Origin of the sequence: Pseudomonas sp. R3-56, from assembly GCF_051132075.1 — a bacterium.
In the GTDB taxonomy this organism is placed as follows: Bacteria; Pseudomonadota; Gammaproteobacteria; order Pseudomonadales; family Pseudomonadaceae; genus Aquipseudomonas.
The window spans coordinates 3826604-3883425 of record NZ_CP071657.1 but is presented as its reverse complement, the minus strand read 5'-3'; the positions used below and the strand labels follow the sequence as shown (position 1 = coordinate 3883425).

Genomic DNA, 56822 nt, shown 5'->3' with positions numbered 1-56822 from the left:
GACGCTGTTCTGCGGCTCCCACGTGGCCGAGATCGTGCGCGGTGCCTTGCAGGCACTGCCGCGTGGGCAAATGGAAGCGAGCCAGGCCATCGGCCTGACATTCTTCCAATCGCTCGCTTATGTGCTGTTGCCCCAGGCCCTGCGGCAGATCCTGCCGACCTGGGTGAATTCCTCCACCGAGATCGTCAAGGCCTCGACCCTGCTGTCGGTGATCGGTGTCGCCGAACTGCTGCTCAGCACCCAGCAGATCATCGCCCGAACCTTCATGACCCTGGAGTTCTACCTGTTCGCCGGTTTTCTCTTTTTCATCATCAACTACGCCATCGAATTGCTCGGGCGGCACATTGAAAAGCGGGTGGCCTTGCCATGACTGACGTTTCCCTTTCAAACGCGCAACCGCTGCTGGATATCCGTGGCCTGCGCAAACAATACGGCCCGCTGGAAGTGCTCAAGGGCGTGGACCTGAGCATGCAGCGCGGCAACGTGGTGACGCTGATCGGCTCCAGTGGCTCGGGCAAGACCACGCTGCTGCGTTGCGTCAACATGCTCGAAGAATTCCAGGGTGGGCGGATCGTGCTCGACGGCGAGTCCATCGGCTATGACGAGGTGGACGGCAAGCGCGTGCGTCACGCCGAAAAAGTCATCGCCCGGCACCGGGCCATGACCGGGATGGCCTTCCAGCAATTCAACCTGTTCCCGCATCTGAGCGCTTTACAGAACGTTACCCTGGGCCTGCTCAAAGTGAAAAAACTGCCGAAGGACGAAGCGGTGGCCCTGGCCGAGAAATGGCTGCAGCGGGTCGGCCTGCTGGAACGGCGCGATCACTTTCCCGGTCAGTTGTCCGGCGGCCAGCAGCAGCGCGTGGCGATTGCCCGGGCGATCGCGATGAACCCCAGCCTGATGTTGTTCGACGAAGTGACCTCGGCCCTGGATCCGGAGCTGGTCGGCGAGGTGCTGAACGTGATCAAGGGCCTGGCCGAAGACGGCATGACCATGCTGCTGGTGACCCACGAAATGCGCTTTGCCTTCGAGGTCTCCGACAAGATCGTTTTCATGAACCAGGGCCGCATCGAAGAGCAGGGGCCGCCGAAGGAATTGTTCGAGCGCCCTCAATCGCCGCGCCTGGCGGAATTTCTCAAGAACACCCGTTTTTAAGTCCATCCAATAAGGAGTAACTCATGAGCATTACGCGCTATGGCACCGGCAGCACCGCGGGCGGCGGACAGCCGCGGCCCTTCGCTCGCGCCGTGGAGGCCGATGGCTGGTTGCACGTGTCCGGCCAGGTGCCCGCGCTGAACGGCGAGATTGTCGCTGGCGGCATCGTCGAGCAGACGCACCAGACCATGAAGAACCTGATCGCCATTCTCGAAGAGGCCGGCTATGGCCTGGAAGATGTTGTGCGCTGCGGCGTCTGGCTGGATGACCCACGGGATTTCTGGAGTTTCAACAAGGTCTTCGGCGAGTACTTCAGCCCCGAACACGCCCCGGCCCGGGCCTGTGTGCAGGCGAGCATGATGGTTGACTGCAAGGTCGAGATCGATTGCATCGCCTACAAGAAAAAGGCCTGAACACGATATTCTGGCGAGGCCACTTTCCGTGGCGAGGGAGCTTGCTCCCGCTGGCCTGCGCAGCAGGCCCATTTTTACGACTGCTGCGCAGCCGAGCGGGAGCAAGCTCCCTCGCCACAAGGGTTTTTGCCCGATGAAAATTGAGATCTCAGGAACCGCAGACATGACCGAAGACACCATCAAACGCCGGGCCCGGGGATTGGATCGGGCGTTCGATATCCTCGATTTCCTCAAGGAAATCGGCCAGCCGCTGCGCCCGAATGATATTGCCAGCGGCATCGGCAGCCCCAAGTCCACGGTCTACGAACTGGTGGCGTCGCTGCTCGAGCGGCGCATTCTCGAGCCGGTCGGCAAGGACGGCCACGTCTACCTGGGGCGGCAGTTGTATTTTCTCGGGCAGGCGCACCTGCGGCATTTCGACCTCAGCCGCGAGGCCGACCAGGCCTTGCAAGAGATCGTACGCCAGACCCGCGAAACCGCGCAGATGTGCCTGCTCAACGGGCGCAAATACACCGTCGCGCTGATGAAGGAAGGCGAGCGGCACTTTCGCATTTCCTCGGACATCGGTGAGAACGCGCCGATCCCCTGGACCGCGTCCGGGCGCCTGCTGCTGGCGCATCTGAGCGACCAGCAGATCGTCGACCTGATCGACCCCGACGACTTCATCCTGCCGGGCGGCGAGCGTTTGCCCCTGGAGCAGTTTCTCAAGGAAATCCGCCAGGCCGGTGTCGATGGATTTTTCTCCTTCGACAGTGTGGCCGACACCTTCACGCATTGCTTCGCCGCGCCGGTCAAAGACCCCAGTGGCGTGGCCATCGCGACGCTGTGCATCGTCGCCCCGAGGGCTGACGCCAAGAACAATTATGCCGACTACCGCCGGGTGCTGATCGAGAGCGCCAACAACCTGGCCCGTCGCATCAACGAATAGACAGCCGCGGCTGTATGAGGAGTTCGAACATGTCTTCTGCCATTGATAACGCCGGTGTCGAAAAGGGCGCCGCTTCCCCGGGCGCCCATCTGCTGCGCGATGTCAGCCTGCCAGCTCTGGTACTGCATCGTGAGGCGCTGGAGCACAACATTCGCTGGATGCAGGAGTTCGTCAGCGACAGCGGCGCCGAGCTGGCGCCCCACGGCAAGACCAGCATGACCCCGACGCTGTTTCGTCGCCAGCTTGAGGCCGGTGCCTGGGGCCTGACCCTGGCCACCGCAGTGCAGACCCGCGCCGCCTACGCCCATGGCGTGCGCCGGGTGCTGATGGCCAATCAATTGGTAGGCCGGCCGAACATGGCGCTGATCGCCGATCTGCTGGCCGACCCGGCGTTCGAATTCCATTGCCTGGTGGATCATCCGGACAACGTCGCCGAACTGGGGGCTTATTTCGCCACGCACGGCGCACGGTTGAACGTGATGATCGAGTACGGCGTGGTCGGCGGTCGTTGTGGTTGCAGGACCGAAGCCGAGGTACTTGCGCTGGCCGAGGCCATCGGTGCGCAACCGGCGTTGGCCTTGACCGGTATCGAAGGTTACGAAGGGGTGATCCACGGCGATCACGCCATCAGCGGCATCCGGGCGTTCGCCGGGTCCCTCGTTGGGCTGGCGATGCAGTTGCAGGACAGCGGCACGTTTGCCAACGACAAACCCATCATCACCGCCTCGGGTTCGGCCTGGTACGACCTGATCGCAGAATCCTTCGAGGCGCGCAATGCCCACGGGCGCTTCCTCAGCGTGTTGCGACCTGGCAGTTATGTGGCCCACGACCATGGCATCTACAAGGAGGCGCAATGCTGTGTGCTGGAGCGCCGCAGTGACCTGCACGAAGGCTTGCGTCCAGCGCTGGAAGTCTGGGCTCACGTGCAATCGCTGCCGGAGCCGGGCTTTGCGGTAATTGCCCTGGGCAAGCGCGACGTGGCCTACGACGCCGGGTTGCCGGTGCCGCTCAAGCGCTACACGCCGGGTTCGGAATCGGCGACGGGGGACGACGTCAGCGGCTGCAAGGTGACCGCGGTGATGGACCAGCATGCGTTCATGAGCGTTGCACCGGGCGTTGAACTGCGGGTGGGCGACATCATTGCGTTCGGCACGTCCCATCCGTGCCTGACGTTCGACAAGTGGCGGGTGGGGTGTCTGGTGGATGAGGGGTTGCGGGTGGTCGAGAGCATGGAGACTTGTTTTTAAGAGTTGAGACCGAGTCGCGGCCTTCGCGAGCAGGCTCGCTCCCACAATTGGATCGCGGGTGACCAAGCGATCACCTGTGGGAGCGAGCCTGCTCGCGAAAGCGGCCCGCAACACACCGCTGAAATATCAGGATAACTCATGAGCAACACCAGACCCCGCATCGCCCTCATCGGCGAATGCATGATCGAACTGCAACACCGCGCCGACGGCAGCCTGCAGCAAAGCTTCGGCGGCGATACGCTGAACGCCGCGGTCTACCTGGCCCGGGCGTTGGGCGACAACGGCGCTGTGGATTACGTCACCGCGCTGGGCGACGACAGTTTCAGCGATGCCATGTGCCAGGGCTGGGCCGCCGAAAACATTGGTTTGGGCATGGTCCAGCGCTTGCCTGGGCGCCTGCCGGGCCTGTATTGCATCCAGACCGACGCGACGGGCGAGCGCCGCTTCCTGTACTGGCGCAACGAGGCGGCGGTGCGTGATTGCTTCACCTCGCCAGCCGCCGCGCCGATTCTCGCAGCGTTGGCCGACTACGATGTGCTGTATTTCAGCGGCGTGACCCTGGCGGTAATTGGCGAGCAGGGCCGGCGCAAACTCATCGACACGCTGGTCGAGGCGCGTCGGCGCGGGGCCCAGGTGGTGTTCGACAACAACTACCGGCCGAGGCTCTGGGCCTCGGTCGAGGCGGCCCGTGCGGCTTATCGCAGCGTGCTGCCCTACGTCGAGCTGGCGTTGTTGACCGTGGACGACGAACAGGCGCTGTTCGGCCATGCCGACAGCGAGGCGGTGTTCGCTGCCTATGCACAGTTGGGTACACCGGAAGTGGTGCTCAAGCGCGGCGGCGAGGCTTGTCTGATTCGTTGCGACGGCCGGTCATATGAGGTGCCTGCCCTGCGGGTCGAGCGGGTGGTGGACACGACGGCGGCGGGAGACTCGTTCAGCGCCGCCTACCTGGCGAGCCGCTTGCTCGGCGGCAGCCCGGCGGAAGCCGCCGAGGCCGGGCATTTGCTGGCGAGCCGGGTGATTCAGGTGCCGGGGGCGTTGATTCCCCGGCAGTGACATCACGTCCCTGTGGCGAGGGAGCTTGCTCCCGCTGGCCTGCGCAGCAGGCCCATCCTTTGCGACTGCTGCGCAGCCGAGCGGGAGCAAGCTCCCTCGCCACAAAGGGCCGGTCCGCGCCCGGCATCGCTTCAGTCGCGGTAAAACACCTGCACCAGGTGATAGCCGAACTTGCTCTTGATCGGTCCGTGCACCACCCGCAGCGGTTTCTTGAAAATCACCGCATCGATCGCGCCGACCATCTGCCCAGGGCGTACCTCACCCAAGTCCCCGCCGCGCTTGCCGGAGGGGCAGGTGGAGTACTTTTTTGCCAACACGTCAAACGCTTCGCCCTTGGCGATGCGTTGCTTGAGCTGTTCGGCTTCTTCGGCGGTTTTCACCAGGATATGGCGGGCTTGGGCTTTCATTGCAGCGGTGACCTGAGCGGTGCAAAAGGGCGGCGATTATGCCTCAAGTCAGCTGCCATGGTTGATCATCGTCCGAATCTTGTTGGCCAGGAGATCGAGGGTGAACGGCTTGGCAACCATGTCCATGCCTTGCTCGAGGAACCCCTGGCGCTCGGTGGCTTTCTGCGCATAACCGGTCATGAACAGGACTTTCAAATCAGGCCGGTGCTGACGGGCGATTTCAGCCAGCTGCCGGCCGTTCATGCCTGGCAGGCCGACATCGGTCACCAGCAGGTCGATGCGCTGCCCGGATTCCAGCAACAGCAGAGCCTGCCGGCCGTCCTCGGCTTCGAGGGCGGTGTAGCCCAAGGTGGCCAGCAGGTCGAGCACGAGCATGCGCACCGCCGGTTCGTCTTCGACCAGCAACACGGTTTCCCCGGCAATGGCCGGCGGCGCGTCCGTGGCCGCCGGCGCTGCGGGTTGTTCGGTCGCGGCAACGCGCAGCCGCGGCAAGTACAGCTGCACCCGCGTGCCCTGGCCTGGCACGCTGTCCAGGCTCAGGTGTCCGCCGGACTGCTGGGCAAAGCCGTAGATCATCGAAAGACCGAGGCCGGTGCCCTGGCCGATGGGCTTGGTGGTGAAGAACGGATCGAAGGCCTTGGCCAGCACGGCGGGAGTCATGCCGCTGCCGTTGTCGCGCACGGCGATCATCACGTAATCCCCGGCCTTGACCGGTTCCAGCGTGCTGATGTCGCTGCCGTCGAGGTAGACGTTGGCGGTTTCGATGGTCAACTCGCCGCCGTCGGGCATCGCGTCCCTGGCGTTGATCACCAAGTTGAGCAGGGCGTTTTCCAGTTGGCTGGCATCGGTACTGACCGGCCACAGCTCGTCGGCCAGTTCAAGCCGCAGCACGATGTGATCGCCGGTGGTACGGCTCAACAGGTCTTCGAGTGAGCGCACCAGGCCATTGGCGTCCAAGGGTTTGCGGTCCAGCGACTGGCGCCGGGAAAAGGCCAGCAGGCGATGGGTCAGGGCCGCGGCACGGTTGGCCGAGGAGATGGCCGCTTCGGTAAACCGGCCTATCTCGGCGGCGCGGCCCGAGGCGATGTAGCGCTGCATCAGGTCCAGGCTGCCGAGAATACCGGTGAGCATATTGTTGAAGTCATGGGCAATGCCGCCGGTGAGCTGGCCCACCGCTTCCATTTTCTGCGCATGGCGCAGCGCTTCTTCGGCGCGTTCGCGCTCGAACATCTCGCTTTGCAGGCGATGGTTGGCCTCGGCCAGTTGCTGGGTGCGGGCGATTACCCGTTCCTCCAGCGTTTCGTTGAGATTACGCAGCGCTTCTTCGGTTTTCTTGCGCTCGGTTTCGTCGATCACGAAGATGTAGAAGCCGTTCACCGCGCCGTCACTGCCATGGCGCGGCAGGTAGTTGATCAATGCATGCCGTGGCCGGCCATCGCGATGGGCCGACTGCACGGTGAAACTGCACGGCTTGCCCGCCAGGGCGCCGGCGATCTGTTCGGCGCGCGCCGCGTACGCTTCGTCGCCGATGACCTCGCGAATGGTCTTGCCGTACAGCTCCTGCGGGGTCAGCCCGTACCAGTTCAGGTAGGCGCTGTTGTTCAGGCGGAAACGCTCTTCGCGATCGACATAGCTGATCAGCACCGGCATGGCGTTGATGATCAGTTGCAGCTCGGTCTGGCTCTGGCGCAGGGCGTGCTCGGTGCGCTTGCGCTCGGTAAGGTCCAGCGCCGCGCCAAGGAAGCGCTTGGGCCGGCCGTGGCGATCCTTGTAGCAGCGCCCGCGCACGAATACCCAGCGCAGTTCACCGTCGGGCTGCAGCAGCCGGTACTCCTCGGCATATTCGGTGCCGTGGGTGATGCAATGCTTGATGCTGCGCGCGACCATCGCCCGGTCTTCGGGGTGCACGCCTTCCAGGTACGCGCTGATCGGCAGTTGCCGCGACAGGCTCGGATCGACGCCATGCAGCAGGGCGAAATGCGCATCGGCGATGAAGCGGTCTTCGCTGATGTCCCAGTCCCAGGTCCCCAGCGCATCGGTGGCCGCCAGCGCCAGTTGCAAGCGCTCCTCGCTTTCCTGCTGAGCCTTGAGGCTGGCCTCGGAACGCCGCTCGAATTCCTGGGCCAGCCGGCGTCTTTCGCTGGTCTCGATGGCCGTGACCAGGATGCCGGCGACACTGGCGCTTTCGTCGTGTATCGGGCTGTAGGTCAGGTCGAGCCACACGTCACAGAGGCGGCCACTGAAGGGCATGCGCCACCGTTTGTCGCGGCAGGCGTACATGCGCCCTTGCAACACGCTGTGATAAATCCCCTCGGTCTCGCCCCGAAGTTCAGGCCAGGCCGTGTGGGTGGGCTGGCCGAAGGCCCTGGGGTGCTTGTCGCCGACCAGCCGGGCATAGGCGTCGTTGTACAGATGGGTCAGCTGCGGCCCCCACAGCACGGCCATCGGCATGGGCGAGTGGAGCATGATGTCCACGGCGGTGCGCAGGCTCTGTGGCCAGGTATCGATGGCGCCCAAGGGGCTGGCGGTCCAGTCCTGACGGGCGATCAATTGCTGTGTGTCGCTGCCGGCGGGTATTGCATTCATCACGGGAGTTCCTGGATGTTCATATCGATGCGGCGGCTTCTACTATCCTCTGGAGAAGGTAAGCGCGGGTTGATCTGAAGTTTTTCTGGCTCGGGTCAACGTGTCCATTGAAGTTTGCGGAAGTTTTTCAGGCCATGGAAATTGATCCCTTGTTACGCATCCTGGCAAGCCAGGACGGTTCCGACCTCTACATGTCCACCGGTGCACCGCCCTGCGCGCGTTTTGAAGGTGTGCTCAAGCCGCTGAGCAACCAGGCGTTCAAGGTCGGCGACATCGCCGGGCTCGCCGAGTCATTGATGGACGCCGAACAGCGCCTTGAGTTCGATCGGGAACTGGAAATGAACCTGGCGATTTCCCTGGCCGGTGTCGGGCGGTTCCGGGTCAACATCTTCAAACAGCGCAACGACGTGTCCATGGTGATACGCAACGTCAAGCTGGACATCCCGCGCTTCGAAGACCTGAAGCTGCCCAAGGTGCTGCTGGAAACCATCATGCAGAAGCAGGGGCTGATGTTGTTCGTCGGTGCGACGGGCTCGGGCAAGTCGACCTCCCTGGCGGCGCTGATCGATTACCGCAACCGCAACAGCAGCGGCCACATCATCACCATCGAGGACCCGGTGGAGTATATCCATCGGCATAAGAAATCGATCGTCAACCAGCGGGAAGTCGGGGTGGACACGCGCAGTTTTCATGCCGCGCTCAAGAATACCTTGCGCCAGGCGCCGGACGTGGTGCTGATCGGCGAAATCCGCGACCGGGAAACCATGGAGCATGCCCTGGCCTTTGCCGACACCGGCCATCTGGTGATTTCCACCCTGCATGCCCACAACGCCAACCAGGCCCTGGACCGGGTGATCAATTTTTTCCCGGAAGAACGCCGGGCGCAACTGCTGCACGACTTGGGCAACAACCTAAAGGCGTTTGTTTCCCAGCGCCTGGTGCGCACCCGCGGCGGTCAGCGGCGGGCGGCGGTGGAGGTGATGCTGGGCTCGCCGACGGTGGCCGACCTGATCCGGCGCAACGAGCTGGGCGAGCTCAAGGGCATCATGGAAAAGTCCGAGGAACTGGGCATGCAGACGTTCGACCAGGCATTGTTCAACCTGGTGGTCGAAGGCGCCATCGATGAGGAAGAAGCGCTGAAAAATGCCGATTCGGCAAACAACCTGCGTTTGCGCTTGAAGCTGCATGCGGAGACGGATGCCGCGCCGCCGGCCGATCCGCCGGCGGGGGAATGGGGACTGATGGATTGAGGTGACCCGTTGTGGCGAGGGGATTTATCCCCGCTGGGGCGCGTAGCGGCCCGAAACCAGCCCCTCGATATGTCAGACCTCAGCATGGGGCTGCTTCGCAGCCCAGCGGGGATAAATCCCCTCGCCACGAAGATCGTTTGCGATGCTTAGGACGCTAGCTCCGGCCGCCCGCGAAACTGCTCCAGCGCCTCGGGATTGGCCAGCGCATCGGTGTTCTTCACCGCCTCGCCATGCACCACGTTACGCACGGCCAGTTCCACCACTTTTCCGCTGATCGTGCGCGGAATGTCGCTGACGGCGAGGATTTTCGCCGGTACATGGCGCGGCGTCGTGTTGGCGCGGATGACCTGGCGAATCTTCTGCTCCAGGGCATCGTCCAGCACGACGCCATCACGCAGGCGCACGAACAGCACCACTCGTACGTCACTCTGCCATTGCTGGCCAATGGCGACGCTGTCGAGGACCTCTTCGACTTTTTCCACCTGCCGATAGATTTCCGCCGTGCCAATGCGCACGCCACCGGGGTTGAGCACCGCGTCGGAGCGTCCGTGGATCAGCAAGCCGCCGTGGGCCAGTTCTTCGGCGTAGTCCCCTTGGGCCCACACTCCGGGAAACTGGCTGAAATAGGAGGCGCGAAGTTTATCCTGGCGCGGGTCGTTCCAGAGCCCGATGGGCATCGCCGGAAAATGCCGGGTGCAGACCAGCTCGCCTTTCTCGCCGATCACCGCCTCGCCGGCCTCGTTCCAGACCTGCACCGCCATGCCCAGGCTCTTGCCCTGCATCTCGCCCCGGCGCACGGCGGACAGCGGGTTGCCGTTGATGAAACAGGAGACGATATCGGTACCGCCGGACATCGAGGCCAGGCAAACGTCGGCCTTGAAATCGCGGTAAACGTAATCGTAGCTGTGGGGGGCGAGAGCCGAGCCGGTTGACAGGAGGGTCTTGAGGCTGCCCAGGTCATGGCTCTGGCGTGGCTGGATGCCTTGGCTTTCCAGGGCGGCGAGGTATTTCGGGCTGGTGCCGAACACGCTGATGCGCTGTTGGTCGATCAGGTCGAGCAGGCGTTCGGGGCCAGGGTGAAACGGCGAGCCGTCATACAGCACCACCGAGCTGCCCACCGCCAGGGCCGAGACCAGCCAATTCCACATCATCCAGCCGCAGGTGGTGTAGTAGAACAGCCGATCCCCGGGGCCGAGATCGACGTGCAGGCCATGTTCCTTCATATGCTGCAGCAGCACGCCGCCGGTACTGTGGACGATGCACTTCGGTACGCCGGTGGTGCCGCTGGAGTAGAGGATATACAACGGATGATCGAACGGCACGCTGGCGAACTCCGGCTCGCCACCGCTTTGATAAAAGTCCTCCCACAGCGCAACGCCGGCCTGGGTCTTGAAATCCTCGACGCGAGCATCGGGTCGGGCGTAAGGCAGCACGATCAACTGTTGCAGGGACGGCAGCCGCGCAAGGATCTCGTTCACCTTCGGGCGCTGGTCGATGACCTTGCCGGCATAACGATAACCGGCACAGGTAATCAAAACCTTGGGCTCGATCTGGCCGAACCGGTCGATGACGCCCTGGGTGCCGAAATCCGGCGATGAGCACGACCAGATCGCCCCCAGGCTCGTCGTGGCGAGCATGCCCACCAGCGTCTGCCAGGTGTTGGGCATGCAGGCAGCGACCCGGTCGCCCTGGGTCACGCCGGCGGCTTGCAGGCTTTTCTGCAGGCCGGCGACATGGGCGGCGAGTTCGGCCCAGGTCAGCGTTTGCTCGGTGCCGTCTTCATCGACGGCAACCACCGCCACGGTGTTATCGCGACGGCGCAGCAGATGTTCGGCGAAACTCAGCGTGGCCCCCGGGAACCAACGTGCGCTGGGCATGTGCGGGCCCTCCACCAGCCCTGCGGTGGGGCGCTGGTGAAAACGGATGTCGAAGAAGTCCACGATGGCCTGCCAGAAAGCCTCGCGCTGGTCGATGCTCCAGGCGTGCAGGGCCGGGTAATCGTTCAACTGCAGCGAGTGCCGTTCGTTGACGAACCGGCGCAAGGCGTCCATGCGCGACCGGGCGATGCGTTCGGGGCTGGGTTGCCAGAGGATGTCGGACATGGGATGCCTCTTGTTTTTTCGGGGCTTGCGAACATTGCAGCACACGGCGTTATTTATGGCGAGAAGCGCTTCCGTGGCGAGGGAGCTTGCTCCCGCTCGGCTGCGCAGCAGACGCCTCTTGGGCCCGCTTCGCCCGAGGCGTCGGACCGGGCCAGCGGGAGCAAGCTCCCTCGCCACGGGGATCGCGGAGGGTTATTGCGCCAACCACCCTCCATCAACATTCCACGCCGCGCCCCGCACCTGGCTGCCGGCTTCGCTGCAGAGGAACAGCACCAGTTCCCCCAGCTGCGGCGGGGTGACGAATTCCAGGGACGGTTGCTTCTCGGCCAACAGATCGTGCTGGGCCTGTTGCGGGTCGACGCCGCTGGCGATGCGGTCGTCGATCTGTTTCTGCACCAGTGGCGTCAGCACCCAGCCTGGGCAGATTGCATTGCACGTCACGTTGCTGGTAGCGGTTTCCAGGCCAACCACCTTGGTCAGCCCGATCACCCCGTGCTTCGCGGCGACGTAGGCGGCCTTGCCCACCGAACCGACCTGACCGTGCACCGAGGCGACGTTGACGATCCGTCCCCAGCCCTTGGCGCGCATGCCCGGCAGGCTCAGGCGAGTGGCGTGGAACACCGAGGACAGGTTGATGGCAATGATCGAATCCCAGCGCTCCACCGGGAAATCCTCCACGGCCGCCACGTGCTGGATCCCGGCATTGTTCACCAGGATGTCCACGCCGCCGAATTCGCGCTCGGCGTAGGCGAGCATGTCGGCAATCTGTGCCGGGTCGCTGACATCGGCCGGATGATGGCCGACCTTGCCACCGAACTGCTTGACCTCGGCGACCACCGCCGAGGCATCGCCGAAGCCGTTGAGGATCAGGTTGGCGCCGGCCTTGGCCAGGCTCAAGGCGATGCCCAGGCCGATGCCGCTGGTGGAGCCGGTGACCAGGGCAGTCTTGCCCGAAAGAAGTGTCGTCATGGAAACCTCACACAATGCCAGTGGCGTAGAACACACCGATCACGAAGAACACCGCGAGGGTCTTGATCAGCGTAATGCAGAAAATGTCTTTGTAGGCTTCACGATGGGTTAGGCCGGTGACGGCCAGCAAGGTGATCACCGCGCCGTTGTGGGGCAGGGTGTCCATGCCGCCGCTGGCCATGGCGGCCACCCGGTGCAGCACTTCCAGGGGAATGTTGGCGGCGTGGGCGGCGCTGATGAAGGTTTCGGACATCGCCGCCAGGGCGATGCTCATGCCCCCCGACGCGGAACCGGTGATGCCGGCCAGCAGCGTTACGGTGACTGCTTCGTTGACCAGCGGATCGGGAATGTTCTTGAGCCAGTCGGCCAGCACGAGAAAGCCCGGCAATGAGGCGATCACCGCACCGAAACCGTATTCCGAAGCGGTGTTCATCGCCGCGAGCAGGGCACCGCCCACTGCGCTCTTGCTACCTTCGGCCAGTTTGCTGCGAATCGCGCGGAAGCCGAACAGCAACACCATGACAATACCCACCAGCAAGGCGGCCTGTACCGCCCAGATCGCGGTGAGCTTGGCGATGTCGCTGGTCACCGGTGTCGCCATGCCCGGCAGCGCCAGGCTATGCGTCTTGCCGTACCACTGCGGGATCCACTGGGTAAACAGCAGGTTCATGATCCCCACCGCCAGCAGCGGCGAAACGGCGATCCACGGGTTGGGCAGCTTGATGTCCTCAGCGGTTTCCGGCTCGTTGCGCAGTTCGGTGCCATAACCTTCACCGGCGCGTTGGGCCTTGTTGCGCTGGCGCTGCAAAAACAGCATGCCGAAGCAGAAGACGAAGATCGTACCGATCACGCCCAGCCACGGCGCGGCCCAAGCGGTGGTGTTGAAAAAGGTGCTGGGGATGATGTTCTGGATCTGCGGCGTGCCGGGCAGGGCGTCCATGGTGAACGAGAATGCGCCGAGGGCGATGGTGGCTGGAATCAGCCGCTTGGGGATATTGCTCTGGCGGAACATTTCTGCGGCGAACGGGTACACCGCGAACACCACGACGAACAGCGACACGCCGCCATAGGTCAGCAACGCGCAGACCAGCACGATCACCAGCATGGCCTGGCGCGTACCCAGCAGGCGAATCGCCGCGGCGACGATGGAGCGGGAGAAACCCGACAACTCGATCAGCTTGCCAAACACCGCGCCAAGCAGGAACACCGGGAAATAGAGTTTGATGAAACCGACCATCTTATCCATGAACACCCCGGTGAAGGCGGGGGCGACGGCGGATGGATCGGTAAGCAGGACCGCGCCGAGGGCGGCGATCGGGGCGAAGAGAATGACGCTGTAGCCACGGTAGGCGGCAACCATCAGCAGCGTGAGGGCTGCCAAGGCAATGATCACACTCATGGTGTGTCTCCTGGGATTGTTATTGTTGTGGGTGATGCTTTGAGGAGGGCTATAGCGATATCTGTGCCAGATGGCTAAGTAGCTGATAGATAAGGATAAATTTTGTTATTGAAAAGCGAGGGAGAAGGATGATTCTCTGTTTTGAGATTTTTGTTGGAGGGGCCGGCCTCTTCGCGAGCAGGCTCGCTCTCACATGAAACGGTAAAGGACCGACAGAACGCTGTACCGGTGGGAGCGAGCCTGCTCGCGAAGAGCGCGTAGCGCTCCAAGATCGGCAGTCTAAAAAAAGAGATTTCAGTCTCTTTATTGAGACTCCGCAATCCCCAGCGCCACCATCTTCTTGTACAACGTCGATCTTCCCAGCCCCAACCGCTCGGCCGCCTCGACTACCTTGCCATCGCATTGCGCGAGGGTGGTTTCGATCAAGTGTCGGTCAAATCGAGCCCGGGCCTGGCTGAAGGTTTCCTGCGCCAATAACGGCTCCAGGGTCGGGCCTGTCGTGCGCTCAACCGGGATGAAAGTGCCGATGGCCGCGCGGATGTCAGCTGCGCTGAGCATCAGGTCGTCGCTGAGCAACGCGGCTCGTTCCAGCACGTTGCGCAATTCCCGAATGTTGCCCGGCCAGGCATGCTGGCCCAGCAGACCGAGGGCGTCGCGGTGCAATTCGTGCTGGCTGCGCAGTTCTTCGAGGATCGCCTCACTCAGTGCCGGCAGATCATCCAGGCGCTCACGCAGCGGCGGGACCTGGATCGGCAGCACGTTGAGACGGTAATAGAGGTCGGCGCGGAACTCGCCGCGCTTGATTGCCGCTTCAAGATCGGTGGAGGTCGCGGCAATGATCCGCACATCGCTCTGCAACACCTCGTTGGAGCCGACCGGTTCGTATTCTTTCTCCTGAAGCACCCGCAGCAGTTTGCTTTGCAGCGGTAGCGGCATGTCGCCGATCTCGTCGAGGAACAGCGTGCCGCCTTGGGCGATCTGCAGTTTACCGGCGCGGCCCTTGCGGTCGGCGCCGGTGAAAGCGCCTGGCGCGGTGCCGAAGAACTCGGCTTCGAGCAGCGATTCGGGGATGGCAGCGCTGTTGATGCTGACAAAGGCCTTGTGCGCCCGCGGTGAAGCACTATGGATCGCCTGGGCCAGCAACTCCTTGCCGGTACCGGTTTCGCCGAGCAGCAGCACCGGTGAATCGGTGCTGGCGCTGCGTCGGGCGCGGCGCTTGACCTCCAGGCCGGCGCTGCTGGTGCCGATGAAGTGGGCAAAGTTGTACTTGGTCTGCCGCGCCCGCAGCAACGAGCGGGTGGAGGCCAGTTCTTCCTGCATGCTCAGATAGCGCTTGAGCATCGGCGACAGGCTGCGCAACTCATCGAACAGGGCAAAACCGATGGCGCCGATCACCGCGCCGGCGTTGTCGTGGATCGGCAGGCGCATCACCACCAGCGGTTCCTTGGGCGTGTCCTGCATGTCCAGCAGGATCGGCCGTCCGGTGCGCACCACCTCACGCAGCAAGCTGCCGGGGATGACGCTTTCGCAGGCGCGGCCGATGGCTTCCTGCGCCGAATTCAGGCCGAAACGACGGGCGTAGCGCTCGTTCATCCAGACGATGTTCGCATCGCGATCGACAATGACCGTGCCTTCGCTGGACTGCTCGATGATCTCGAACAGCGAGCGGATCGCCAGCGTGCGTACGCGCTTGTAGTCCTTGAGACTTTCGGTGGGATTCATCAGGCATTCCAAAAAGAGGTGGGCTTGCCGGCACCCTCGGATGAGTCGCGGCATTATGCCTGATCAAACTCGGCGTTCTGTAGTGGGGCCAAGCCGGTGGAGAGGGCTGTTTTTACCGCCAGAATTGCCACAGGAAAAGCTGTACGTATGAAGTACTCTGTACATGTTTTTAGGCCCGTTCGTGACTGTACTGGAGGATCCATGAATAAATTCAACCCTCGCAAACTCAAGCTTTCCAAGTGGACCGCCTGCCAGCCCGTCAACCGGGAAAAGCATTTTCTCGTCACCCAATTGCTCTGCGACGAACAGGATTGCCCCGTTCAGGTCGAGTTGCAGGCGGTGTATAGCGGACGGGTGGCCGTGCTGGACTGGCGTGATCTGACCGACAGCGAACGGTGGAAAATCGGTTGGCACTGAGTCTTGGACAGGTGAGCGAATCTTCCTTCAGAAATTGTACATACAAAAAATTATGTACAACTTTCGCGGCGATGATGGCTTAATAGTGCCTCTTCAGAAAAAAGGCATTCCGCCTTTCAGACGGCTACGGCCAAGCACTCATGTCACCGGGAGCGGCACCCATGTTCATTCGCACTCGCAAACATCAGGACGTCTTGCACGAGACCCAGGGCGCACTGGCCTCTCTCGAAGCCGAGCGGGCGGCTTTTCACCAATCGATGGCGATCGTCGAGTTTGCGCCTTCAGGCGAAATACTTGGCGCCAACGCGCTGTTTCTGAACATGACCGGCTATGTGCTGGAGGACATCCTCGGCAAGCATCACCGGATGTTCTGCGCGCCTGAGTACACCGGCAGCCGCGAATATGCGGTGTTATGGCAGCAACTGGCCCAGGGTGAGGGTAGCGAACAGCAGTACCTTCATCTGGCACGCGATGGCCTTGGGTCATGGGTGCAAGCCAGCTACATTCCTGTGCGCGATCAGCGCGCCAGGGTCGAACGCATCATCCAGGTCAGCCGCGACATCAACGACCGCGTGCTACGGGCTCAGGCCGAGTCGAGTTTCATGCAGGCGATCGATCGCTCCATGGCGGTGATCGAGTTCGATCTGGGCGGTCATGTCATCAATGCCAACGTCAACTTCCAGAAGGTCATGGGTTATGGCCTGGAGGAGGTTCGCGGCCAGCATCATCGGATTTTCTGCGAGCCCGGCGAAGTTCAAGGCGAAGCCTATCGCGATTTCTGGGCTGGACTGAACCGTGGCGAATACAAGAGCGGGCTTTTCCAGCGCGTCGACAGGCACGGCAACACAGTCTGGCTGCAGGCCACCTATAACCCGCTCTACGATGCCCAGGGCCATTTGTACGGGGTGGTCAAGTTTGCCACCGACAGCACGCATGAAGTCGAGCAACGCCAGAACGAATCAAAGGCGGCGCAGTTGGCCTTCGAGACGTCCCGGCAGACGGATGAGCACACCCAGTTGGGCACCGCCGTCGTGCAGCAGACCGTGACCGTAGTGCAAAGCATCGCCGATGAACTGCAACAGGTCGCTACCGGGATCAGCGCACTCAGCGCGCAGTCCGAAGAGATCGGCAACATTGTCGATGCCATCCGGGGAATCGCGGAACAGACCAACCTGCTTGCGCTCAATGCGGCCATCGAGGCCGCTCGTGCCGGTGAGCAGGGTCGCGGCTTCGCGGTGGTTGCCGATGAAGTGCGCAATCTGGCCCGGCGCACCAGCCAGGCGACCGTTGCCATTACCGAAGTGGTCGGCAAGAACCGCGACCTGGCCAGGCAGGCGGTGGGCAGCATGCAATCGAGTACCGCCAAGGCCGAGCAAGGCGTGAAGCTGGCGAACCAGGCCGGCACCGTCATCCTCGACATCCATCGGGGCGCGAAGCAGGTGGTGGAGGTCATGGGCGAATTCGCCCAGACCCTGGACCAGCGCCGCGAAGCCTGATCGGGTCAGGCTTATCCCGGATGGGCCGCCGCCAGCAGTTCCCGGGTGTAAGGGTGTCGGGGCGAGTCGAATACGTCGTGGCTGGCGCCTTGCTCGACGACCTTGCCGTCCTTGATCACGATCATGTCATGGGCCAGGGCTCGCACGACCGCCAGGTCGTGGCTGATGAACAGGTAGGTCAGGCCGTGTTTTTCCTGGAGCTGGCGGAGCAGGGCGACCACTTGTTTCTGCACCGTGCGATCCAGCGCCGAGGTCGGTTCGTCCAGCAGGATCAGCGCGGGCTTGAGCACCAGCGCCCGGGCGATGGCGATGCGTTGGCGCTGGCCGCCGGAAAACTCGTGCGGGTAACGATGCCGGCTCTGCGGGTCGAGGCCGACTTCCTTGAGCGCCTGGATCACCTGGGCTTCGCATTGCTCGGCGCTGGACCTGCTGTGCACCTCCAGGCCTTCGCTGATGATCTGCTGCACCGACATTCGCGGGCTGAGGCTGCCAAACGGGTCCTGGAAGACGATCTGCATCTGCTTGCGCCAGGGCCGCAGTTCTTTCTGCGACAGCTGATCAAGGGCTGCGCCGCTAAAACGGATGCTGCCTTCGGATTCGATCAACCGCAGGATCGCCTGGCCGAGCGTGGACTTGCCGGAACCGGATTCGCCAACAATGCCCAGGGTCTTGCCGCGCTGGATGCTCAGGCTGATGCCATCCACGGCGCGCAGGTATTGCTTGCGCCGCAACAGCCCGCCACCGATGGGGAAGCTGACCCGCAAATCCTCAACCTGCAACACGTCTTCGCGCTCGTCCCGGGGCAGGGCTTCGCCTTCCGGCTCGGCGTGCAGCAGTTCGCAGCTGTAGGGGTGTTGCGGTGCGCTGAACAATGTTTCGCAAGGCGCCTGTTCGACGATTTCTCCCGCCTTCATCACGCACACCCGCTGGGCGATGCTGCGCACCAGGTTGAGGTCATGGCTGATCAGCAGCAGGGACATGCCGAGCCGCTGCTGCAATGACTTGAGCAGCAGGAGGATCTTGCGTTGCACCGTCACGTCCAAGGCAGTGGTCGGCTCGTCGGCAATCAGCAACTCCGGTTCGCAGGCCAGGGCCATAGCGATCATGACCCGCTGGCGCTGACCGCCCGATAGTTGGTGGGGATAGGCCTTGAGCCGTTCGGCCGGGTTCTGGATACCCACCAGGTCTAGCAGTTCCAGGATCCGCTGGCGCGCCGCTTTGCCGCCCAGTCCCCTGTGCAGCATCAATGTCTCGCCAATCTGTTTTTCGACGCTGTGCAATGGATTCAGCGACGTCATCGGCTCCTGGAAAATCATTGCGATCCGATTGCCGCGCAACTCGCGCAAGGTCTTGGCCTCGGCGCCCACCAGTTCCTGGTCTCGATAACGAATACTGCCGGTGGTGCGTGCGCCGCTGTCGGTCAGCAATTGCAGAATCGAGTGAGCCGTCACCGACTTGCCTGAGCCGGATTCGCCCACCAGGGCCAGGCATTCGCCAGGGCGGATATCCAGGCATAGGTCGCGCACTACCGCCTGGTCGTTGAAGGCCACGTTCAGGTTGCGGATTTCGATCAGGTTGTCGCTCATCTAAAAGCTCCGCTTCAAGACCGGGGATCAAAGGCGTCGCGCAACGCCTCGCCAATGAACACCAGCAGCGACAGAATCAGTGCCAGGGTGAAGAACGCCGTCAATCCCAGCCACGGCGCTTGCAGGTTCTGTTTGCCTTGGGCGATCAACTCACCCAGGGACGCGCTGCCGGCCGGCATGCCGAAGCCGAGAAAGTCCAGGGCCGTCAGGGTGGATATCGCGCCGGTGAGGATGAACGGCAGGTAACTCAAGGTCGCGTTCATGGCGTTGGGCAGGATGTGTCGCACGATCACCTTACGGTCGGTCAGGCCCAAGGCCCGTGCCGCTTTCACGTACTCCAGGTTGCGCCCGCGCAAGAACTCGGCGCGCACCACATCCACCAGCGCCAGCCAGGAGAACAGCGCCATGATCCCCAGCAGCCACCAGAAATTCGGTTCCACGAAACCGGACAGGATGATCAGCAGATAGAGCACCGGCAACCCGGACCAGACTTCCAGCAACCGTTGCCCGAGCAGATCCACCCAGCCGCCGTAATAACCCTGCAAGGCGCCGGCGGTAATTCCGATCAGCGCGCTGATGGCGGTCAGGGCCAGGGCGAACAGGATCGACACCCGTGCGCCGAAGATCACCCGCGCCAGCACATCACGGGCCTGATCATCGGTGCCCAGCCAGTTGACCGTCGACGGCGGGCTTGGCGCCGGCTGGTTGAGGTCGTAGTTGGGCGTGTCGTCGCTGAAAGGAATGGGCGGGAAGAGCAGCCAGCCGCCATCCTGGTGAATCAGGTTCTGTACATAGTTGCTGCGATAGTCGGCCTGGAACGGCAACTGACCGCCAAATTCCTGCTCGGTGTAGCGCTTGAAAACCGGGAAGTACAGCGAGCCCTGATAGCTCACCACCCATGGCTTGTCGTTGGCGATCAGTTCACCGCCCAGGGTCAGGGCGAACAGGCCGATGAACAGCCACAGCGACCACCAGCCACGACGGTTTTTCATGAAGCGCTCGAAACGCCGCCGGCCCAAGGGCGAGAACTTGAACATCAGGCGTTCCTCGCGGCGAAGTCGATACGCGGGTCCACCAGGGTGTAGCAGAGGTCACCGATGAGCTTTATCAGCAGGCCGAACAGGGTGAAGATGAACAGCGAGCCGAACACCACCGGATAGTCTCGGGACACGGCGGCTTCATAACTCATGCGCCCCAGGCCATCGAGGGAGAAAATGACCTCGATCAGCAACGAGCCGGCGAAGAACACGCTGATGAATGCCTGGGGAATGCCCGAGACCACCAGCAGCATCGCGTTGCGAAACACGTGGCCGTACAACACGCGCCGTTCGCTCATGCCTTTGGCCCGGGCCGTCACCACGTATTGACGGGTGATTTCGTTGAGAAACGAATTTTTGGTCAGGATCGTCAGGGTGGCAAAGCCGCCGATGACCAGCGACGTGACGGGCAGCACCAGATGCCAGAAGTAATCGGCGATCTTGCCCAGCGTCGATAGTGATTCGAAGTTGTCCGACACCAGTCCGCGCACGGGGAACCAGTTGAGGGAGGTGCCGCCGGCGAACATGACAATCAGGAACATGGCGAACAGGAACGCCGGCATCGCATAGCCGATGATAATCGCGGTGCTGCTCCACACGTCGAATGCCGAACCGTGGTGCACGGCCTTGCGAATGCCCAGCGGAATCGACACCAGGTAAGTGATCAGCGTCGCCCAGAGCCCGAGGGAAATGGTCACCGGCATCTTTTCCAGGATCAGGTCGGTGACCGTGGCGCCGCGGAAAAAGCTCTTGCCGAAATCCAGGCGGGCATAGCTGGTGAGCATCAGCCACAGGCGTTCGTGGGCGGGCTTGTCGAAACCGTACTGTTTCTCGATGTCCTTGATCAGTTGCGGGTCCAGGCCACGGCTGGCGCGCGAGCTGCCGGCCATGGCATTGCCCGAACTGCCGACGCTGGCGCCGCCGATACCCTGCAGGTGGGCGATGGCCTGTTCGACCGGCCCGCCCGGTGCGGCCTGCACGATCACGAAGTTCACCAGCAAAATGATCACCAGCGTCGGGATGATAAGCAGCAGGCGCCGTGCAATATAAGCCCACATCAGTGATGTCCTCCGGGTGCGCTGCGCTTGATGCGTTCGGCGGTCATCTGTTCGTTGGTCAACGGCGTGGTGCTGACTTCCCACCAGCTTTCGATGGCTTCGTCATTGCTGGCCTGGACCTTCGGCATGCCGAAGCGATTCCACCACACGGTCGAGCTGCCGGGTGGGTAATAGTTGGGGATCCAGTAGTAATTCCATTGCAGTACCCGGTCCAGGGCGTGGGCATGGCGGAGCATGTCGCTTTGGGTGGTGGCCTTGACCAGGCCGTCGATGAGGGCATTCACGGCTGGGTTCTGCAGGGCCATGTAGTTGTTTGCGCCCGGATCATTGGCGGCCGCCGAGCCGAAATAATTGTAGAGTTCCATGCCGGGCGAGGTGCTCACGGGGTAACCGGTGATGATCATGTCGTAGTCGCGACTCATCAGGCGGTTGACGTACTGGGACGAGTCGATGCGCCGGATGCTCATGTCGATGCCGATCTGGGCCAGGGTCCGCTTGTAGGGCAGCAACAGACGGTCGATACCGTTCTGGGTATTCAGGAACGTGAAGCCCAGGGGCTCGCCTTCGGCATTCACCAACCGGTCGCCGTGGGGCTTCCAGCCGGCCTGTTCGAGCAGCGCCAGGGCTTGCAGCTGTTTGTCACGGATCACGCCGCTGCCGTCGGTTTTCGGCGCCTCGAATACGTGCGTGAACACCTCATCCGGGACTTTGCCGCGCAACGGTTCGAGGATCGCCAGTTCCGCCGCATCGGGGAGTTGCCGGGCGGCGAGGTCGGTGTTGGAAAAGAAACTCTGCTGACGCACATAGGCATTGCGCATCATCTGGCGATTGCTCCATTCGAAATCCCAGAGCATGGCCAGCGCCTGGCGTACGCGGCGGTCCTGGAACTGCGGGCGTTGCAGGTTGAACACGAAGCCCTGTGCCGGCTGCGGCGCGTCTGTGGCGAGGTGGGCCTTTTGCAGGCGGCCGTCGCGCAGGGCCGGGCTGTCGTAGCCGATGGCAAAACCGGTCGCGGAAAACTCGCGGTTGTAGTCGTAGGCGCCGCCACGCAGGACCTGTCGGGCCACATCGGTGTCGCCGAAATATTCAATGCTGAAATGGTCGAAATTATACAAACCGCGACTGACCGGCAGATCCTTGCCCCACCAGTCTGCATTGCGTTCGAAAGTGATGCTGCGACCCGAGTCGACTTTGCTCACCCGGTACGGACCACTGCCCAGCGGGGCTTCGTAGCCGCCGCCATTGGCGAAGTCGCGGGTTTTCCACCAATGCTCGGGAAACACCGGCAGGGTGGCAACATCCAATGGTAGCGTGCGGTTTTCGTTGTTCTTGAAATCAAAACGAACGCTGCGAGGCGACTCCACCACGACGCCTTTGACCGCGGCGAACTGTGTGCGGTAGCGCAGGCTGCCCTGGGTCATCAGCAGCTCGAAGCTGTAGCGCACGTCCTCGGCGGTAATGGGTTTGCCGTCGGCGAAGCGGGCTTTGGCGTTCAGGTAGAAGCGCAGCGACAGACCATCCTCGGCACGCTCCATTTTCTCGGCCACCAGGCCATAGACGGTGTAGGGCTCGTCCAGCGAACGCTGGGCCAGCGGCGAATAGAGCATGCCGTCGACCTGGCTGACACCGATGCCTTTGTCTATATAGGGCAGGATATGGTCGAAATGACCGATCTCGATGGCCGAGCGGCGCATCGTGCCGCCCTTGGGGGCCTGGGGATTGGCGTAGGCAAAGTGGCCGAAGCCTTCGGCGTATCTGGCCGGCTCGCCATAAACAGTCAGGGCATGTTGGGGGGCGGCGCTCACACCTGCGGCGCCTGTCAGCAGGACCACGGCAGTGAGTAGCCAGGAGGGAAACGCCAGTCGCATTGTCAGCCTTAGAGCCGGGTGATCGATGACCATGATTTGTACGCGAGCGGCGCGCTCATCGCCAGCCCCTCGCATCACGCAAACATGACGGCCCACCAAAGGGCGGGCCGTCTGTCGATAAACCGGGATCAGTCCTGGCGGCTGGTGACTTCCAGCAGGTGATAGCCAAACTGGGTCTTGACCGGGCCCTGGACCACATTGATCGGGGCGCTGAACACCACGGTGTCGAACTCCTTGACCATCTGGCCTGGACCGAACGAGCCCAGGTCACCGCCTTGACGGCTGGACGGGCAAGTGGAGTTTGCCTTGGCGACTTCGGCAAAATCAGCGCCGCCTTCGATCTGGGCCTTGAGTTCGTTGCACTTGTCTTCGCTGGATACCAGGATGTGGCGGGCAGTGGCTTTGGCCATGGGAAATCTCCTTCAGTGTTTTCAAAACGTCCAGCCTACCGGAATCAGTAGGGCTTTGTTGTCAAAAATGCGACGTGTCGATCAGAGTCCGACGATTCGCAAACGCTCGGCGTGCCTTATATAGAGCGCTAGCGGGTCGGTTCCCTTGCGGTGCCCACTGGCGTTCGCGTGGTTGATGGCGTGCAAGTGGTCCAGTGGGTAATCGGAGCGAATGACCTTGCCCAGATGGGAACTGAAGCGCCCGACGATGCCATCGTTCTGTCCGGCTTCGGTAATGAAGTATTCGGAAAAGGCCCGGCAGAAATCATGCAGCGGACCTGCCGCACCGCAGGCTTCGCCAGGGGTGTCTTGCAGCGTGCCGCTCCAGGAGTAGTAGCGAACGCCGTTGACCAGCTGCGGCCCGTTGCCGCCCCAGTTTCGGGGCAGGCCCTGGGGGTATCGGTCGTTGAACGCGCCCACGCCTTCAGTCGTCAGTGCCGCCAGCGCCGCGATGGCGTTCTGTGGAAGCCGAGCCTGGCCGCTGAGTGCCGAGATGAAGTCGGCGAAGAGTGTTGCGACCCGGTTCGCCACATGCTCCGGCAATCGCCCGGGGGTCAGGGCCTTGCGCAGGAAGTCGGCCAGTTCCGAGCCCTGGTTGGGGCCGCTGACCGACGTGACCGAGGCGACTCGTTCGGGGGCGGTTGCCCCTGCATAACGTGCCGCCAGCGCACCTTGGCCATGCCCGATCAGGTTGACCCGGGTGGAGCCGGTTCCTTCCAGGACCCGGTCGATCTGCGTCAGCAGTTGTTCACCACGGGCTTCATTGCAATGGGTAGCCGACAGATACGGGATGAAGACCCGCGCGCCGGCGGTGCGCAAAGCCTGTTTGACGTTCTGAAAGAGCCCGAAGGCGCCGATCCTGTCGAATCCGAACAACCCATGGACCAGCAGGATAGGAAAGTGAGTGTTTGCATTCCGTTGCATGTTCGTACCTTTTTCGAAGAGGTTCACCTGGATTTGCCGGCACCACTCTAATGCAGGCGACAAGCGAGCGGTGTAGGACCAAACCGCGGTAAGCCAGGGAAACTGGAATAGAAAAAGCAGGAAGATTCATTTGGTAGGCGGACGATGCCGAAGGTCCGGGACACTTCCGATAGTCGTCGCGGCTGGCAGCTACAACGCTCGGCGCAACAGCCCACCGATCATGGTCGACTTGTCTGACTGCGCATTTGCCGCGGGCGGGTTCAAATGACTTCAGCGGCGCCGTGATGTGCATGGCGCCTTTTCCAAAGGACTGGAACGTGAAAACGAAGACTTACCCATCGCCGCAGGACAGTAGCGACCCGTGCTGCGCAAGACTGCCAGCGCCTTCCCTGGCTGAGGCCAAGGGAGGCGTGGTGGATCCGGCCTGGAACAAGGCCGTGATCAAGATCAAGCCGTATCCGACGATGACGAGTGGTGATGAAGTGCGGCTGCGTTGGCATGGGCTCAATAACGAAGGCGACCCCTACCGGCATGAAACCAGCAGGTTTATCACCGAGCGGCAGGTCGGACGGGACGTGGTTTTTGTCGTTCGTGAACCGCATATCGCCGAGCTCGACGGAGGTTCGCTGGAGATCTCCTACCAGGTAGCCGGAAAGTGGATCCCCGGCGTGCTGAGGTCGCAAGCCCTGCAACTTGAAGTCGGCGACAGGCCCGAGCTGCTGTTGCCACCGATTGCCAATGATGCGGTGGGTGGCAGCCTCGATCCCGCCCGGGTGCCGGAAGGAGCGCGGGTGACCGTCCGGCCTTATGCGAGGATGGCGGTCGGTGATCGGCTGGCCTTGAGTGTCAGCCAGGATTCCAAGGCGCTTTGGCATGACGTGCTGCACATCGAGGAGCATGCGTTGGGGCGTGAGGTGTCATTCTGGATCGATTATTCGCACCTGGCGCCGTATGTCGGCCACCGGTTGAGCCTGGGCTATGTTGTCAGGCATGGACGCTCGGCACGCCAGGCCGAGTCTTTGTCGATGCATATCGGCCCCTTGGTGCGCCCTGCGCTGAAGGCGCCCCAGGTCGCGGCGCTGAACGAAGGAGGGCTCGATATCGAAACGCTGCAAGGCCCGGTGACGGTGGTCATCGATGGCACCGGACTGGCGGCGGGCGAATGGGTCGGCCTGCAATGCAACGGGACCTATACCCATGTGCAGGAGCGGGAAATCACCGAGGCGATGGTCGGCCAACCGCTTGTCTTCGAGGTGCCGGCCGCCTATTGGCAGGAGCAGCGAAACAGGTCGGTGCAACTGTTTTATCAGGTGGAACGACTGGACGATGTCAGCCAGCGGTCTGTGGAAATCACTATCGAGGTGCGTACCCGGGCGCCTGGTTGAGCGAGGCCCTCCCTTCACGGAGGGCCTGTCGGGTGCGTCAGGCCTGCAATCGCAACGAGTGATCGGCCTGGCGCAGCAGCTGCTCGGTGGCCTCCCAGCCAAGGCATCCATCGGTCACCGACACGCCGTAGCGCATCGTCGGCCCCAATGGTTGGCAACCCTCAGACAGATGGCTTTCCAGCATCATGCCAATGAGGGCGCGGTTTCCTTGCAGACGCTGTTCCAATACGTCATTGAACACCTGCGGCTGGCGCAACGGGTCCTTGCCGCTGTTGGCATGGCTGCAATCGACCATGATCCGGGCCGGAATTTTGAGGCGGGTGAGGTCGTCGTGTATCTGCGCCACGCTCTGGCGATCATAATTCGGCCCGCGATGGCCGCCGCGCAGCACCAGGTGAGTGTCGGGGTTGCCCTGGGTCTGGATGATCGCCGGGTGTCCCTGGCTGTCGACGCCGAAATGCCGGTGAGGGTGGGCGGCGGAGCGCATGGCGTCGCAGGCGATGCCGACCCCGCCGTCCGTACCATTCTTGAAACCGACCGGCATGCCGAGGCCGCTGGCCATTTCCCGGTGAATCTGCGATTCGGTGGTCCGGGCACCGATGGCGACCCAGCTGAGCAGGTCGTCGAAGTAGCCAGCGGCCATGGGTTGCAGCAATTCAGTGGCGATCGGCAGGCCGAGTCGCAGCATCTCATGCATCAGCTTCCGGGACAGGTTCAAGCCGGCAGCCATGTCGTCACTGCCGTCCAGATCGGGGTCGTAGGCCAGGCCTTTCCAACCGATGGTGGTGCGGGGCTTCTCGACATAGGCGCGCATGACCAGCAGCATGCTGTCGCTCACTTCGCGGGCGAGGCGCGCCAGGTTGGCAGCGTATTCAAGCGCGGACTCAGGATCGTGGATCGAGCAGGGGCCAACGACGACCAGCAGGCGGGAGTCCTCGCCGTCGAGGATCGCACGCACCGCTTGGCGATGGGTTTCGACCTGTTGGCTCAGCGCAGTGGCGAGCGGCAATTGCTGTTTGAGCTGCAGAGCGCTTGGCAGACGCAGGGTCAGCGCTTCATTGGCAGGCGTGAGGGTGGACAGTGGCAAAGCAGAAACGGACGAATTCATGATCTGGCTTCCTGGGCGAGCAGCGGGTTCGTTCCCGCGCGCCGGCCCTATTGGGGTGTTCGACAATTGGCCGTGATGGCCGGCAATGAAGGCATGCCACCGGTAGGTGACCGATCGGAGGCGGCAGGCTGTCCCGAGCGGTGGCTGGTAAATCGCCAGGCGGTAAAACTGTCGTAACGGTAATAAGTGGCGTAGTTCATGGTTCGATCCTCAAGTTGTCTGGTGCTGCAATTGTCTGGGCCTGAAAAACAAAACCCCCGGTCGGGAGGCCGACCGGGGGTTTGGAAAACTCTGGTAGGCGACCCGTTTGAAATGGGCGCCGGTTGGGTATCAGGCGCGCCAGTGGCTAAACCAATACCCAAAATAAAAGCTGACCGGAGTCTGGACGGTGTTCACCCGGGCAGCCGCAACCGAGCGCAGGGCGCTGGCGGTGTGAAGCTGTGCAAGGACGTTGAACATGGTCTGTCTCCGATGAATGATCCGCAGCTTACTAGAGCGAGGCGCGCCGGTTCAATAAGAAAATCCTATCGGATTGATGACACCGTCCACGCCGCTTGAGTCCGGCGGGCTTTGTGACAAACTCAGCGCTTTGTCCCCTCCGTCAAGGACGCACCATGAGCCGAGCCTTCGCTGCCGCCCAATCGATTTCCATTCCGGGGGACATTGCCGGCAACCTTATCCATCATCAGCGCTTCATGGAGGCCGCCGCCGATCGGAATGTGGGGTTGCTGGTGTTTCCAGAACTGTCGCTCACCGGGTACGAGCGAGGGCTGGCCGCGGAACTGGCTATCTTGCCGGAGGATGTTGTGTTGCAGCCGCTGCGCGACCTGGCGCGGGAGCTCGGCCTGACGGCGGTGGTCGGCATGCCGATTCGCCTCGCGGCCGACGCCCCGGTGCTGATCGGCGCATTGGTGCTCGGTGCGGATGGCTCCCTTGGGGTCTACAGCAAACAGCATCTGCACGCGGGGGAAGAAATCGCTTTCGCGCCCGGTCACGGCGGTTCGATCCTGGCGATGGGCGCGGATCGCGTGGCGTTGGCGGTGTGCGCCGATTTTTCCCAGGCCAGCCATGCGGCGGCAGCCGCGGAGCAGGGCGCTACGCTGTATGCAGCCGGCGTGTTGATAACCGAGGGAGGCTATGTAGCGGACACGACGTTGCTGCAAGGTTACGCCCGGCAACACGCCATGATGGTGCTGATGGCCAATTACGCTGGCGCTACCGGAGGGTGGGAGTCGGCCGGTCGCAGCGCGATCTGGGCGGCCGATGGTTCGCTGATTGCCGCGGCGCCAGGCGTCGGCGAGCTTCTGGTCATGGCTCATCCCCAGGGCAGCGGCTGGGTAGGGCAGGTGGTGCCGCTTTGACGAGGTCTAAAATGATGTTCGAATGGCGCCCGGCTGAGGTCGATGATATCGAATTCGCCCGACAGCTGACGTGCAGCAATATGCTTCCCTATTATCTGCGTCATGATTTGCTGTGGCAGGACGAAGCGTTTGACCTGGCCTGGGTGATTCGCCAGAACTGGATCATCCATCGGGGTGACCAGGCGCTGGGTTTCGTCAGCCTCAGCCGCGACGCCCGTGCGCTGTATATCCGGGAGTTGCAGATTGACAAGGCGTTTCATGGGCAGGGGGCCGGAACCTGGGCGATCGGACAGGCCTTGGGGATGGTGGCGCTGGAGCGTCGCCCCGCGTTGCGCCTGACCGTGTTCAAGGATAATCCGGCCAGGCAGCTCTACGAACGCATGGGGCTGCGGGTCGTCGGCGAGGATGAATGTTTCCTGAGAATGCAGCGGGACGTTGCCGCTTGAGGCTGCGGATGTCGGATTTCATGAAGATGTGTTGTAACTTTTATCTGCCCCTTTGCGCTAGGTCTGCCGAATGCTTTTTGCTAAGGTGTGAGGCAACCCATACAAGACCAAATCGTGAGGTGTCTGCTTGATTAGGGTGTTAGTGGTCGACGACCATGATCTCGTCCGTACGGGCATTACACGGATGCTGGCTGACATCGATGGCCTGCAAGTGGTTGGCCAGGCCGAGTCCGGGGAAGAATCCCTGATCAAGGCGCGGGAGTTGAAACCCGATGTGGTGTTGATGGACGTCAAGATGCCGGGCATCGGCGGCCTCGAAGCCACGCGTAAACTGCTGCGCAGCCATCCGGACATCAAGGTTGTCGCGGTGACCGTCTGTGAAGAAGACCCGTTTCCGACCCGGTTGCTGCAAGCGGGCGCGGCGGGTTACCTGACCAAGGGCGCCGGCTTGAACGAGATGGTCCAGGCCATTCGCCTGGTGTTTGCCGGCCAGCGCTACATCAGCCCGCAGATCGCCCAGCAGCTGGCGATCAAGTCTTTCCAGCCGACCAACGACTCGCCCTTCGATGCGTTGTCCGAGCGGGAAATCCAGATCGCGCTGATGATCGTCGGCTGCCAGAAGGTCCAGATCATCTCCGACAAGCTTTGCCTGTCACCCAAGACCGTCAATACCTACCGTTACCGTATCTTCGAAAAGCTTTCGATCAGCAGTGATGTCGAGTTGACGCTGCTGGCGGTGCGCCACGGCATGGTCGATGCCAGCGCCTGAAAATGACCGAACAGTTTGATCCCAGCGCTTTTCTGTCCACCTGCAGCGGTCGCCCTGGCGTGTACCGCATGTTCGACAGCGACGCGCGCCTGCTTTATGTCGGCAAGGCCAAGAATCTCAAGAAGCGCCTGGCCAGTTATTTCCGCAAGACCGGCCTCGCGCCGAAGACTGCGGCCCTGGTGGGGCGCATCGCGCAGATCGAAACGACCATCACGTCCAACGAAACGGAAGCACTGCTGCTTGAGCAGACGCTGATCAAGGAATGGCGCCCGCCCTATAACATCCTGCTGCGCGACGATAAGTCCTACCCGTACGTGTTCCTGTCGGACGGAGCGTTTCCGCGCCTGAGCATTCATCGCGGGGCCAAGAAGGCCAAGGGGCGGTATTTCGGTCCTTACCCCAGCGCTGGGGCGATTCGTGAAAGCCTGAGCCTGCTACAGAAAACCTTCTTCGTTCGCCAGTGCGAGGACAGCTACTACAAGAACCGCACCCGGCCGTGCCTGCAATACCAGATCAAGCGCTGCAAGGCCCCGTGCGTCGGGCTTGTCGAGCCCGAGATCTACGCTGAAGACGTACGTCACTCGGTGATGTTCCTGGAGGGGCGCAGCAATGCGCTGACCGACGAGTTGTCAGCAGCGATGGAAGAGGCATCGATCAACCTCGAATTCGAACGCGCCGCGGAGCTGCGCGACCAGATCGGGCTGCTGCGCCGTGTGCAGGACCAGCAGAGCATGGAAGGCGGCAGCGGCGATGTCGATGTCGTTGCGGCGTTCATCAACCCCGGCGGCGCCTGCGTCCACCTGATCAGCGTGCGCGGCGGTCGCGTTTTGGGCAGCAAGAATTTCTTCCCCCAGGTCGGTATCGAGGAAGACGTGGCCGAAGTCATGGCGGCTTTTCTCGGCCAGTACTACGTCAGCAGCCCGGAGCGCGATTTGCCCAGCGAGTTGATTGTCAACGTGGTGCATGAAGACTTCCCGACCCTGATCGAGGCCATCGACAAGCTCCGCGGTCGCGAACTGACCATCAGTCACCGTGTGCGCGGCACTCGGGCGCGCTGGCAGCAACTGGCCGTGACCAACGCCGAACAGGCGCTAGGCGCGCGCTTGGCCAACCGCCAGCATGTGGCGGCGCGATTCGAAGCCCTTGCCGATGTCCTCAACCTGGATGAACCACCGCAGCGACTGGAATGCTACGACATCAGTCACTCCAGCGGCGAGGCGACGGTAGCCTCTTGCGTGGTGTTCGGTCCGGAGGGGCCAATCAAGTCCGATTACCGACGCTACAACATCGAGGGCGTTACGCCGGGCGATGATTATGCGGCGATGCACCAGGCGCTGATGCGGCGCTTCGGCAAGCTGAAGGACGGCGAGGGCAAGTTGCCGGACATCCTGCTGGTGGACGGTGGCAAGGGCCAGTTGTCCATGGCCCGCGACGTGCTCAATGAATTGTCGGTCCCGGATCTGATTCTGCTGGGGGTTGCCAAGGGCGCCACGCGCAAGGCCGGTTTCGAGACCCTTTACCTGAACGACGCGGCCCACGAATTCACCCTGAAGGGAGACTCGCCGGCGCTGCACCTGATCCAGCAGATCCGCGACGAAGCCCACCGTTTCGCGATCACCGGCCACCGCGCCCGGCGTGGCAAGACCCGCCGTACGTCTACGCTGGAAGGCGTGGCGGGGGTGGGGCCGACGCGACGGCGCGACCTGTTGAAACATTTTGGTGGCTTGCAGGAGCTGTCTCGTGCCAGCATCGAAGAGATAGCCAAAGCACCCGGTATCAGTAAAAAGCTCGCAGAGTCGATTTATGCGAACCTGCATAGCGAGTAGAATGCCCGTCAACCTCGTAGCCAGTTGTGCCGATGAATATTCCAAACCTGATTACCGTTCTACGCGTCCTGCTCATCCCGATCTTCATATTGCTGTTCTATTTGCCGTACCACTGGAGCTACGTGGCCTCCGCCTCGGTCTTCGCCTTCGCCGCCGCAACAGACTGGCTCGACGGCTACCTGGCCCGCCGCCTGGAGCAGAGCACGCCATTCGGCGCGTTCCTCGACCCGGTGGCCGACAAGCTGATGGTCGCGGTGGCGCTGGTGCTGCTGGTGCAGGAACACGGCAACCTCTGGCTGACCTTGCCGGCAGCGGTGATCATCGGACGCGAAATAGTCGTATCGGCCCTCCGCGAATGGATGGCCGAACTGGGCGCCCGTGCCCAGGTTGCGGTATCGAACCTGGGCAAATGGAAAACCGCCGCCCAGATGCTGGCGTTGGTTATCCTGCTGGCGAACCCCTCGGACTTCAGCTTCTGGGTGCTGTTGGGTTACGCATTGCTGCTGGTGTCCGCAGGCCTGACATTGTGGTCGATGGTCCAATACCTGCGCGCCGCCTGGCCGCACCTGCGGACTGACGTTGATCCGAAATAAAACTTTTTTGAATCAAAGGGTTGACGGCGTGTTATGAATCTATAGAATGCGCCACACCAAGACGCGGGAATAGCTCAGTTGGTAGAGCACGACCTTGCCAAGGTCGGGGTCGCGAGTTCGAGTCTCGTTTCCCGCTCCAAATATTGCGCTACAGAGTTCCACTGAATTCTGTAAGTGATTGAAATAAGGGCCTTTAGGCCCTTTTTTCGTTCCAGCGGGAACCACTGAAATCCAGCACTATCCGGTGCGTTTAAGTCCAGGATTGAGTCCAGAATCCTGACGCGTACCGAATCGGTTTGATGCTGGAGCAGATTGTGTAGCGAGATGAGCATCTGGCCCTGACTCTGTTCAGGAGCTCGCGATGGCACTCTCAGAAATGACAGTTCGGCATGCCCGAATCACCGGTAATGACTACACCCTCGGCGACAGCGATGGTCTCACACTCAATGTGACGGCCAGAGGCGGAAAAGTCTGGCTCTTCCGTTATTACTGGGCTGGCAAGCAGAAGCGCATGTCCTTGGGTTGTTACCCACAAATCTCCCTCAAAGAAGCACGTACACGACGTGACGATGCGCGCGCCTTGGTTGCCCAGGGCATCAACCCCTATGAGCATCGTAAACAACAGCGACTTGCTGTTCATGCTGCGAAGGAGCACACCTTCGAGGCCGTGTTCAATCAGTGGGTGGAGTTCCGCAGGCTAAGCCTGAAGGAAGGGCGCCAGAGCACGCTCTCGCAGATCTTGAGGATCTTCAGTAAAGACGTCCTGCCCCTACTGGGTGGGCGGTCCATCTACGATATCAATCGTCACGATCTGCTGGATTTACTGAGCAGGATCGAACAGCGCAAGGCCTTAACGACCGCCGAAAAATGCCGGACTTGGTTCAACCAATTGTTCCGCTATGCGCTGGTGAAGATCGAGGGGCTGGAACACAACCCAGCTTCAGACCTTGATGTGGTTGCACTCCCCAAACCTCCGGTTACGCATAATCCATTTCTTCGTATGGACGAGCTCCCGGCATTGATGGCTGCCCTTCGAAACTACGGTGGCGCCAACCAAACTCGGCTTGGCCTCCGGTTGTTGCTGCTGACCGGTGTCCGCACGGGCGAGTTGCGGTTGGCGACACCCGACCAGTTCGACTTGGAGAAGCGTTTGTGGGTCATACCGGCGGAAGTGGTGAAACAACTTCAACTAGCAATGCGGAAGCCAGGTAAGCAGATTCAAAATGTACCGCCCTACATTGTCCCGCTATCGGTTCAGGCGCTGGAGATTGTGCGTCACTTGCTGAACCAGGTTGTCCCCGCGCAGCGCTACTTGTTTGCGCATCGAAGCGACCTGAGCAAACGTATCAGTGAGAACACGCTGAATGGCGCGTTGCGTCGGATGGGGTATGCCGATCAACTCACCGGTCATGGGATGAGGGCGACGATCTCGACGGCGCTGAATGAGATCGGGTATCCGAAGGTTTGGGTGGATGCTCAGCTTTCGCATGCTGACCCGGATAAAGTCAGTGCAGCCTACAACCACGCGGAGTACGTCGAGCAGCGCCGGACGATGATGCAGGACTGGGCGAACCGTCTGGATCTTTGGGGGCAGGGCCAGCTGAAAGCGGCGAGCTCTCCGCTTACCATTCGATTGGAGGGGGCCGCTTCGCTACCGTCACTGGAAAGCGCGAGCGCAAATTCCATTCAGTTCAACGGAAACTTTCCAGTGACAACGGTCTCGGTGCCCAAGGCTTCGGTTAATGACGAGCCGGCTCTTGTCGTGTCGCATCAGTCGCCTGTCTTACCTCTTTCGGTGCCGACTGAAAAACCGCATCAATCTCACGTGTCTGACATCCAGCGCGAACGTGCCGAGATGCTAGTCACCTATGAAGCTTCGAGTAATTTGCCGCTGCTTGTCTTCGCCAAACTGGCAGGCAAATCCCGAGATCAGATCAACCGCGATATCAAGGCTCGGCGCCTGCTATCGCTGAGCCTGGGGAATCGCGGTCAGCGCATTCCTGACTGGCAGCTTGATCCACTGCGGCATAAGTTGGTACTTGCTGCATTGGCGCGGTTTCCAGATGTCGATGCGTGGAGGCTTTATCGGACGGTCTATGAGCCTCATGAGCAACTGAAGGGGCGTTCGCCAATCGATGGGCTCACTACGGATAATTTCGAATTAACCGTGCAGATTGTCTGCGGGGCGCTGGGGCCGAGATAACGCTCCATCTTTGAGGAAATGGCGGGGCTGCCGCTGAATTTACTGCTTTCGGTGAACCCCCATCTTCATTCGGGGGGCCGGTGGGGCGCGTGCGCGAAGGTCGATGGTCCGCTGAAGATCAAAGTGTCCGAAAACATTTAGACTCGACTCTAGCACAGTGGCTTCAGGCCAAAAATATTTGGTCTTGCCCCAGTGTTGCCCCCAATCCCCGCCGATGCACAAGCAGTCATCCTTCCGGAACCGCCGCGTGTGGTCCGTCGCCAAAAAGGGGTTAGACACGAAGCGAGGGAGGTCGGGCGTCGCGTCAGACCATCATCGGGAATACGACTGTTCCTGGACCCAGAGGGCTCAGGCTAGGGCGGTTCGCGATCAGATCCCCTAAGCCACGCGCAGCCAGCTCGCTGTCTGTGATCGGGTTTTCGACCTCAATGATCGGGTCCCACACTTCACCACCTTTGGCCGCCAGTTGCGCCAGCAGCCAGCGAGTCGGGTTGGTCAAGCGCCGCGCTTCGGTGAGGATCAGCGGCACCGCGGCCACCTCATTGATGGTTTTCGGCCCCTTCAGGCGTTCGGGTCAGCTCTGATATGCCCGACCTGGGCCAACCACACCGGCTCGCTCACCACTAGGTTTTGCTCGTTCGCAGGGAAATAAAAAATCATCCACGCGGTTGACACATCAAATCGTGCAGATCTAATCTGCATACAGCGCTGCATACATGACGGCGTATGCAGCTCCAACGCTTGTACCTTTCTGCCAAAAAAACTAAATATCGGTGAGGTCAACATGAAACGGCTCCATTCTTCCCCCCTTCGCAAGATGCTTGCAGGTGTCGCTGTGCTAGGCGCGTTACTGGCCCAGGTCCCGGCGCATGCCGCCGATCCAACGCTTTGGCAGGGTATCCAGAAGGCTGGAGTCCTGCGTTGTGGGGCGGCCGTGGCGGCGCCATATGTGATGCGCGATGCGCGCTCGGGCCAGTACAGCGGCTACTTTGTCGACCTGTGCCGGGACTTCGGGGAGAAGGTGCTGAAGGTCAAGGTCGAGTTCGTCGACACCAACTGGGACAATCTGGTGGCAGGCCTGCAAGGCGGCAAGTGGGACCTGGCGATGGCGCTCAACCAGACGCCGGAGCGCGCCATGGCGGTGACCTTTTCGGTGCCGGCTACCGACTACCAGATCTCCCTGTTGACCAACAAAGACAACCCCAAGTTTGCCAACTCCGGCAACACCCTCAGCGACTATGACAAGCCCGGGGTATCGATTGCCGTGATGTCGGGCACCGCCGCCGACAAAGCCATTTCCGGCGTGGTCAAGAACGCCACGATCATGCGCCTTCCTGGCATGGATGAAACCCGTCTGGCGGTCATGTCCAAGCGCGCAGATGTGCTGGTCGATGCCAATGACACCAACCACCTCTTCGCTATCGCCAATCCCGACTGGACCAAGGAAATCCTGCCCGTGCCGGCCCTGGCCAAACAGGGCGTCGCCTTCGGCTTGCCGCGCAATGCCTCGCCGTCGGACCTGCAAGTGCTGAACATCTATCTCACGCAACGTCGAGAAAACGGTGAGATATCCGCCCTGGTGGATAAGGCTTCCGCGCTCGCCAACGCTGGCGATAAAACCCCTCAGTGATGTTTTGACGATCCCGAGAACGGCTGTGACATAGCGTTCTCCTGGAGACAGCTCTATGACTGCGCCTTACTTGGTGGCTGCCCAGCCACAGGATTCACTCAGCCTCGATTCGGTCAAGGGCGACTTTATCCAGCTGCGTGACGTGTACAAATCCTACGGCGAAGGCTTGGTGGTGATGGATCACCTGAACCTCGACATGCGTGCAGACGATCGCCTGGTAATCATCGGCCCGAGTGGCAGCGGCAAGAGTTCTCTGTTGCGGGTGATGATGGGGCTGGAAAGCATCCAGGGTGGCACCATCACGTTTCAGGGCAAGCCTTATATCAACGGTTCGGGGCGCGGCGCCGGCAAGCCGCTGGAGGCGAAGTTGCAGGCCCTGGTAGGCATGGTATTCCAGCACTACACCTTGTTTCCGCACCTGTCGGTACTGGGCAACTTGATTCTGGCACCGATGAAAGTCCATGGCCTGTCCAAGGCCCAGGCCACCGAAAAGGCACGGGTGTTCCTCGCGCGGCTGGGCCTGGAAAGCAAGCTCAACGTCTACCCCAGTCAGCTTTCGGGCGGGCAGAAGCAGCGCGTGGCGATTGCTCGGGCCCTGATGCTGGAGCCCAAGCTGATGCTGTTCGATGAAGTGACCTCGGCCCTCGACCCGGAGATGGTCACGGAAGTGCAGGGCGTGATGATGCAATTGGCCGAAGAAAAAATGGCCATGATCATCGTCACCCACGACATGCACTTTGCCCGCAGCATCGCCTCGCGCGTGGTGTTCTGCGCCGAAGGCAAAGTGGTCGAGCAGGGGCCGCCGGAGCAGATCTTCACCACCCCCAGGGAGCCGCGGACCCGCGAGTTCCTGGAAAAAGTCCTGCACCTGGGTCGAGGCTCGCCATCATGAATTATGAATTCGATTTTCACTTTCTGACCGGCAATTGGGGCGCGCTGTGGGACGGCCTGAAGGTCACCTTGCAGCTTGCCTTGATCTCCAACGTGGTCGGCCTGGTGCTCGGGTTTGGGCTGTGCCTGCTGACGCTCAGCCGCTGGTTTTTCATCCGCTGGCCGGCGCAGTTGTTCATCGAGTTCTTTCGTTGTACCCCGGCGCTGCTGCAGATCGTGTGGTTTTTCTACTGCGTGCCGATGCTGTTCAACGTGTTTATCGATCCCATCACGATGGGCGTGCTTGCCCTTGGCCTGAACCTCACCGCGTTCAATGCCGAGGCATATCGCGCCGGCGTGCAGGCAGTGCCCAGGGAGCACCAGGATGCCTGTGTTGCGCTGGGGCTGCGACCGTGGCAACGCACGCTTTACGTGATTCTGCCCCAGGCGCTGCGCACGGCCTTGCCGGTGTTGATGACCAATGGCATTTCCATCCTTCAGCAGAGTGCGCTGGTCGCCATCGTCGCTGTCGCCGACCTGATGTATGTGGGCAAGAGCATCGCCACCGAGGCGTACCGTCCGCTGGAAACCTACTCGCTGATTGCCTTGATCTACTTCGCACTGTCCCTGCCCATCGCTCAGTGCGTGCAGTGGCTCGAACGCCGTCAGGACGCCGCGCTCGCGCGCTGAGGAGATTGTCATGCATCTGGATTTCATGGTGGTGTTTTCTTACTGGCAGGTCCTGGCCAAAGGGCTTGCGTTGACCCTGGCGTTCACCGTGAGCTGTGCAGTGCTGGGAAGCGTGTTTGGCTTCCTGCTAAGCCTGTTGCGGCTGTCGAAAAGCCGTTGGATCAGCATCCCTACCGGCTTGTACGTCGAACTGTTTCGCGGTACGCCGTTGTTGATCCAGTTGTTCTGGATTTTCTTCTGCCTGCCGGTGGTATTCGGCCTTTCCGTGCCGCCCTACGTGTCGGTGGTGCTGGCGTTGACCCTGTACATGACCGCTATTACCAGCGAGACCTTTCGCGGCGCGCTCAAGTCCATTCCCGGCGAGCAGCACGACGCCTGCACGGCCCTTGGCGTGGCCCGGTGGAACAAGGTGCTCTACGTGATCTTCCCGCAGGCATTGCTGCGCGCCGTACCGCCATTGCTGTCCAACGTCGTCAGCCTTTTCAAGGAAAGTGCGTTGATTTCATCCGTAGGCATCGCTGACTTGATGTTCGTCGGGCAAAACATTTCCAACAGTACCGCACGCCCGGTGGAGTTTTTATCAGCGGTGGCGGTGATCTATTTCCTGGTGGCGTTCCCCCTGACCCGGCTGGTCGGGGTGGTCGAGACCCGGATGCTCAAACGTTACGCCTACTGAGCCACACACTGGAGACGCACTCATGCAACAACTCAACGGCATCATGCCGGCCCTGGTTACCCCATTCGATAAAAACGGTGCTGTCGATTACGACGTGCTGGCCTCCCTGGTCGAGTACCAGATCAAGCAGGGCGTCGGCGGCCTCGTACCTCTGGGCTCGACCGGCGAATACTATGCACTGACCAATGAAGAACGTCGTCAGGTCATGGCCACCGTGCGAGAAGTCGCCGATGGTCGCGTCATGTTGATCGCCGGCGCCAACGGTTCATGTACCCGCGAAGTCATCGAGCAGGTCAAGCAGGCTCGGGATACCGGCTACAGCAATTTACTGATCGCGCCGCCGTACTACGCCATTCCGACCCAGGACGAACTGATAGGTCACTACAACGCCATCCTGGATGCGGTGCCCGACGTGAATATCGTGCTGTACAACTACCCCATCCGCACTAACGTGGAGGTGGGCTATAGCGTCATGGATGCTCTGATGGACCACGAGCGCGTCATTGCCATCAAGGAAAGCGCGGGCAATCTGCTGCGGGCCATCGAAATCGATGAGCGCTACAAGGGCAAGATCCAGCTCTCGTGCGGCTCGGATGACCAGGCCCTGGACTTTTTCCTGTGGGGCGCCACCAGTTGGATCTGCGCGCCAGCCAATTTCCTCGCGCCGCAGATCGTGGCGTTCTATGAAAACTACGTCAGTGGTCAACTTGCGGGGGCCCAGCAGATCGTGCGCTCGCTGTTCCCGCTGATGAATAACCTGGAAAGCGGCAAGTTTATCCAGAAGGTCAAGTATGGGTGTGAACTTGCCGGCTTCAATGTGGGCGTGGCGCGCATGCCGTTGTTGCCGCTAACCAATGAGGAAAAGTCCGAATTCCGTCGTGAATTCGAAAAGCTCCGAGGCTGATATCGATCCCGCATCGGCGCCCCATGCCGATGCGGATTCATGCATGCAGATTTTGCACTAATCGAGGGGCTTTATGATCAATACGCAATCGCCCGCTCACGGCCAAGCGACTGTCGTTATCGGCGGCGGCATCGTCGGGGTGTGCTGCGCCTTGTATCTGCAGCGCGAAGGCCACCGGGTCACGCTGATCGATCCACAAGCACCGGGTGACAGCACCGCCAAGTGGAGTTGCGGGCAGATGGCGGTGAGTGAGGTTATCCCGTTGTCCAAACCGGGCATTCTGAAAAAGATCCCGGGCTGGCTGCTGGATCAGAAGGGCCCGCTGGCGCTTCGCCCCAGCGCGCTGCCGGGGATATTGCCGTGGTTTCTGCGCTTTGTTGCCTGTGCGCGACATTCGCGCATCGTCGACATCGCCAATGAAATGGCGACCTTGACCCACCACGTCTACGAAGACTACGCGCCATTGCTGGATCGCTGCGCCGATAAAAATCTGATGGGCGAGCGACCGATCATCGAAGTGTTTGATACAGCTGAAGGTTTGGCCCAGGAAGGCCCGCATATGGATCTGTGCCGCTCCCTGGGTTTCAAGTCCGAAGTACTGGATCGTTCGGCGATAGCGGACCTGGAGCCGGCTCTGGCGGGAAAATTCAAACACGGCCTGGTGTTCCCGGATTGGCGTGCGGTCAGCGATACCAAAGGGTTTATCGCTGCGCTCACGCAAAGCTTTATCGACCAGGGCGGCGTGCGTTTGCGCGGGCAGGTCGGAAAAATCGATGAAAATTCTGACCGCGCCAGCGGCGTGACTCTGGTCAACGGCGAGCGCTACCCAGCGGACCACGTGGTGATCGCCGCGGGCACGGGATCACGCCAATTTTTTTCCCAGATCGGAGGCTCAGTGCCGCTGGCGGGCATCGCCGGCTACCAGGTGCTGTTACCCCACTCGGGTGTAGAGGTGCGTCACTCGGTGATCTATGCCGATGGCGGCTTCTGCTTTGCACCAATGACCCGTGGCCTGCAGATCGGCGGCACCATCGAGTTTTCTGGACCGGATGCCGAGCCGAATTTCAAGCGGGCCGACATCATCCTGGAAAAGGCGCGCAAGATTCTTCCGCAATTGAAACTCGACGACATTGAATATGGCATTGGTTACCGACCTTTCCTGCCGGATACCAAACCGGTGATCGACCGCAGCTCGCGGCTGAAGAATGTCTTCCTCGCCTTCGGCCACGGTCAGCTCGGGTTGACACTAGGTGCCACCACCGGGCGCCTGATTGCCGACCTCGTCGCCGAGCGTCCCCCCGCACAAGACCTGACGCCATTCAGCGCCCGACGCTTTGCGTTCACCTGAGGTTCCTTATGAAGTCCTACGAGCATCTGTACATCGACGGCCAATGGGTAAAGCCTGCCCTGGGCGGAACGTTCCCGACCATCGACCCGAGTAATGAAACGGTGTTGGCGCACGTCGCTGCCGCCACCGCCGCCGATATCGACCTGGCAGTAAAAGCAGCGCGCAGAGCCTTCGACGAGGGGCCGTGGCCGCAGACGACCGGCGCGCAAAGGGCGGTTGTATTACGTAGCATCGCCGCCGGAATCCGGCAGCGTCTGGATGCGCTGGCGGCGCTTGAAGTGCAGGACAACGGCAAACCGTTCCCCGAGGCCCAATGGGATATCGGCGACACGGCCGGCTGCTTCGATTTTTACGCCGACCTCGCCGAAGGGCTTGATACCCAGCAAGAGCAGAACGTACAGCTTGCCGATGAACGCTTCAGTTGCATCGCTCGCAAGGAACCGATGGGCGTGGCCGGTGCGATCATCCCTTGGAACTTCCCGATGCTGATGGCCGCATGGAAGGTTGCCCCGGCGTTGGCCGCAGGCTGCTGCATGGTGCTCAAGCCTTCGGAACTGACACCTTTGACCGCCCTGGAACTGGCCGACATTGCCCATGAGGCAGGCCTGCCAGCCGGTGTGTTGAACGTCGTCACGGGGCTGGGGCCTGATGCAGGAGCGCCCCTGAGCGAGCATCCGGGCATCGATAAGCTGGCGTTCACCGGCAGTGTGCCGACCGGCGCCAAGATCATGCAAGCGGCCGCCCGCGACATCAAGAACATCAGCCTGGAGCTGGGCGGTAAATCCCCATTCATCATTTTCGACGACAGCGACATTGAAGCGGCCGTCGAGTGGATCATGTTCGGGATCTTCTGGAACCAGGGTGAGGTGTGCTCCGCCACCTCGCGTGTGCTGGTACAGCGCAACCTGTATGAGCCGTTGTTGAAACGCCTGGTCGAAGAGACCAGCAAACTCAGCATCGGCCACGGCATGAAGGAGGGCGTTCTGCTCGGCCCCTTGGTCAATAACACCCAGTACGAAAAGATTCTGCAAGCCGTCGCACGCGGCAAGGAGGAGGGCGCCACGTTGCTGTACGGTGGCACGAGGCCCAAAGATTGCGAATCCGGCTACTTTCTGACACCTGCCATCTTTGCGGATGTTCCCGCGACAAGCTGGATCTGGAATGAAGAAATCTTTGGCCCGGTGGTCTGCGTGCGCCCATTCGACGATGAAGCCGAAGCCTTGAAGAGCGCCAACGATTCGCGCTTTGGCCTGGCGGCGGCCGTGATGTCCAAAGACCTGGTGCGTGCGGAGCGAGTGGCACGTCGCTTGCGGGCCGGGATCGTCTGGGTCAACTGCTCCCAACCGACCTTTACCGAAGCGCCTTGGGGCGGCTACAAACAAAGCGGTATCGGCCGTGAATTGGGGGAGTGGGGGTTGAACAATTATCTGGAAACCAAACAGATTACCCGCTACGACAGCGACCAGCCGTGGGGCTGGTACATCAAGTAAAGGAGGGCATCATGCGCTGGAAGAAAACGCTGCAAATGGTCGACGTGCATTGCGAAGGCGAGATCGGCAAAGTCATCACGGGGGGCGTCCTCGACATACCCGGCAAGACCATGCTCGACAAGATGAACCATATCAATGAGGTCGACGATAGCCTTCGTCGCCTGGTGATGCTTGAACCCCGTGGTTGCCTTCAGATGTCGGTCAACCTGCTGTTGCCGCCGACGCGTCCGGAGGCCCAGGCTGGCTTTATCGTGCTGCAGGCCGACAAGGCGCATCCGATGTCGGGCAGTAACTGCATCTGTGTGGCCACGGCCCTGCTGGAGCTCGGCATCCTGCCGATGGAGGCGCCGTTCACCACGGTGGTCCTTGATACCCCGGCAGGCCTGGTCACTGCCCGAGCGCACTGTGTGGATGGACGCTGCGTCAGTGTTTCGCTGGATATGGTGCCGGCGTTTGTCGAGCATCTAGATACGCTCATACACACCGACCAGTTCGGCCCGATCAACGTGGATATTGCGTTTGGCGGAGTCTACTACGCCCTCGTTGATGTCGAGCAGGTCGGCTTGAGCATCGAGCCCGGCAATGCGCGTGCGCTGGCGGATGCGGGCGTGCGCCTGCGAACGATCATCAACGGTCAGGTCGCCGTGAAGCATCCGCTAATCGAAAGCCTGAACGAGGTAGCGTATGTGATGTTTCGCAACCGTATTGATCAGACCATCTGGCAAACCTGCACCACATTGCCTCCCGGGCGCGTCGACCGCTCGCCCTGCGGCACAGGCAGCTCGGCCAACCTGGCGACCTTGAGTGCTCGTGGCCAGGTGTCGCCGGGCGATCAACTGATCTCGCGCTCAACCATTGGCGGGGAGTTCAAGGTCGAACTGCTGGGTTTGACCGAAGTCGGCGGTCGCGCTGCTGTGCTGCCGCGCATCACCGGGCGGGCCTGGGTGTACGGCATGCATCAGATTGGCGTCGATCCGGATGACCCACTGGCCGCCGGGTTTATGCTGAGCGACACCTGGGGCGAAGGTTTTTAATCGAGTACGGGCCGGTGTTAATCTGGCGTCCGGTCAAATGACCCGCCAGTACCCTGAGAGTGATTCAATGAGCAACGACACCCCTGAGACCAGCACCAAACGTCACGGTGGCCGGTATATCTACGAGGAGCTGCGCAAGCAGATCCTGACGCTCAAGCTAAAACCGGGCTCGCCGCTGGACGAGGTTTCGCTTGCGGCACAGTTCGGTCTTTCGCGTTCACCGGTCAGAGACGCATTGGCACGGCTGATCAGCGAGGGCCTGGTGACGATCCTGCCCAATCGGACCACATTGGTCACACCGTTTGAAATCGAGGATTTTCCCAATTACGTTTCGGCGCTTGATCTCATTCAACGAGCGGTGACTCGTCTGGCTGCGACGCAGCACGACGAGGAGGACCTCAAGCGCATACGCGCGGCGGACGCGGCTTATCTGGAAGCCGTTACTTCAGGCGACTTTCAGGCCATGTCTGAGACGAATAAGGCGTTTCATATCGCAATCGCCGAAGCGGGTAAAAACCCCTATTTCATCAGTTACTACGAGAAATTGTTAGGCGAAGGTCAGCGGCTTCTGCACCTGCATTTTGATTACATTATCAGCACAGCCAGCACCACCACGCGCCTGGGGCGCGACCACGATGTCATCGTCGATGCCATCGCTGCGCGTAACGCCGACGAGGCTGAGCAGGCAGCGCATGAGCATACGATGCTGTTCCAGCGCCGCTTTCTTGCCTATATGCAGCAGAATTTGACAAAAGCGGTATCGGTTAAATCGTCTCGTGACGCTGCTCGCGACGAGCCAGATCGAGGGCAGTCCAGATAGGCTGGAAAAATGTCTACGGTGCCGGGGCGGTCTAATAGAAGGCAAAAATGATCAGATGAATAGCCTGCCCGACAACGCCTAAAGACTCTCAGGATCTCCAAAAAAACATTTTGACAGGGCTCTGGGGCGGTAGTTACAGCCTGAAAAAATCGAATTATGCCCCCAGTTTTGCCCCCATTCGCACCGGGTGTATAAGCGATCGCGAACGGCGATTTCCTACGGCCTCAAGTCTGGCATGCCTGGATCAGCGTATTCCGTTTGGGCTGCGGTGTAGGTTGGAGGTTTCTTCGCGTAAATGAGTCTATGGCTGTTTGAGATGAGGGTTTGATCGGCCACTTTCCATAATGGCCGTCGGTGCGGTGGCGCCCAATGCCCGTGCTCGAGCATACGCCTGGCGTCGGGCATCACGCGAATCCGCAAGATGCGCAACCACTACGTGCCGGTGGGTCTTGGGGGGGACTGCTGGGCTTTCAACAATGACGCCGACATGAGCGGTGAGGTGCACCAAGCCTACTGTCGGAGCAGGTCGGTTTCGGCCCCTATGCGATAACTGCGTGCGAAGCACCAGCTTTTTGGCAACCTGGGCAGTGCCTAGGAACTCAACCCTCAGAGTATCGCCGCCTTGGCCCCGTGCACATCTGGCTACCCCATGTATGGGGTGCTAGGGGTCGAGTGTTCGAATCACTCCGTCCCGACCATATTATTCAATGACTTAGCCCAATCTGAAAAGGTTGGGCTTTTTCATGCCCGAAAAATACTCCCACATTTACTCCCACGAATATCTTGGATCTTAATAGCTTTACCATTTGAGAGGCTTGGTTGTGTTCGAGTCTCGTCCGCTGCGCCATATTTGCTTCCACCAAGCCCCACTGAACGCCTGGAAACCACGGAAATAGCGGCCTTGAGCCGCTTTTCTCGTTTTCTGAACTCCACTGGAATCCATCTCCGCCACGGTTTTTTAAGTAAACATTTAAGTACACCGCTGGCACATGGGTGACTGCGAATCTGAAGGAAGCCCGAGGTAAAATGCTTGCCTGACGAACAGAAAGCGGATAGAGGCGGCGCAGCGGAGTAAGGTGGCCATGATCACTAAAGCTTAATACTTGCACGGAACGCTGTGACGTAGAGGCGAGCGAACACGATTGGCGAATAAACCCATGGGCAATGTTGACGATACGGCGTTCGCCAAATGGCTCGAGCGGATTCCGGTGATTCGCGAAGTGGCTGAGCATCACTCGGAGTGGAAAGAGCCCACGCAGCGATTTGAGATTTGAAGCAGTGGTCGATTCACACCCGAGGCGCTGCTGCTGATCTCGGAGAGAAACCTTCAAACTCAAAAGTACGAGATCGTTGCCAAGGGCTCAGATCATGTTTTCGAGCAAGTCTGGGTTGTAACGAAGCAGGGCTGATCCGCACCTACGAACAGCACTTCATCAACCATCCATAGAAAGAAATTGAGATGAGCCCGAGCGAGCGGCTAGAAAAAAGGAGCGGGATAAAAAGCGAGCCGTGGTCGAGAATACGTCAGTGCCAACTTCCCCTACACCCACTCACATCAGTATCTGCTTTCGGGCAGCGTAGTGGTGCAGGTATGGTAACAGCACCTTCTTTTTTTTCTGTGATTCCAATATGCAATTACTGGGTTAATATACAGCTCTCTCCCTGGTGTGCGCTCAAGAGGACTGAATGGCTCCTACTCATGACATCATCGAAATCAGATCGCTTATCGATCTCCTCTCCATATTCAATATCTCCGCTGACATAACCTTGACCAAGGATCAGTACAGCCACCCACTGCGCCCCTATCGCTTGATTCAGCCAGAAGCCAGTTGCCAATACCAAAAAAAAGGTACGCGCTGTTCGAAGATGCATCAGCATGGCTTTGTCGTCGAGCTCAAAGATGGCTCTAACGTATTGATAGGTCATTGCTGCGCCCACAATCACTTGGGCCTTCATGACGCAGAGGTCAAAGGCGCGTTGAAGCAACTGTCCGCGACCGAACATCGAAACATTCGGCGCCATAAGGTGGAGACATTGCTCCTCCAGCGGGATGCATTCGTTGAAAGGGTTAGAGCGGCGAACATCAGACATCGCGGGCTGGTGGATAGGATTGACCAAATCCTGCAAATCCTTCCTGAGCGTGTGGGTGTCATTCTCAAAACTCGGTGGAAGAGTAGCCACCTCGAGGTGCTATGGAGCTACCAGATCATCAAGAAAGGGATCGATGAGAAGGGTAAGACCTATGAGGAACGTCACTGGTACCCTCATTCCTTCGGAAAACTCAAAGGTATGGGCTTATGGCTACAGTTGGGTCAACAGCGGTATCAGGAGCGTCTGCTCGATTTTCGCCGGCAACTTGAGGCCATTCCCTCAAAAATTCGTTTGACCAATGCACAGGTAGAACAGGCAGAGGCTGTTTTCAACCGACTGACTGAGCTGACAGTCATCGAGAGAGAGATACAGTCCCAGACGAAGCTGATCGACGAATTCCTTAATCCTGCCAACTTGGAAATGGTTATCCAGTTGACCAGCAATCAAAAAATCCGCGCGGAAACGGTGCTCGCCGTGCACAAGCTTCGAAATGAGACTTGCGGCAAGGCTCCTGAGAAATACGTAGCCGAAATCGACCGAATGTTGAAGCAGCGATATTCAGCCGGAGCCATACGAATCTCTGAGTAATTCTTGTCGCACCCGCGTCGAAGCTCGAGTCGTCGATAGTCACTATCTTGCAGAGCGCGCTGGTTCTTACGTTGGCGTCGGGGGCGGGTTGGTGTTTTGCTGAGTGATAAGCTGTGCTCGAGAAATTCGCCAAGTCCACACTATGGTAGCGAGCATGCCAAGGATGGCTAGGATCACGGCGATCGTAATTCCTGTGATGCTCAGCAGGAAACCTAGTAAGCCATCAATTTCTGAGCTTTGACCCATCGTACGTTGCAAAGCCATAAAACGAATTCTTGCTGCGACGTCGACTTTCATGGCGCCAAACGCCGCCTTTGCCACGTTCTCATCTGTGTCGCTAGGCAGCTCTTTAAACGTGAGTTTATAAAGTTCCAATGCTGTACTACAGTAATAATTGCGATTCGCATAATTATTTTTTGAGGCGTCGATGCAGAGCTCAAGGTAATCAAGCGTTCGCTTGTCTTGGTTTTCGGCAACCAAAAAGCTATACGTAGCGTTATGTTGATTCGAACTTTCCTGATATTTATCTAACAGGTAGGTGAGGTATCCGAGGTAGCTGCCTAAAATAACGATACCCACGCTAGCCGTGAGTAGCACTCTGGTCAGAGCGCGTTTTGAGGCCTTGGTCGTAATCCTATTGGCTAGCCTTCCCAGTACGTCTGCATCTTCAAATGCTTCCTTAATGCTGCCCATATGGCTCCTTGAACAGTTTCGTGCTTATCTTGGGTGGCCAGCATTATGCCTCCGTGCCGTAATGGCCGCGAGCGACGATGGCTCAGGTTTTGGAAATACCTAGGGGGCATCAACGAGGCTGCGGTACATCCACGCTTCAAAGCTGCTCCTTCCGGGAGCGCGAATGTGAAGGAGATACGATCTGGTGAAAATTAGGAAGCTGGAAATCAAGAACTTCCGGGGAGTCAGCAAGCTGGAATGGTGCCTTCCAAAGGCTCATATATTCTGTCTGATTGGCAAGGGAGACTCGTCTAAATCGACCATACTGGAGGCCATTCGGTATACGTTCTTCCCCCAGTGGAATCTCACGCTCAGCGACTCCGACTTCTATAGCGGCAACATTGCAAATCCGATCACTATCGAAGCAACGATCGGCGAGCTTGTAGATGACTTTTGCTCGCTCGCTAAGTATGGGCATTACCTCCGAGGCTGGGACAGCGACGCGTTTCAGATCAACGATGAGCCAGATGACCATCTCGAAAACGTGCTCACCGTGCGTTTCACTGTTGGCAAAGATCTCGAACCTCAATGGGTTGTCGTATGCGACCGACAACCGGAGGGAGTTCCTTTCAAGCAAGCCGACCGGAACAAAGTCAGCGTCGGCTTGATCGGCACATTCAGTGAAAGGCAGCTTTCATGGGCTACGGGCACTGCCTTGTCGAAGCTGACCGCAGTACAGAGCCTGAATGAACTGCTGGCAGATGCCTCTAGAACTGCGCGATCGTCATTAGATGCGAAGCGGGAGGAGACGCTAAAAAATTTCGATGCTGCCGCATTGAAATCTCAGGAAGTCGCCAAGCTCCTTGGGGTTCCCGTGGTCGATGCCTACAAAGCGCACCTTGATCTGGCCTCCGTAAATTTGAAAGCTGGTGGACTAGTCCTGCATGACGGTGAAATTCCGCTGCGCCAGTTGGGGCTAGGGTCCAGGCGCATGCTTTTGTGCGGCATTCAGAAGATGGGACTGGATGAAGGTCATATCACTCTGTTCGATGAAGTGGAACTCGGCCTGGAGCCTCACCGGATCACACGACTAATCAAGCACATCAGAGAAGATAAACGGGGCCAATATTTCCTCACGACTCACTCGCCAACAGTGTTGCGTGAGCTGACCATCGACGAACTCTACGTCGTGCACCGTGTAGGTGGCGTAACTCAGGTTATCCCGGCAGCAAAAAAAGGGCTTGAGCAGCATGAACTGCAAGGAAAGGTACGTTCAAGCTCTGACGCATTCCTGGCCAAGAAGATCATCGTGTGCGAAGGCGCAACAGAGGTTGGCTTTCTCCGGGGATTCGATGATTATCAGGTGGAGAATAAGAAAGATCCACTGTCTTACCATGGAGTGGCGTTGCTGGACGTTATCGGTGGGTCAAAGGTGAAGCCTATTGCCAAGGCATTCAAGGCACTTCACTACGAAGTGTCTGCACTCGCCGATGGAGACGCTGACGACCAATTTTCCGAGGCTGATGCGCGTGTGCTTCGGGAGTTGGAGATTCCAGTCTTCATGTGGAGTGACAAGCTGTCATTGGAGGAGCGCGCTTTTCAAGATGTGCCGTGGGAATTCGTCTTGCTTAGCCTCTATCTGGCACGGGATACGTTGAATTACTCGGTTAGGGATCAAGTACTCAATAAGTTCGAAGGTAATTTGGAAAAGGAGCTTGGCCACTGGGAAGACAGCCCTGAGCTGCGAAAGGCCATTGGTATTGCGGCCAAAAAATCTAACTGGTTCAAAGACATCACACGTGGCGACCTATGGTTCAAAACAATTAAGCCTGCGTTCGAGGACGCTGGGTTCGCCAAAACGGACCTTTCCATCCAGCTGACCAAGCTTTGGAAGTGGGTTGAGCATGTCTGAAGAATTAGCCATCAAGCTCAACGATTGCAAGACGAAAGGGTACGTAATCGCCCCTGCGGGCTACGGAAAGACGCATCTCATTGCTTTGGCAGCGCGGGTTTCTGACGGTAAGCAGCTGGTTTTGACTCACACCTTCGCCGGCGTCAATTCGATCAGAGCGAAGATGACTTCGCTCGGTGTGCCGACTTCAAAATATCAGGTCGACACCATTGCGAGCTGGTCCCTGCGTCTGTGCTTGGCCTATCCGAAGACATCAGGGTGGAATGTAGACAACCCGACGAATGAACAGTGGAATCAGCTTTATGGATGCTGCTCTGTCCTGCTAGCGAAGTCGTTCATTCGGCATGCCATATCAGCTTCATACGCGGGTATTTATGTTGATGAATATCAGGATTGCTCTGATCTGCAGCACTCTTTGGTATGTGCCTTGGCAGACCTCCTGCCCTGTCGGCTCTTGGGCGATCCAATGCAGGCTATTTATGATTTTGACGACGCCAATCCTGTGGATTGGGGGCGTAGCGTCTATCCCAAATTCGAGTGTCTGGGCCATCTGGAGACACCATGGCGCTGGGCTGATAATCCAGCGTTGGGCGCTTGGCTTAACGACGTCCGGACCAAAATTCAGGCAGGTCAGCAGGTCGATCTTTTAGGGAAGAGGCCTCCCTGCGTAATTCGGTACCGCACCGAACCTGAAGACCTCGAAAAAAAGCAGCGCTCTGCACTTTGGAGCTTGCTAGGTCACAATGAAAGCGTCATCGCACTACACGGTGGAGACCCGCGATCCAAGAATATGACGCACAATTTGGCCCAAGGAATGGCGGGCCGGTTCTCTTCTATTGAGGAAATCGAGGGCAAAGTGCTTCACACATTCCTCAAGCAACTGGCCGCGGCGAAGACCGCCCAGAAGGGGTTGCTACTAGCGCTGACATTTGCGAAAAAGTGTTTCACTGGCGTTGGCAGCGTAGTGGCGGCCGGTACGAGTCGCGGAGAGTCTGCGGTCCTCCGGAAAACTACCAAATACCCAGGCCTGCTTTTGGCTGCAAATGATTACCTCGCAGATCCTACAAGCGGTCACCTAATAGCATTCTTCCTAGAGCTTAAAGCAAACCCGGGGACGGGTGCTTATCGCCGTGATTTGTTGTTTCGCTTGCTCCACGTACTCAAAATGCATAGCGAAAGCGAGGGGTTGACCCTGGTGGAGGTGGGTAAGATCTACCAGCGCGATATGAGACATACGGGACGCCCCATCTCTCACCGCAAACTCATCGGCACCACCTTATTGGTTAAAGGCCTTGAATTCGACCATGCGGTGATACTGGATGCGGATTCTCTCGATGCCAAGCATCTATATGTTGCGATGACCCGCGGCTCCAAGTCTCTGACGATTCTCGGCGCCGGCAGGCTTGTGCCTGTGAGTAGAGACTTATGAGCACACCGATTACTTTGGCTGTAGGCGATATCGACCTCACGTACAATACGGGACACATGGGCATGGACCACGGCATGCTGTTCCAAGAGCGTGACCGTCGTCGCCGTCGTCATGCGAGTATTAATTACGAATACTACGAGAAACATTCAAGGGATGTTTCACAAAGCGAGCTTTGCTTTTGTCGCACTCTGGGGGCGATGGTCTCGCGGCTGGAACTTCTCGGGCACACACTCAAGTCGGTCGAGGCTGATTATCAAGTTCAAGTATCACTCGACAGCGAACGGTTCGCTTATACCGAAGACGGCGGCCCGTCGCCCAATCGTTTAACGTTCCAGCAGTTCGTTGACTTTATATGCACGAATGCCGTGTGTGATCTGAAGAACGATTACGTTGAAAATTACGATGCCAAGCACGCAGAGGGACACGGTCGGCTCGCTAGCGACCCCGCTGTCTCGCTGCTACCGGCAGGGGATGTTGACCGAGAAAGGGGGGGGTACTCGGAACGCAGTCATTTTTTCGCTCTAATTGAGTTCCTCCACCCGTACTCCATTCTCCGAATTCTTGCTGAGAATCCGTCTAATCTAAGCCTTGATGTGGTGTGGGACTACGGCAACTTCGTCAGTGCAGGCTGGGCGCAAAACGAAGACTTCCTCCCCAATGCCCGTCGTTCTCAGACTTATTTAATCGCGACTGAAGGGACATCCGACACTCGAATCCTGAAGCGAGCCCTCAAGCTTCTCCGACCAGATATCGAAGATTTTTTTCGGTTCATCGACATAGAGGAGCGACATCCATTCTCCGGAACAGGGAGCTTGTCAAAGTTTGCCGAGGGATTGATCAAGATTGATGTCCACAATCGTGTTGTTATCCTATTTGACAACGATGCGGAAGGTGTCGAGGCGTTCGAAGGTCTCCGGCGTTTCAACTTTCCTGCAAACATGCGGACAATGCTTCTGCCTGACCTCGAAGAGCTACGCAGCTTTTCAGCCCGGGGGCCCAGCGGTGTTGAAAATGTAGATATCAATGGTCGTGCAGCAGCCATCGAATGCTATTTGGATCTTCGGTTAATGGGTCGTCCGCCCCCGCAGGTGATTTGGACAAACTACAAGGAATCGTTGGATATCTATCACGGTGCGCTGGAATACAAGGAGAGCTACGCCAAGGCATTTTACAAAGCTACGTCAGATGCCTTGACAACAGGTGCTTACGACTGTAGTAAATTGATCATCGTGATCAATTCGCTTTACGATCAATGTACTGAGATGGCAACGCAGATGCTTCGCTCCGTGCACGGCTAGTTGTTAGGGTTGCATCGAGCCCAGTCCGACAGTTTTAATTCTCAAGTAATTTGAGCTTAAGAGGCTTTTTAGGATGCTGCGACAGTTTTGCGAATTTTTTAAGCGCCTTGGAGGCCGCTAAACTTCTACCTGGCTGCGGTAGCTTTAACTCTCAAAATTCAGATTGGAGCGGAAAGATTGGGTCGGGAGGGGGCGATGCTAACTGCGGTCAATCCATCATTGAGCGCGAAGAGCCGCTGCGGGGAGCAAGAAAGCGGTTCAGTGACGGGGGCACAGCATCGTTTCTGCGTAAAAGCTCTTTTGGGATACTACGGAAAGTCATGCTTTTCCAATTTAAGAAAAGGATTGTCAGCAGGTACAGTATCGAACAATAGTGCCGATTTTTCTAGTAGATAACCTTTGAGTTTCGCTTTCTTTCGAGGACCTTCCACCTGACAGATCCAAATGTTCAAACCATCTCCCCGTTTTCTATGGAACTTCAGTTTCTCAAACTCTTTCTGCACCCGGCGCCATTTTTCAGTTTCTTGATCGCCCCCCTGTGAAATACCGGGATATTCCTGCGCGTAGCGTTGGAAAAGACCAGGTGTTACCAGAAACACCATGCCGTCCACCGTGTGAATCTTCGCCTTGCTATCGTTGATGATCAGCTTGTGGTTCTGGATGCCTGATTTGACCCAATTCAGGAATGTCTGACCAGGGTTGTCCGATGAAGGATTTGAGATTGCGAGGGTGCCTGCTGACGATGCATTGCTGACCTCAGACTCTTCCAGCTCGAACATATCCAACAACGTGCCGAGGTAGTCGGCATTTTCCATCGTCAGCGGATCGGGCTGCGATGGGCTTTGACGTGATCCTGCACTGACAGTCTCGGGCGCTGCAGGTGATGCCGGAGTGTTGGGCTGATTGTGATCGCGTGCAACGCTTACCGTTCCGTTGAAAGCCTCGGGGCGCTCTTCGCTCCCCCAAATCAGTGCCGGTTGAAGGCGCAGAAAGGTGAAACTCTGCTGCCAATTTCCCTGTGTCACAAGCGCAGTCCAGATGGCTTTGCCATCCGGCGTGGACTCAACCAATCCATGTGACTGCAGCTCGTCGAACACCGCGAGGTTGGACGAGGGAATGCCCTCAATCGATTGCGACAGCAGGTAGGCTCGCAGCTTGTCTGTGACCGTCTTGCTGACAAGCCAGAGTGAGTCCTGGGTCAGCCAGCCCGCGGCACCTGGCTGGTTGAGTTTCAGCTCGTTCAGAACCAGATGACGCAGTCCGCTGATCAAGTGATGTTGCAGCGAATGAATGGGCGCTTGTAATGCCTTGCTTGGGTTGCCACCGATGTTCTGCGCAGTGGAAACGCGGTCGGCCTGAGTCACCAATTCGCCCAGCACGCCGGCACGTTCGTACTGACCCGCCAGGACATACAGCAGACTGGCCCACAGTGACGGAAATCCACTGAGCCAATCGAGGATTGGGCGGTCGAGAATCTGGTTGTAGAGCAAGCCTGCGGCGGCGCCGTGCAAGTGGTAGTCGCGACCCTTGAGGTAGCGGAAACGATACGGTTGGTCCAGGGATCCCTGCCAAGGATGCCAGACGCTACCGTCTTGGCGTTCGACCAGCAGGTCCACGGCGATCTTGCCGAAGTCATGCAGCAACGCGCCATAGGCGATGCCAGCGGACCAAGCGTCGGTCTGGGCGGCTTGGTCTTCGGGCGCGGCGCCGGTCGGCAGCAGATACGACTGACGCAATTTCAAACTGCAAGCGACCAGTTCCAGTCCATGGTCGAGCATGCCGCCAAGATAAGCATGGTGGTGCGTCTCGCTGGCTGGAAGCTGCTGGACCAGCTCGGCGTAGCGATGGATCGGATTTAAATAGAGCTGGTTGAATTGCGGATGGGAGAGGGCAGTGTACTGCCAAATGCGATCAAGCAACTGGCGGCGATGCTCGGCTGCTAACAAGCTCTGGGACGATTTGACGGGCAGGTAACCTTCAGCGACGTTTATGGTTGATGGCGGAGGGGGCTTCTGCCTTTTGCGGCGAAACAGACTGAGCATCGTGGCCTCCCAGGAAATGGCAGGATCAGTGGCCTTTTAGCCTTTTCGGGTAGGGCTCTTACCCTTGAGCTCCCGTTCCCCTTCCAACCCTTGCTCGTCCTTTTGCCGTATGTACCTTTTGTGCGGCAATCGGAATATCGATTTGTCCTGGTGCCGTTTTGTTGGATGCGCGTGCTGGTGCGAAAAAGGAAAGTGTCGGTACACTGCGGTGCGAATTTTATTGGGTCTTGCCATGAACCTCACTGACGCCACGCTCGTGCTCCTGCTCGCGGCACGTATCCATGGAACAGACGAAGCCGTCAGGGCCTCGGCGAAGAGCGTGGTCAAGAAGCTACCGCGAAGCAAACGTGATCTGATCTACAAGGTGATCGACAGCCGAAGTCCACTCGAGCTGGTGGATTACCTGGCTGAGAATCTGGATACGTAACGGCGTACTGCGGTTACGGGATTACCTCATATTCTTTGCGTCAAAGCTCCGCAGTGTGGGGATTTTTCTGGGCATAGAAAAAGGGTCCAACTCGTGTTGGACCCTATGAAGCGTTTGCAGCGGTGAGGTGGCGATCAAGCTCCATCGTTCATGCATCGCGAGTCATCCATTACCGTCTGCTTCCGTTGCTGCTCCAGGTTGAGCACGTACTCCGAAGCGCATCGGGCCTGGCCACTGGCGCGGAAAATCGCGCGGTTGTCAGCCTTGAGCAGGCCGAGCCAGGAGTCGATGTATCCCTCGTGGCGCAACTCTCCTCGTATGCCTGCGTAGGCACATAAGAAAGCGGCACCCATTTCCGCGATCAACTCTTCAAATGCATAGTCTGGCGAGCCGAATGGGCAAGGTGAGACCACTCCCTCGCGCTGCAACCGAGAGTGGTGTCCGGTCCAGTGCGTCAGCTCGTGAAGCGCGGTGGCGTAGTATCCACCTTGATCGTGAAATTGCGCTTTTGTCGGCAGTTGGATGAGATCCCTGGTCGGGTGGTAAAAGGCTTCGTCGGTAAAACGATGAATGATGTTTGCGCCCGAACTTAGCAACAGGTTTTCCGCAGCGTCGTTGGGGAGGAAGGGATCGCTCGGTTCCGTTTCGAGCAAAGTTTCGTTGAGCGTTTCGAGCCCCTCCGTTTGCTCGATGTTGAACACAAAATGCGTCCTGAGAATGCCAAAGTGAGCGACCTTGGGCTGACCGTTTTCATCGAGTACGGGTTGACCTGACTCGGTCTGTTCCTCACGCTCCATCGGCTTGTAGAGCACTGCCAGAGTGCTGTGCTCACCCTTACGGATGTGCCCGCCGGCTTTTTTGGCTTGATTGAAGGTCAGCCAGCGATCTTGAGTGAACCCCTGCAACCTAGCCTCGGTCCAGAGCAGCGGTAAATTGATGCCCGAATAGGGACGCTGGGTGATGGCGTTGATGGGGTAGGGTTGGTGATGACCGACGTCAGCTGAGCCACTTGAGGACCAGGGTTTGATCCAGGGCGCTACGCCTTGGTCTAACGCGGTAACGATCTTGTCTGTCACGTCTTGGTAGATATTGCGCATGGCATTTCCCTCGAAAAACCGGAGGAACGCCTTGCCCGTCGGGGAGGGTTCCCCGGTGGGTGTTGATTGGATTTGGTGCAGGACTGCGTATAGCCTGAGTTGGATCAATGGCCGTGTATGGCCGTTTGCGTTCAGCGTTGCTGCTCTTCAGCAAGCGCTATCAGTAAGGCGTTAGGTTGGTCTGATGCCTGAAGCAGTCTGAGGCTTAGTCGCAGCAATGGTCCATGATCAGCATCACTCGCTGAGACAAACTTGGCTACCTCGAACACCACGTAGAGTGCGTTTGGATCGGCCAGGTGAGCTTTGAAGGCTGCGCGTACCACGTTGCTCAGTCTATCGAGCTGCAGTTCTTCAGGATGATTCGAACCATCGAGCAGTACTGCGCGTTGCCACGCGTCTGGAGTAAACACAACGGGCAAGCGCAGGCTATCCAGTGTTTCGGATGTGAGTGAGTCGGACATGGTGTACCTCCGTTGGGAGCGAAGAAACCTGTCCCATAGGGGAAAGAGTTTCCCCGCGGTGGGTTGAAGAAAAACCAGAAATTTGGGATGAGCAGAGCCTGAAGGCGCTCGGGAGAGCAGTAGGCGTTCATCACCGTGAAACGTGACCGTGCGAGCCACCGAACGCTAATCGCACTTGGGGGGAACCATCACCGGAGTGACGTAGCTTTGAAGGCTCTGGCTACCTGGGAAGGTGCTGTCGGTAACAGCGATCCGTACCCTCTATGTAGCTGGATGATATGGATGGGGTCAACGGCTATAGAGGCACAGGTACACGAGCTGCGTCTTCTGTCTTCCAGTGAAGAGTTTTTCGCCCGAGCAAGCTGATAAACGGTTAAGCATGGGCGATTTTCAGTAGTAGTCTGTAGTCTCGATTTCCACAGGAACACGCTCAGAAGAGGGCGCAACCATGCCGGCTCAGCAGCCACTTCAAATCTCTCGCGCACACCGCTGGGCATATGCATGCGGTATGTCGGTAAAACGTGTTTATCGCAGGTTGAAAGGATTTGAATCTCGTGTGGCTAAACGTGCGGTTGCGACAGGTATGCCTGCGGGTGGGCTATTGGTTCGCGGGACCTTTCTGGTTACGAAGCTGGCATTCATCCTTGGGTTGCTCTTTATCGGTTTCTGGCTGGTCGCTTCTGTGGTGACGATGGTCGCTGTGATTGGACTTCTGGTGTCCAAGGCTGCCATTGATGCGGATATTAGAGAGGCGGCACTCGGGCCAGACTACCTTGGTGCCGACCTCTACATTGGTGACTTCGACGACTACGGGCATTACATCGGCGACAGCAAATCATCTAATTGAGCGGCTAGCCGCCCCCACTATTTGATCCGTACCTTTGCTTGCTGAATCACTTGCTGCTTTGCTGCCGTTCGCCAACATGCCTTGAATCCCGTTTCCTACTGCATATCCTGTCCAGCTCATAGCTCCAAGGAACAGCATAGGCAGTACGATGAACATTGCCCCCATCACATACTCAATCACCTGCGCCGTGACCGTTGCATCCATAAATCCGGATGTCGGCAGCGACAGCAGCACCTGATTGGATGCCGATACTTGGTTGTACAAGGTATCGAGCATGCTGGAGTCGACCCAGCGGGCCAACTCCCACCAGAAGGTCAGCATATGTAGCGTGAACAGCGCGAACGTCACTGTCATGACGGCCTTTAGCTGGTAGGTGCTGACCAGCAGGATCAGCGGCAAGCTGATGATGACGCCCATGATCAGGAAAGCCTGCACCATCGGCAGGGCAGCGCGTAGTGCATTTATTGCCGGGAAGTTGCTGAATGAACCAAGGGCCAGCCCAGTATTGGTGGCCAGGTTATTGAGCCCCTGATTGATCGACCCACCACGAGCGCTGGAGCCGTAGTCCTGGTACACCTGTCCTGGCGACATGGACATCGATTGCTGGCGCGGGCTGACCAGTTCGCGCAGGGTGGCGTCCTCAATCTCGTTACTCGAACGGCCAGTAAACCAACCTTTCAGCTGAGTCAGCAGCGAAGGATCGACTTGCTCGATCAAGCGCTCGCGCAACCCGACA

The 56822-nt window shown here is 59.5% G+C and carries 52 protein-coding genes, 1 tRNA gene and 2 pseudogenes (2 of these 55 running past the window's edge); 34 read left to right on the top strand and 21 right to left on the bottom strand.

Annotated elements, in window-relative coordinates; all coding sequences use genetic code 11:
- From J3P96_RS17430 to J3P96_RS17405, 6 genes are all read left to right on the top strand, one after another.
- Window positions 1–370 carry the 3' portion of an amino acid ABC transporter permease gene (locus J3P96_RS17430; protein ID WP_434652606.1) on the top strand. The gene continues 293 nt to the left of window position 1, outside the view, so 370 of the gene's 663 nt are visible here — the last part of the coding sequence; its start codon lies off the left edge, out of view; the stop codon is at window positions 368–370.
- Complete coding sequence (locus tag J3P96_RS17425) at window positions 367–1155, top strand: amino acid ABC transporter ATP-binding protein (RefSeq protein ID WP_305495315.1); 789 nt, start codon at window positions 367–369, stop codon at window positions 1153–1155. The genes J3P96_RS17430 and J3P96_RS17425 overlap by 4 nt, the downstream gene beginning before the upstream one ends.
- Window positions 1156–1178: 23 nt before the next feature.
- Window positions 1179–1568, top strand: a complete 390-nt coding sequence (locus J3P96_RS17420; RefSeq protein WP_434652604.1) for a RidA family protein — start codon at window positions 1179–1181, stop codon at window positions 1566–1568.
- A 163-nt stretch (window positions 1569–1731) separates the two neighbouring features.
- Window positions 1732–2496: an IclR family transcriptional regulator gene (locus J3P96_RS17415; RefSeq protein WP_434624435.1), complete on the top strand. Its 765-nt coding sequence runs from the start codon at window positions 1732–1734 to the stop codon at window positions 2494–2496.
- Between the two features lie 29 nt (window positions 2497–2525).
- The gene (locus J3P96_RS17410; RefSeq protein WP_434652602.1) at window positions 2526–3743 is read left to right on the top strand and encodes an amino acid deaminase; all 1218 of its coding nucleotides are present in this window, start codon (window positions 2526–2528) and stop codon (window positions 3741–3743) included.
- A gap of 138 nt (window positions 3744–3881) precedes the next feature.
- Window positions 3882–4799: a sugar kinase gene (locus J3P96_RS17405; RefSeq protein ID WP_434652600.1), complete on the top strand. Its 918-nt coding sequence runs from the start codon at window positions 3882–3884 to the stop codon at window positions 4797–4799.
- A gap of 131 nt (window positions 4800–4930) precedes the next feature.
- Here the strand turns inward: J3P96_RS17405 and J3P96_RS17400 are convergent, their stop codons facing one another.
- Window positions 4931–5206: a peptidylprolyl isomerase gene (locus tag J3P96_RS17400; RefSeq protein ID WP_019690952.1), complete on the bottom strand. Its 276-nt coding sequence runs from the start codon at window positions 5204–5206 to the stop codon at window positions 4931–4933.
- Between the two features lie 48 nt (window positions 5207–5254).
- Window positions 5255–7792 carry a PAS domain S-box protein gene (locus tag J3P96_RS17395; protein ID WP_434603977.1) on the bottom strand — a complete coding sequence of 846 codons (2538 nt, stop codon included), beginning with the start codon at window positions 7790–7792 and terminating at the stop codon, window positions 5255–5257.
- Between the two features lie 134 nt (window positions 7793–7926).
- On the opposite strand from J3P96_RS17395, the gene J3P96_RS17390 reads away from it, so the two are divergent.
- Window positions 7927–9042 (top strand): PilT/PilU family type 4a pilus ATPase, encoded by a 1116-nt coding sequence (locus J3P96_RS17390; RefSeq protein WP_434652597.1) that lies wholly within the window; start codon window positions 7927–7929, stop codon window positions 9040–9042.
- 146 nt (window positions 9043–9188) lie between these two features.
- Here the strand turns inward: J3P96_RS17390 and J3P96_RS17385 are convergent, their stop codons facing one another.
- The 4 genes from J3P96_RS17385 to J3P96_RS17370 all read right to left on the bottom strand — a co-directional run bounded on the left by J3P96_RS17385 (window position 9189) and on the right by J3P96_RS17370 (window position 15234).
- On the bottom strand, window positions 9189–11144 hold the full coding sequence (locus J3P96_RS17385; protein WP_434652595.1) for an acetoacetate--CoA ligase: 1956 nt from the start codon (window positions 11142–11144) through the stop codon (window positions 9189–9191).
- A 192-nt stretch (window positions 11145–11336) separates the two neighbouring features.
- Window positions 11337–12113 carry a 3-hydroxybutyrate dehydrogenase gene (locus J3P96_RS17380; protein ID WP_434652593.1) on the bottom strand — a complete coding sequence of 259 codons (777 nt, stop codon included), beginning with the start codon at window positions 12111–12113 and terminating at the stop codon, window positions 11337–11339.
- Between the two features lie 7 nt (window positions 12114–12120).
- Window positions 12121–13512, bottom strand: a complete 1392-nt coding sequence (locus tag J3P96_RS17375) for a GntP family permease (RefSeq protein ID WP_305495295.1) — start codon at window positions 13510–13512, stop codon at window positions 12121–12123.
- 303 nt (window positions 13513–13815) lie between these two features.
- Entirely contained in the window at window positions 13816–15234 is a 1419-nt protein-coding gene (locus J3P96_RS17370) for a sigma-54 interaction domain-containing protein (RefSeq protein WP_434652592.1), read from the bottom strand.
- Window positions 15235–15435: 201 nt separating this feature from the next.
- On the opposite strand from J3P96_RS17370, the gene J3P96_RS17365 reads away from it, so the two are divergent.
- From J3P96_RS17365 to J3P96_RS17355, 3 genes and pseudogenes are all read left to right on the top strand, one after another.
- Window positions 15436–15651 carry a TIGR02450 family Trp-rich protein gene (locus J3P96_RS17365; protein WP_434652591.1) on the top strand — a complete coding sequence of 72 codons (216 nt, stop codon included), beginning with the start codon at window positions 15436–15438 and terminating at the stop codon, window positions 15649–15651.
- 140 nt (window positions 15652–15791) lie between these two features.
- A pseudogene (locus J3P96_RS17360) lies at window positions 15792–16544 on the top strand (PAS domain-containing protein); the annotation flags it as partial.
- A 12-nt stretch (window positions 16545–16556) separates the two neighbouring features.
- On the top strand, window positions 16557–17147 hold the full coding sequence (locus J3P96_RS17355) for a methyl-accepting chemotaxis protein (RefSeq protein ID WP_434658227.1): 591 nt from the start codon (window positions 16557–16559) through the stop codon (window positions 17145–17147).
- 11 nt (window positions 17148–17158) lie between these two features.
- Here J3P96_RS17355 and J3P96_RS17350 read toward each other — a convergent pair whose 3' ends face one another.
- The 6 genes from J3P96_RS17350 to J3P96_RS17325 all read right to left on the bottom strand — a co-directional run bounded on the left by J3P96_RS17350 (window position 17159) and on the right by J3P96_RS17325 (window position 24069).
- Entirely contained in the window at window positions 17159–18733 is a 1575-nt protein-coding gene (locus tag J3P96_RS17350; RefSeq protein ID WP_434652590.1) for an ABC transporter ATP-binding protein, read from the bottom strand.
- Between the two features lie 14 nt (window positions 18734–18747).
- Window positions 18748–19770 carry an ABC transporter permease gene (locus tag J3P96_RS17345; protein ID WP_434652589.1) on the bottom strand — a complete coding sequence of 341 codons (1023 nt, stop codon included), beginning with the start codon at window positions 19768–19770 and terminating at the stop codon, window positions 18748–18750.
- Window positions 19770–20828, bottom strand: a complete 1059-nt coding sequence (locus J3P96_RS17340) for a microcin C ABC transporter permease YejB (protein WP_434568873.1) — start codon at window positions 20826–20828, stop codon at window positions 19770–19772. Before J3P96_RS17340 ends, J3P96_RS17345 begins: the two co-directional genes overlap by 1 nt.
- Entirely contained in the window at window positions 20828–22696 is a 1869-nt protein-coding gene (locus tag J3P96_RS17335) for an extracellular solute-binding protein (protein ID WP_434652588.1), read from the bottom strand. The genes J3P96_RS17340 and J3P96_RS17335 overlap by 1 nt, the downstream gene beginning before the upstream one ends.
- 128 nt (window positions 22697–22824) lie before the next feature.
- Window positions 22825–23106 carry a peptidylprolyl isomerase gene (locus J3P96_RS17330; RefSeq protein WP_007912303.1) on the bottom strand — a complete coding sequence of 94 codons (282 nt, stop codon included), beginning with the start codon at window positions 23104–23106 and terminating at the stop codon, window positions 22825–22827.
- A gap of 81 nt (window positions 23107–23187) precedes the next feature.
- Window positions 23188–24069 (bottom strand): esterase/lipase family protein, encoded by an 882-nt coding sequence (locus tag J3P96_RS17325; protein WP_434568871.1) that lies wholly within the window; start codon window positions 24067–24069, stop codon window positions 23188–23190.
- A gap of 317 nt (window positions 24070–24386) precedes the next feature.
- Here J3P96_RS17325 and J3P96_RS17320 point away from each other — a divergent pair, with 317 nt between their 5' ends.
- Window positions 24387–25454, top strand: coding sequence for a hypothetical protein (locus tag J3P96_RS17320; protein WP_434652587.1), 1068 nt, complete (start codon window positions 24387–24389; stop codon window positions 25452–25454).
- 37 nt (window positions 25455–25491) lie between these two features.
- Here the strand turns inward: J3P96_RS17320 and J3P96_RS17315 are convergent, their stop codons facing one another.
- Together J3P96_RS17315 and J3P96_RS17310 are read right to left on the bottom strand one after the other, a co-directional pair.
- Window positions 25492–26562 (bottom strand): 3-deoxy-7-phosphoheptulonate synthase, encoded by a 1071-nt coding sequence (locus J3P96_RS17315; RefSeq protein ID WP_434652585.1) that lies wholly within the window; start codon window positions 26560–26562, stop codon window positions 25492–25494.
- A gap of 330 nt (window positions 26563–26892) precedes the next feature.
- Window positions 26893–27021: a hypothetical protein gene (locus J3P96_RS17310; RefSeq protein ID WP_434652583.1), complete on the bottom strand. Its 129-nt coding sequence runs from the start codon at window positions 27019–27021 to the stop codon at window positions 26893–26895.
- A 155-nt stretch (window positions 27022–27176) separates the two neighbouring features.
- Here J3P96_RS17310 and J3P96_RS17305 point away from each other — a divergent pair, with 155 nt between their 5' ends.
- From J3P96_RS17305 to J3P96_RS17275, 7 genes are all read left to right on the top strand, one after another.
- Window positions 27177–27923 (top strand): carbon-nitrogen hydrolase family protein, encoded by a 747-nt coding sequence (locus tag J3P96_RS17305; RefSeq protein ID WP_434652581.1) that lies wholly within the window; start codon window positions 27177–27179, stop codon window positions 27921–27923.
- A gap of 11 nt (window positions 27924–27934) precedes the next feature.
- Window positions 27935–28369, top strand: coding sequence for a GNAT family N-acetyltransferase (locus J3P96_RS17300; RefSeq protein ID WP_434652579.1), 435 nt, complete (start codon window positions 27935–27937; stop codon window positions 28367–28369).
- Between the two features lie 127 nt (window positions 28370–28496).
- On the top strand, window positions 28497–29138 hold the full coding sequence (gene gacA / locus J3P96_RS17295; RefSeq protein ID WP_003200277.1) for a response regulator transcription factor GacA: 642 nt from the start codon (window positions 28497–28499) through the stop codon (window positions 29136–29138).
- Between the two features lie 2 nt (window positions 29139–29140).
- The gene (uvrC, locus tag J3P96_RS17290; protein WP_434568865.1) at window positions 29141–30964 is read left to right on the top strand and encodes an excinuclease ABC subunit UvrC; all 1824 of its coding nucleotides are present in this window, start codon (window positions 29141–29143) and stop codon (window positions 30962–30964) included.
- 32 nt (window positions 30965–30996) lie between these two features.
- On the top strand, window positions 30997–31557 hold the full coding sequence (gene pgsA / locus J3P96_RS17285) for a CDP-diacylglycerol--glycerol-3-phosphate 3-phosphatidyltransferase (protein WP_030141409.1): 561 nt from the start codon (window positions 30997–30999) through the stop codon (window positions 31555–31557).
- 63 nt (window positions 31558–31620) lie between these two features.
- Window positions 31621–31696: transfer RNA gene (locus tag J3P96_RS17280), tRNA-Gly, on the top strand.
- 222 nt (window positions 31697–31918) lie between these two features.
- On the top strand, window positions 31919–33760 hold the full coding sequence (locus J3P96_RS17275; RefSeq protein ID WP_434652576.1) for a tyrosine-type recombinase/integrase: 1842 nt from the start codon (window positions 31919–31921) through the stop codon (window positions 33758–33760).
- 304 nt (window positions 33761–34064) lie between these two features.
- Here J3P96_RS17275 and J3P96_RS17270 read toward each other — a convergent pair whose 3' ends face one another.
- Window positions 34065–34289: a hypothetical protein gene (locus J3P96_RS17270; RefSeq protein ID WP_434652574.1), complete on the bottom strand. Its 225-nt coding sequence runs from the start codon at window positions 34287–34289 to the stop codon at window positions 34065–34067.
- A gap of 255 nt (window positions 34290–34544) precedes the next feature.
- Here J3P96_RS17270 and J3P96_RS17265 point away from each other — a divergent pair, with 255 nt between their 5' ends.
- The 10 genes and pseudogenes from J3P96_RS17265 to J3P96_RS17220 form a co-directional block, all read left to right on the top strand.
- Window positions 34545–35390: a substrate-binding periplasmic protein gene (locus tag J3P96_RS17265; protein ID WP_434652572.1), complete on the top strand. Its 846-nt coding sequence runs from the start codon at window positions 34545–34547 to the stop codon at window positions 35388–35390.
- A gap of 55 nt (window positions 35391–35445) precedes the next feature.
- Complete coding sequence (locus J3P96_RS17260) at window positions 35446–36282, top strand: amino acid ABC transporter ATP-binding protein (RefSeq protein WP_434652570.1); 837 nt, start codon at window positions 35446–35448, stop codon at window positions 36280–36282.
- Entirely contained in the window at window positions 36279–36950 is a 672-nt protein-coding gene (locus J3P96_RS17255) for an amino acid ABC transporter permease (protein ID WP_434652568.1), read from the top strand. Before J3P96_RS17260 ends, J3P96_RS17255 begins: the two co-directional genes overlap by 4 nt.
- 10 nt (window positions 36951–36960) lie before the next feature.
- Entirely contained in the window at window positions 36961–37626 is a 666-nt protein-coding gene (locus tag J3P96_RS17250) for an amino acid ABC transporter permease (protein WP_434652566.1), read from the top strand.
- Window positions 37627–37648: 22 nt separating this feature from the next.
- Window positions 37649–38530 carry a 4-hydroxy-tetrahydrodipicolinate synthase gene (gene dapA, locus J3P96_RS17245; protein ID WP_434652564.1) on the top strand — a complete coding sequence of 294 codons (882 nt, stop codon included), beginning with the start codon at window positions 37649–37651 and terminating at the stop codon, window positions 38528–38530.
- A gap of 73 nt (window positions 38531–38603) precedes the next feature.
- Window positions 38604–39878, top strand: a complete 1275-nt coding sequence (locus J3P96_RS17240; protein WP_434652562.1) for an NAD(P)/FAD-dependent oxidoreductase — start codon at window positions 38604–38606, stop codon at window positions 39876–39878.
- A gap of 8 nt (window positions 39879–39886) precedes the next feature.
- Complete coding sequence (locus tag J3P96_RS17235; RefSeq protein ID WP_434652560.1) at window positions 39887–41368, top strand: aldehyde dehydrogenase family protein; 1482 nt, start codon at window positions 39887–39889, stop codon at window positions 41366–41368.
- An 11-nt stretch (window positions 41369–41379) separates the two neighbouring features.
- Window positions 41380–42402 carry a proline racemase family protein gene (locus J3P96_RS17230; RefSeq protein WP_434652558.1) on the top strand — a complete coding sequence of 341 codons (1023 nt, stop codon included), beginning with the start codon at window positions 41380–41382 and terminating at the stop codon, window positions 42400–42402.
- Window positions 42403–42469: 67 nt separating this feature from the next.
- Window positions 42470–43222 (top strand): GntR family transcriptional regulator, encoded by a 753-nt coding sequence (locus tag J3P96_RS17225; RefSeq protein WP_434652556.1) that lies wholly within the window; start codon window positions 42470–42472, stop codon window positions 43220–43222.
- Window positions 43223–43580: 358 nt separating this feature from the next.
- Window positions 43581–43786, top strand: a pseudogene (locus J3P96_RS17220) (8-oxoguanine deaminase); the annotation flags it as partial.
- A gap of 140 nt (window positions 43787–43926) precedes the next feature.
- Here the strand turns inward: J3P96_RS17220 and J3P96_RS17215 are convergent.
- Entirely contained in the window at window positions 43927–44559 is a 633-nt protein-coding gene (locus J3P96_RS17215) for a hypothetical protein (RefSeq protein ID WP_434652554.1), read from the bottom strand.
- Between the two features lie 349 nt (window positions 44560–44908).
- On the opposite strand from J3P96_RS17215, the gene J3P96_RS17210 reads away from it, so the two are divergent.
- A complete protein-coding gene (locus tag J3P96_RS17210; RefSeq protein WP_161907375.1) occupies window positions 44909–45901 on the top strand; it encodes a hypothetical protein in 993 nt (330 codons plus the stop codon).
- Window positions 45902–45967: 66 nt separating this feature from the next.
- Here the strand turns inward: J3P96_RS17210 and J3P96_RS17205 are convergent, their stop codons facing one another.
- On the bottom strand, window positions 45968–46594 hold the full coding sequence (locus tag J3P96_RS17205; protein WP_434652552.1) for a hypothetical protein: 627 nt from the start codon (window positions 46592–46594) through the stop codon (window positions 45968–45970).
- Between the two features lie 184 nt (window positions 46595–46778).
- Between J3P96_RS17205 and J3P96_RS17200 the strand changes: the two genes are divergently transcribed.
- Genes J3P96_RS17200 through J3P96_RS17190 form a run of 3 tightly spaced genes read left to right on the top strand, consistent with a single transcriptional unit; the run spans window position 46779 to window position 51212 of the window.
- Entirely contained in the window at window positions 46779–48485 is a 1707-nt protein-coding gene (locus J3P96_RS17200; RefSeq protein WP_434652550.1) for an ATP-dependent nuclease, read from the top strand.
- The gene (locus J3P96_RS17195) at window positions 48478–49914 is read left to right on the top strand and encodes a UvrD-helicase domain-containing protein (protein ID WP_161904267.1); all 1437 of its coding nucleotides are present in this window, start codon (window positions 48478–48480) and stop codon (window positions 49912–49914) included. The genes J3P96_RS17200 and J3P96_RS17195 overlap by 8 nt, the downstream gene beginning before the upstream one ends.
- Window positions 49911–51212 carry a HEPN/Toprim-associated domain-containing protein gene (locus J3P96_RS17190; protein WP_434652547.1) on the top strand — a complete coding sequence of 434 codons (1302 nt, stop codon included), beginning with the start codon at window positions 49911–49913 and terminating at the stop codon, window positions 51210–51212. Before J3P96_RS17195 ends, J3P96_RS17190 begins: the two co-directional genes overlap by 4 nt.
- Window positions 51213–51520: 308 nt before the next feature.
- Here J3P96_RS17190 and mobH read toward each other — a convergent pair whose 3' ends face one another.
- Window positions 51521–53254 (bottom strand): MobH family relaxase, encoded by a 1734-nt coding sequence (mobH, locus tag J3P96_RS17185; protein WP_434652545.1) that lies wholly within the window; start codon window positions 53252–53254, stop codon window positions 51521–51523.
- Window positions 53255–53486: 232 nt separating this feature from the next.
- On the opposite strand from mobH, the gene J3P96_RS17180 reads away from it, so the two are divergent.
- On the top strand, window positions 53487–53681 hold the full coding sequence (locus J3P96_RS17180) for a DUF7740 domain-containing protein (RefSeq protein WP_025214500.1): 195 nt from the start codon (window positions 53487–53489) through the stop codon (window positions 53679–53681).
- A 134-nt stretch (window positions 53682–53815) separates the two neighbouring features.
- Here the strand turns inward: J3P96_RS17180 and J3P96_RS17175 are convergent, their stop codons facing one another.
- Both J3P96_RS17175 and J3P96_RS17170 read right to left on the bottom strand, forming a co-directional pair.
- The gene (locus tag J3P96_RS17175) at window positions 53816–54778 is read right to left on the bottom strand and encodes an ArdC family protein (RefSeq protein WP_434652543.1); all 963 of its coding nucleotides are present in this window, start codon (window positions 54776–54778) and stop codon (window positions 53816–53818) included.
- Between the two features lie 131 nt (window positions 54779–54909).
- Window positions 54910–55239, bottom strand: coding sequence for a hypothetical protein (locus tag J3P96_RS17170; RefSeq protein WP_434652541.1), 330 nt, complete (start codon window positions 55237–55239; stop codon window positions 54910–54912).
- A gap of 448 nt (window positions 55240–55687) precedes the next feature.
- Between J3P96_RS17170 and J3P96_RS17165 the strand changes: the two genes are divergently transcribed.
- On the top strand, window positions 55688–56086 hold the full coding sequence (locus J3P96_RS17165) for a DUF3742 family protein (RefSeq protein WP_434652539.1): 399 nt from the start codon (window positions 55688–55690) through the stop codon (window positions 56084–56086).
- Here J3P96_RS17165 and J3P96_RS17160 read toward each other — a convergent pair.
- Window positions 56075–56822, bottom strand: partial view of a conjugal transfer protein TraG N-terminal domain-containing protein gene (locus J3P96_RS17160; protein ID WP_434652537.1) — the final stretch only. Its footprint extends 794 nt past the window's final position; only the last 748 of its 1542 coding nucleotides appear in the window; the start codon falls outside the window, past its right edge — the gene reads right to left on this strand; its stop codon occupies window positions 56075–56077. The two genes, J3P96_RS17165 and J3P96_RS17160, sit on opposite strands and share 12 nt — an antisense overlap.

Coding starts and splice junctions, on each gene's coding strand:
- J3P96_RS17190 (WP_434652547.1), top strand. CDS start 49,911: ATGAGCACACCGATTACTTTGGCTGTAGGCGATATCGACCTCACGTAC.
- J3P96_RS17420 (WP_434652604.1), top strand. CDS start 1,179: ATGAGCATTACGCGCTATGGCACCGGCAGCACCGCGGGCGGCGGACAG.
- J3P96_RS17410 (WP_434652602.1), top strand. CDS start 2,526: ATGTCTTCTGCCATTGATAACGCCGGTGTCGAAAAGGGCGCCGCTTCC.
- J3P96_RS17375 (WP_305495295.1), bottom strand. CDS start 13,512: ATGAGTGTGATCATTGCCTTGGCAGCCCTCACGCTGCTGATGGTTGCC.
- pgsA (WP_030141409.1), top strand. CDS start 30,997: ATGAATATTCCAAACCTGATTACCGTTCTACGCGTCCTGCTCATCCCG.
- mobH (WP_434652545.1), bottom strand. CDS start 53,254: ATGCTCAGTCTGTTTCGCCGCAAAAGGCAGAAGCCCCCTCCGCCATCA.
- J3P96_RS17225 (WP_434652556.1), top strand. CDS start 42,470: ATGAGCAACGACACCCCTGAGACCAGCACCAAACGTCACGGTGGCCGG.
- J3P96_RS17260 (WP_434652570.1), top strand. CDS start 35,446: ATGACTGCGCCTTACTTGGTGGCTGCCCAGCCACAGGATTCACTCAGC.
- J3P96_RS17345 (WP_434652589.1), bottom strand. CDS start 19,770: ATGTTCAAGTTCTCGCCCTTGGGCCGGCGGCGTTTCGAGCGCTTCATG.
- J3P96_RS17235 (WP_434652560.1), top strand. CDS start 39,887: ATGAAGTCCTACGAGCATCTGTACATCGACGGCCAATGGGTAAAGCCT.
- J3P96_RS17325 (WP_434568871.1), bottom strand. CDS start 24,069: ATGCAACGGAATGCAAACACTCACTTTCCTATCCTGCTGGTCCATGGG.
- J3P96_RS17415 (WP_434624435.1), top strand. CDS start 1,732: ATGACCGAAGACACCATCAAACGCCGGGCCCGGGGATTGGATCGGGCG.
- J3P96_RS17350 (WP_434652590.1), bottom strand. CDS start 18,733: ATGAGCGACAACCTGATCGAAATCCGCAACCTGAACGTGGCCTTCAAC.
- J3P96_RS17425 (WP_305495315.1), top strand. CDS start 367: ATGACTGACGTTTCCCTTTCAAACGCGCAACCGCTGCTGGATATCCGT.
- J3P96_RS17230 (WP_434652558.1), top strand. CDS start 41,380: ATGCGCTGGAAGAAAACGCTGCAAATGGTCGACGTGCATTGCGAAGGC.
- J3P96_RS17315 (WP_434652585.1), bottom strand. CDS start 26,562: ATGAATTCGTCCGTTTCTGCTTTGCCACTGTCCACCCTCACGCCTGCC.
- J3P96_RS17240 (WP_434652562.1), top strand. CDS start 38,604: ATGATCAATACGCAATCGCCCGCTCACGGCCAAGCGACTGTCGTTATC.
- J3P96_RS17275 (WP_434652576.1), top strand. CDS start 31,919: ATGGCACTCTCAGAAATGACAGTTCGGCATGCCCGAATCACCGGTAAT.
- J3P96_RS17170 (WP_434652541.1), bottom strand. CDS start 55,239: ATGTCCGACTCACTCACATCCGAAACACTGGATAGCCTGCGCTTGCCC.
- J3P96_RS17405 (WP_434652600.1), top strand. CDS start 3,882: ATGAGCAACACCAGACCCCGCATCGCCCTCATCGGCGAATGCATGATC.
- dapA (WP_434652564.1), top strand. CDS start 37,649: ATGCAACAACTCAACGGCATCATGCCGGCCCTGGTTACCCCATTCGAT.
- J3P96_RS17300 (WP_434652579.1), top strand. CDS start 27,935: ATGATGTTCGAATGGCGCCCGGCTGAGGTCGATGATATCGAATTCGCC.
- J3P96_RS17210 (WP_161907375.1), top strand. CDS start 44,909: ATGGCTCCTACTCATGACATCATCGAAATCAGATCGCTTATCGATCTC.
- J3P96_RS17340 (WP_434568873.1), bottom strand. CDS start 20,828: ATGTGGGCTTATATTGCACGGCGCCTGCTGCTTATCATCCCGACGCTG.
- J3P96_RS17395 (WP_434603977.1), bottom strand. CDS start 7,792: ATGAATGCAATACCCGCCGGCAGCGACACACAGCAATTGATCGCCCGT.
- J3P96_RS17310 (WP_434652583.1), bottom strand. CDS start 27,021: ATGTTCAACGTCCTTGCACAGCTTCACACCGCCAGCGCCCTGCGCTCG.
- uvrC (WP_434568865.1), top strand. CDS start 29,141: ATGACCGAACAGTTTGATCCCAGCGCTTTTCTGTCCACCTGCAGCGGT.
- J3P96_RS17400 (WP_019690952.1), bottom strand. CDS start 5,206: ATGAAAGCCCAAGCCCGCCATATCCTGGTGAAAACCGCCGAAGAAGCC.
- J3P96_RS17305 (WP_434652581.1), top strand. CDS start 27,177: ATGAGCCGAGCCTTCGCTGCCGCCCAATCGATTTCCATTCCGGGGGAC.
- J3P96_RS17265 (WP_434652572.1), top strand. CDS start 34,545: ATGAAACGGCTCCATTCTTCCCCCCTTCGCAAGATGCTTGCAGGTGTC.
- J3P96_RS17205 (WP_434652552.1), bottom strand. CDS start 46,594: ATGGGCAGCATTAAGGAAGCATTTGAAGATGCAGACGTACTGGGAAGG.
- J3P96_RS17370 (WP_434652592.1), bottom strand. CDS start 15,234: ATGAATCCCACCGAAAGTCTCAAGGACTACAAGCGCGTACGCACGCTG.
- J3P96_RS17175 (WP_434652543.1), bottom strand. CDS start 54,778: ATGCGCAATATCTACCAAGACGTGACAGACAAGATCGTTACCGCGTTA.
- J3P96_RS17180 (WP_025214500.1), top strand. CDS start 53,487: ATGAACCTCACTGACGCCACGCTCGTGCTCCTGCTCGCGGCACGTATC.
- J3P96_RS17390 (WP_434652597.1), top strand. CDS start 7,927: ATGGAAATTGATCCCTTGTTACGCATCCTGGCAAGCCAGGACGGTTCC.
- J3P96_RS17385 (WP_434652595.1), bottom strand. CDS start 11,144: ATGTCCGACATCCTCTGGCAACCCAGCCCCGAACGCATCGCCCGGTCG.
- J3P96_RS17165 (WP_434652539.1), top strand. CDS start 55,688: ATGCCGGCTCAGCAGCCACTTCAAATCTCTCGCGCACACCGCTGGGCA.
- J3P96_RS17195 (WP_161904267.1), top strand. CDS start 48,478: ATGTCTGAAGAATTAGCCATCAAGCTCAACGATTGCAAGACGAAAGGG.
- J3P96_RS17380 (WP_434652593.1), bottom strand. CDS start 12,113: ATGACGACACTTCTTTCGGGCAAGACTGCCCTGGTCACCGGCTCCACC.
- J3P96_RS17335 (WP_434652588.1), bottom strand. CDS start 22,696: ATGCGACTGGCGTTTCCCTCCTGGCTACTCACTGCCGTGGTCCTGCTG.
- J3P96_RS17330 (WP_007912303.1), bottom strand. CDS start 23,106: ATGGCCAAAGCCACTGCCCGCCACATCCTGGTATCCAGCGAAGACAAG.
- J3P96_RS17250 (WP_434652566.1), top strand. CDS start 36,961: ATGCATCTGGATTTCATGGTGGTGTTTTCTTACTGGCAGGTCCTGGCC.
- J3P96_RS17365 (WP_434652591.1), top strand. CDS start 15,436: ATGAATAAATTCAACCCTCGCAAACTCAAGCTTTCCAAGTGGACCGCC.
- J3P96_RS17255 (WP_434652568.1), top strand. CDS start 36,279: ATGAATTATGAATTCGATTTTCACTTTCTGACCGGCAATTGGGGCGCG.